The organism is Azospirillum oleiclasticum, assembly GCF_013423485.1.
GTDB lineage: Bacteria > Pseudomonadota > Alphaproteobacteria > Azospirillales > Azospirillaceae > Azospirillum > Azospirillum oleiclasticum.
Genome location: NZ_JABFFR010000012.1, coordinates 1 through 56262, shown reverse-complemented (window position 1 = coordinate 56262; position 56262 = coordinate 1). Strand labels below are relative to the sequence as shown.

Sequence of the window (56262 nt, the reverse complement as noted above, 5' to 3'; positions counted from 1 at the left end):
GCGCCATGCGCAGCAGGTCACGGGCGCTGACCGCGTCCCCCTGCGTCTTCAGGCGTTCGACGGCGGCCTTGATCTCGGCGGGATCGACCAGCACCCACTGGCCGCGCACCCGCACCAGCGGCGTCTTCAACTTTGCCAGCGCCATCAGGTCGCGGCGCGACAGGACGGCGTCGCCCAGCGCCACCTCCCAGTCGAAATGGACCAGCTCGTCCAGCCCGATGCCGGCCCCGCCTTCAAAGGCCGGGGTGCGGGCCTTGGCGCGGGCGCTGATCCGCGCCTTCGTGCCGCGGCCCGTCCACCAGGCCGGCAGCAGCACGCCGAAGCCGGCCTGTTCCAGCGCCACCGCGGCCGTGGTGAGGAAGGCCACCGCGCCGGCGGCGTCCGTCTCCACAGCGTCCGGAACGCCGGCCTTCAGCGCCGCTTCCAGCGGCGGCCACAGCCGCCCGGCCTGGGCGAAGGCCTGGAGCAGATACTCGCGGGAGCCCGCCCCACCCTTCCCTGCCCCACCGTTCCCCGCCCAGGCCTGCGCGGCCGGCAGCAGCAGGCTGGGGTCGGCGTGGGATTGCACCAGCAGGCGCACGGTCCAGGGTGCGACGGAGCCGGCCACGGCCGACGGAGCGTCCCCGTCCCCGGGATCGGCCGGGGCGGGCGGCTCCTCCAGACGCAGGCACAGCCGCACCGGGCTGGCCGCGGCAACGGCGACCGGGCGTTGCCACGCGGAGAGCCGCCGTTCCAGATCGGCGAGATCGGTCGCCTCCGCCCGCACCCGCGGGTCGCTGCCGACCAGCGCCGCCAGCCAGCGGTCGTCGGCCACCGTCGGGGCCACCGTCGAGGCGGGCAGCGGGGCGAGGCCGGGCGCGCCGCGCACCAACGCGTCCACGAAACCGTCCAGCACCGTCGCCAGCACCGCCATGGGCGCGGTGTCGGGCGGGGCCACGGCGGTTCCGGCCGCTCTCGCGGCGTCCGGCATGGCGCGGGCGAGGCGCGCCAGCGCCTGGGCGTCGCGGCCCAGCAGCACCGGCAGCCAGCGGGCGACGGCCCCGCCCGCCTCGCGCACAAGCGTCGGCAGCACCGCGCGGCGGCCCACCAGCGCGCCGGCGAAGCGCAGCACCACGGCCCAGTAAGCGAAATCGGCACCGGCGAACAGGCCCGGCGCCAGCGCCGGTTCGCCGCCGCACCGGCACAGCGCGTCGATGGCGGCCTCCACCGGCAGGGCGAAGCCGGTGGTGTCCCAGGGCGCCAGGTCGGGCGCGTCCGCAGCCTCCGGCGGCTCGGCCACGACGGGTGTGGAGGCCAGGGGTCGCCCGTCCGCGGTGGGCAGCCAGACGGTCAGCCGGTCCGGCTCGACGGGCAGATCGATGCCGAGCGCGTCCAGCGCCTCGTCGAGGGACTCGGCACCGGGATCGAAGGGCGTCGGCTCCGCACGCCCCCCCTTCGGCCGGCGGCCACGCGGGCGAGGCAAGGGGGCGGCCTGCGCGGCTGGGGCCTCTCCCCACAGGTGCAGCCGCCCGCCGCCGAAGGCGAGATGAAGAAAGACCGTCATGGCGATCGGCCGGCGCCCCTGTACTCGTGCCGTACCCTGGCCGCAGGGTAGGACGGCGGCCAGCCGGGGCGCAACGGCGGACCATCCCCACCGGAATGCGGCGATGGCGACAAGCGGCTGACCCTCCGGTACGGGAAGGGCCGGCAACCCGCAGCGCCACGCACACCCGTCACCCGGCGCTCCGCCGGTCGAAGGCGATGATTTCCGCGCGGAACCCGTCCAGGAAATCCTGGGCTATGGTGGACAAGGAGCGCTGCGCCGATTGGAGGATGGCGAGTTCGAAGTTGATCCGCGGCTTGAAGCGGCGGATGGCGACACCGCGCCCGGCATACTCCTCCGCCGTGAAAGGATCGACAATGGCCACGCCGGCACCGGACGCCACCATGGCGCAGGCGATCATGGTGAGCTGCGTTTCGACCCGCTGCGTACGGTTCACCCCGTGGTCGTCGAAGACGGCGTCGATCCGGTAGCGGAACAGCGTCGACGCGCCCAGTGAAATGAACGCCTCGCCCGCGAAGTCCCGCGGCTGCAGATACTCCTTCCCGGCCAGCGGGTGATCGGCCGGCACCACGGCGACAGCGGCGACGGACGGCGATTTCTCGCTGAGCACCGTGGCGTGTTCCAATGGCGCCTGACCGAAGCCCAGCTCGCATTGGCCCGCCGCCACCCAGTCCATGACCATGTTGGAGCTGCTGCCCCACAGGGACATGTCCACGCGCGGGCGCCCTTCCAGAAAGCGGGCGACGAAGCGTGGCAGGAAGCCGATGGCGAGCGCCGGCATGGCGGCGATGCGCAGCGTGCCGGCCCGCCGGGCCTGGAGATCGCGGGCGGTCTGCTCGATCCGCTCCAACCCGACGAAGGAGCGCTCGACCTCCTGATAGAGCGACAGCGCCTCGCTGGTCGGCGCGATGCGCGAGCCTCGACGCTCGAACAAAGTCAACTTCAGGGCGTATTGCAGATCGCCGATCAGCCGGCTCACGGCCGGCTGCGAGATGTTCAGCAGCTCGGCCGCCGACGTGATCCCGCCGGTCAGCATGACGGCGCGGAAGGCCTCGATCTGGCGGGAATTGAGCATGGATGGGCATCTTCCATGGCGACAAAGCGGTTGCAACATAACATCTTGTTATGGAGATCACCATAAATTCGATTTGACCATTATAGGTTCGTGGCGCCACGCTCGGTCCGTGCAAAAGAAACGCACATCTGGGGGCCAACGGAGACGGAGATGGGACCGATGCGGGCGTTCATCCTTGGGTTGATGTCGACGGCAGCCCTGTGCTGCGGGGCGGCGCAGGCGCAACAGAAGACGTTGTACGTCGCCGCCTATGGAGGCTCCTTCGAGCAGACCATGCGCAAGGAGATCATCCCGGCCTTCGAGCAGAAGCACGGGGTCAAGGTGGAATACGTCGCCGGCAACTCCACCGACAATCTCGCCAAGCTCCAGGCGCAGCGCGGCAACCAGCAGATCGACGTGGTGATCCTCGACGACGGCCCGATGTACCAGGCGGTGGCGCTCGGCTTCTGCGCCGATCTGGCGAAGGCCCCCGTCTATGACGAGCTGTACGACCTCGCCCGCATTCCGTCGGGCAAGGCGGTGAATGTCGGCGCGGTCGGCACCGGCTTCGTCTACAACAAGAAGATGTTCGAGGAGAATGGCTGGCCGGCCCCCGCCTCCTGGAACGACATCAAGGATCCCAAGTACAAGAAGAAGCTGGTGATCCCGCCGATCAACAACTCCTACGGCCTGCACGCGCTGGTGATGATGGCGCGGCTGAACGGCGGCGGCGAGAAGAACATCGAGCCGGGCTTCAAGGAGTTCGCCGGCACGATCAACCCGAACGTCCTCGCCTACGAGCCGTCGCCGGGCAAGATGACCGAGCTGTTCCAGAGCGGACAGGCGGCCATCGCCGTTTGGGGGTCGGGCCGCGCCAAGGCGCTGGCCGACACCGGCTTCCCGGCGGCCTTCGTCTACCCCAAGGAGGGCGGCATCCTGCTGGCGTCCGCCGCCTGCCCGATCGCCGGCAGCAAGAACGCCGCCGAGGCGCAGCAGTTCGTGCAGCACATGCTGATGCCCGACGCGCAGACCTCGCTGGCCGTCAGCGCCGGATTCGGCCCGGTCAACAAGACCGTGACGCTTCCGACCGAGAAGCAGGCGGGCATCCCCTACGGCCCGGAGCAGATCGCCAAGCTGATGGTCGTCGATTGGGACACCATCAACGCCAACCGCGAGGCCTGGAACAAGCGCTGGACCCGCGAAATCGAGCGCTGAAAGATTGGGTGCGTCCAACCCTTTCCCGCCCCGGGGGGAGGGCTGGACGCCACCCCCGCGCGGACATGGAGACGCACCCCATGCCTTATCTTGTGCTCGACAGTCTGACCAAGCGGTTCGGTTCCTGGCTGGCCGTGGACGGCCTGTCCCTGACCGTGGAGAAGGGGGAACTGGTCTCACTGCTCGGTCCCTCCGGCTGCGGCAAGACCACCACCTTGCAGATGATCGCCGGCTTCCTGGACCCCACGTCGGGGCGGGTGACGCTGGACGGTGCCGATCTGCTGGCGAAGAAACCGAACGAGCGCGGGCTCGGCATCGTGTTCCAGAGCTACGCGCTGTTCCCGCACATGACGGCGGCGGAGAATGTCGCCTTCGGGCTGGAGATGCGCGGCGTGCCGCGGGCGGAGCGGGAACGGCGGGTGGCGGAGACGCTGCAGCTCGTCGGGCTCGGCGCCTTCGGCGATCGCCATCCGAAGCGACTGTCGGGCGGCCAGCAGCAGCGCGTGGCGCTCGCCCGCGCGCTGGTCATCCGGCCCAGCCTGCTGCTGCTGGACGAGCCGCTGTCCAACCTCGACGCCAAGATGCGCGAGGAGATGCAGGTGGAGCTGCGGCGCATCCAGCGCAGCGTCGGCACCACCATGATCCTCGTCACCCACGACCAGTCGGAGGCGATGGCCCTGTCCGACCGGGTCGTCATCATGAACAAGGGCCGGGTCGAGCAGATCGCCGCTCCACAAGCCGCCTACGACCAGCCGGCCAGCGCCTTCGTCGCCAACTTCCTGGGGCGTACCAACCTGTTGCAGGGCGTGGTCAGCGGGGACGGCCGGGAGCGCCGGGTCGCGGTGGGCGGCGCTGTCTGGCCGGTCGGCGAGGAGGTGCCGGAGGGGCCGGGGGTGGTGACGGTGCGGCCGGAGAAGGTCAGCTTCGTCGCCGGGTCCGGCGTGCCCGGCCGGGTGCAGGCCCGCGTCTTCCAGGGCACGCAATGGCTGTTCGAGGTGGCGACCGACGCCGGCCCGCTGACCGTCATCCGCCAGCATGACGGCCAACCCCTGCCGGCCGAGCAGGACAGCGTCCTCCTCGGCTGGCGGCCGGAGGACATGCGGGTCATGGCCGGCCAGCCGGCCGCGTCCCCATGACGACCGTCGAAGACACACGCATGGCGACGGACATCCACACCCCCACCCCGGCCACCGGCCCGACGACCACGCGGCCCGAGACACGGAACTGGACGCCCTACCTGCTGAGCCTTCCAGCCCTGGCCCTGTTCGCCACGCTGCTGGTGGTGCCGCTGGTGATGACGGCGCTGCTGTCGCTGAACAGCTTCGGCTTCTACACCGGGATCGAGAATGTCTGGCGGCTCGACAACTACCTGGAGATCGTCCGCGACGATTATTTCCACGAGGTGTTCCTGCGGACCTTCCGCATCGCCTTCCTGGTGACGCTGCTGTCGGCGGTGATCGGCGCTCCGGAGGCCTACATCCTCCGCCGCATGCGGGCACCCTGGCGGGGCATCTGCCTGCTGATCGTGCTGGGGCCGCTGCTGATCTCCGTCGTGTCGCGCACGCTGGGCTGGGCGCTGCTGTTCGGCTCCACCGGGCTGATCAACCAGGGCCTGATGGGCGTCGGGCTGATCGCGACGCCGATCGAGTTCATGTACACGGAGACCGGGGTCGTCATCGCGCTGACCCATGTGCTGGTCCCCTTCATGGTGCTGTCGGTGTGGGCCTCGCTCCAGCGGCTCGACCCGCAGGTGGAGAACGCCGCGCTGTCGCTGGGGGCGAAGCCCTTCACCGTGCTGCGCAGGGTGGTGCTGCCGCAGGTGGTGCCCGGCATCCTGTCCGGCTCGATCATCGTCTTCGCGCTGGCGGCCAGCGCCTTCGCCACCCCGGCCATCATCGGCGGACGGCGGCTGAAGGTGGCGGCGACGCTGGCCTACGACGAGTTCCTGAACACGCTGAACTGGCCGCTCGGCGCGGCGGTGGCGGTGCTTCTGCTGGCCGCCAACATCGTCATCATCGTCGGCTGCAACCGTCTGGTCGAACGTCGCTACAAGCAGGTGTTCGAATGAGCCGCAACGGACCCATCGCCCTGATCTTCCACGCGTTGTTCCTGGGATTCCTGCTGGCGCCGATCCTGATCGTGTGCGTGGTCGCCTTCACCCCCGAAGGCTATCTGTCGCTGCCGACCCGCGGGCCGTCGCTGCGCTGGTTCCGCGCCATCGGCGACAACCCGGAATTCATGCGCGCCTTCCGCGACAGCCTGCTGCTGGGGGCGCTGTCCTCCACCATCGCGGTGGCTGTGTCGGTGCCCGCCGCACTCGCCATCGCCCGCCACCAATTCGCCGGACGGGAGGCGGTCACGGCGTTGTTCCTGTCGCCGCTGATGGTGCCGCACATCGTGCTGGGCATCGCCTTCCTGCGCTTCTTCACGCAGATCGGGCTGGGCGGCACCTTCGCCGGGCTGGTGCTGAGCCATGTCGTCATCATCCTGCCCTTCGCCCTGCGGCTGATCCTGGCCGCCTCCACCGGGATGGACCGGTCGATCGAGAACGCCGCGGCCTCGCTGGGTGCCTCGGGCTGGACGGTGTTCCGGCGGGTGACGCTGCCGCTGATCCTGCCGGGGGTGGCGAGCGGCTGGGTGCTGGCCTTCATCAACAGTTTCGACGAGGTGACGATGACCGTCTTCATCGCCTCGCCGGAGACGACCACGCTTCCCGTGCGCCTCTTCCTCTACATCCAGGACAACATCGACCCGCTGGTGGCGGCCGTGTCGGCGGCGCTGATCTTCCTGACGGTGGGCGCGATGCTGATCCTCGACCGGCTCTACGGGCTCGAGCGGCTGCTGGTCAGCCGCGGACAGGAGTGAACGATCGTCATGCCGAATCCATCGAGACCCGATTACGACGTCGCCGTGGTCGGCGGCGGGCTGGTCGGGTCGGCCATCGCCTGGGGCCTCGCCCGCGAGGGTCAGAAGGTCGCCATATTGGACGAGGGGGACATCGCCGTCCGCCCGTCGCGCGGGAACTTCGCCCTGGTCTGGGTCCAGGGCAAGGGCTTGGGCATGCCCGAATACGCGGGCTGGACCAAGCGTTCCGCCGACACCTGGACCGGCTTCGCCTCGCTGCTGCGCGAGCAGACCGGCATCGATGTCCGCTACGACCGGCCCGGCGGCTTCATGCCGCTGCTGTCGGAAGCGGAGGTGGTGGCGCGCGCGGCGCAGTTGAGCCGCCTGCACAACCAGCCGTCCATGGTCCGCTACGCGTACGAGATGCTGGACCACGCCGCCGTGGCAAAGGAGATGCCCTTCATCGGCAAGGACGTGGTCGGCGCCAGCTATTGCCCGCACGACGGGCACTGCAACTCGCTGAAGCTGTTCCGCGCGCTGCACACCGGCCTGTCCCAATTCGGCGCTGCCTATCTGCCCAATCACCGGGTGGAGCGGATCGAGCCGCGGGACGGCGGTTTCCGCCTGACCACCGCGGGGGGCGAGGTCGCGGCCGGCAAGCTGGTGCTGGCCGCCGGGCACGACAGCGCGCGGCTAGCCCCGATGGTCGGGCTGTCGGCCCCGGTGCGTCCGCAGCGCGGCCACATCATCGTGACGGAGAAGACGACGCCCTTCCTGAAGTTCCCCGTCGGCTACGTCCGCCAGACCGACGAGGGCGGCGTGATGATCGGCGACAGCTTCGAGGAGGTCGGCTTCGACACCAGCGTGCGCAACGGCGTCAGCTCCACCATCGCCGAGCGCGCCATGCGCATCTTCCCGCTGCTGGGCCGGCTGAACGTGGTGCGGACCTGGGCGGCCCTGCGGGTGCTGAGCCCCGACGGCTTCCCGATCTACGAGCAGTCGGCGACGGCGCCCGGCGCCTTCGTCGCCACCTGCCACAGCGGCGTGACGCTCGCCGCCAACCATGCCCTGGCGCTGGCCCCGCACATCGCGGCCGGCCGGCTGCCGGAGGATTTCACCGTTTTCAGCGCCCGGAGGTTCGATGTTCCAAAGGCTGCCTGACGCCGCGGGCGAGCGCGTGTCCTTCACCATCGACGGCCGCGTGGCCGAGGCGCTGGCTGGCGACACGGTCGCCGCCGCGCTGATGGCCAACGGGGTGGTGGCCTGCCGGACCACCCCGGTGTCGGGCGCGCCGCGCGCTCCCTTCTGCATGATGGGCGTGTGCTTCGACTGCCTCGTCACCATCGACGACGTCGGCAACCGGCAGGGCTGCCAGGTGACGGTGCGGCCCGGCATGCGGGTCGAGACCCAGAAGGGCGCCAGGGAGGCGGCACGGTGACCGAGATGACGACACGCTACGACCTTGCCGTGATCGGGGCGGGTCCGGCCGGCCTCGCCGCCGCGACCCTGGCGGCGGAGCGCGGCCTGACCACCGTGCTGCTGGACGAGCAACCGGTCCCCGGCGGGCAGATCTACCGCTCCGTGACCCGCAACCCGGTGCGCAACCCCGGCATCCTGGGGGGCGATTACTGGCACGGCGCCGATCTGGTGGGACCGTTCCGGGACAGCGGCGCGGCGTACCGGCCCGGCACCACGGTGTGGAGCGTCTCGCGCGCCCTGGAGATCGGGCTGTCGCGGGACGGTGCGGCGCGCATCCTGCCCGTGAAGCACATCATCCTGGCGACCGGGGCGCTGGAGCGGCCCTTTCCAATCCCCGGCTGGACGCTTCCGGGCGTGATGGGGGCCGGAGCCGCACAGATCCTGCTGAAATCCTCCGCCCTGGTGCCGTCGGGCCGGCTGGTGATGGCGGGGACCGGGCCGCTGCTGTGGTTGCTGGCGTGGCAGTATCTGCGCGCCGGGGCGCGCATCGACGCCATCCTCGACACCACACCCGGCGGGAACTGGCGGGCGGCCCTGCGGCATATGCCGGGATTCCTGCGCTCCCCCTATCTGGGCAAGGGTGCGGCGCTGCTGCTGGACGTGCGGCGCAAGGTCAAGGTCATCGGCAACGTCACGGATCTGCGTGCGGTGGGCGACGGTGCGTTGCGATCCGTGGCCTTCCGCCAGGGCGGCGGGCCGGAGCGCAGCTTGCCGGCCGACACGCTGCTGCTGCACCAGGGCGTCATCCCCAACATCAACCTCGCCAACGCCACCGGCTGCGGCCAGCACTGGGACGAGATCCAGCGCTGCTGGGTGCCGACGGTGGACGAATGGGGGGCGTCCTCGGTCGAGGGCGTCTCCATCGCCGGTGATGGCGCCGGCATCGCCGGTGCCGTGGCGGCGGAGCACCGCGGCCGGCTGGCGGCGCTGGGTGCCCTGCACCGGCTGGGCGCCATCGGGCCGGAGGAGCGGGACCGGGAGGCCGCGACCCACCGCGCGGCACTGGCGGAAGCGCAGCGCGGGCGCATGTTCCTGGACACGCTCTACCAGCCGGGCCCCGACTTCCGCGTGCCGAAGGACGACACCATCGTCTGCCGCTGCGAGGAGGTCACCGCGGGCCAGGTGCGCGATGCCGTGCGGCTGGGCGTCGGCGGACCGAACCAGGCGAAATCATTCCTGCGCTGCGGCATGGGGCCGTGCCAGGGACGGCTCTGCGGGCCGACGGTGACGGAGGTCATCGCCGACGCCCGCGGCGTCTCCCCGGCGGAGGTCGGCTATTACCGCCTGCGCCCGCCGGTGAAGCCGATCACGCTGGCCGAACTCGCCTCGCTGCCCAAGAGCGAGGATGAGATCCACGCCGTGCTGCACCCGTGACCGACGTCCTCGTCATCGGCGGCGGCCTGCACGGCTGTTCCGCGGCGCTTCATCTGGCGATGCGCGGCGTGTCCGTGCGGGTGCTGGAGAAGGACCACGCCGGCCGCCACGCCTCCGGCGTCAACGCGGGCGGGGTGCGGCAGCTCGGGCGGCACCTTGCGGAGGTGCCGCTGTCCGTCGCCTCGATGGCGATCTGGCACCGCATCGCCGAGCTGGTCGACGACGACTGCGGCTTCGAGAGCCACGGCCAGATCCGCGTCGCCGAGACGGAGGAGGAGCTGGCCGCCTGCCGCGCCCGCTCCGACCAGCTCACAGCGCTCGGCTTCACGCACGAGGAGGTGGTGGACCGGGCGGAGCTGCGCCGGCTGGTTCCCGCCATTTCCGGCCATTGCGTGGGTGCGCTGGTCTCGCGGCGGGACGGTGCGGCCATTCCCTACCGCACCACCTTCGCCTTCCGCCGCAAGGCCGCCAGCCTCGGCGCCCGTTTCGAGGAGGGGGCGGCGGCGGTGCGGGTGGCGCGCGCGGGGCGGAACTGGTGCGTGGAGACGGCCGACGACCGCCGCTTCGAGGCGCCGGTGCTGCTCAACTGCGCTGGCGCCTGGGCCGACCGCATCGCCGCCCAGCTCGGCGAGCCGGTGCCGCTGGAGGTAATCGCGCCCATGCTGATGATCACCCACCGCGTGCCGCCCTTCCTGAAACCGGTGGTGGGGGCGACCGGGCGCACGCTGTCGTTCAAGCAGTTCCCCAACGGCACCGTGCTGATCGGCGGCGGCATGCGCGGGCGGGCGGCCCATGACGAGAACCGGACGGAGCTCGACTTCGCCAAGCTCGCCATCAACGCACGCACGGTGTGGGACCTGTTCCCGATCATGCGCGACGCCACCATCAACCGCGCCTGGGCGGGCATCGAGGCGCGCATGCCCGACGACATCCCGGTGATCGGCCCGAGCGGGACGGAGGAGGGAGCGTTCCACGCCTTCGGCTTCTCCGCCCACGGTTTCCAGCTCGGCCCCGTGGTCGGCCGGATCCTGGCCGATCTGGTGACGGCGGGCCGGACGGACCTGCCCATCGACTCCTTCGACATCCGGCGTTTCCGCCAGTCAGCCGCGGCGGCCTGAGCCGCCCTCCCCCCTTCCCAGCCTGGAGAACCGACCCCGTGCCGATACAGCGCGTCCACCCCGGCCCGCGGATGAGCGAGATGGTCATCCACAACGACACCGTCTATCTGGCCGGCCAGATCGCCGACGACGGCTCCACCGACGTGGAATCGCAGACCCGCGACGTGCTGCGCCAGATCGACGAGTTGCTGGCCCAGGCCGGCACCGACAAGAGCCGCCTGCTGACCGCCACCGTCTATCTGGCCGACATGGCCGGCTTCGCGGCGATGAACCGGGCGTGGGACGGCTGGGTCGATCCCGCCAACACCCCCGCCCGCGCCACCGTCGAGGCGCGGCTCGCCGCCCCCGAATACCTCGTCGAGATCCAGGTGATCGCGGCGCGCTGAGCGCCCGGCACCGCCCGTTCCACCAGACAGGAGAGACTTGTGGTCAAGCGCATCGAAAAGACGAAGATCATGCACCGCGCCGTCGAGCACAACGGCATCGTGTTCCTCGGCGGCATCATCGCGGACGACGTGACCGTCGGCATGCAGGACCAGACCCGGCAGATTTGCCGCAAGCTGGACGCGGTGCTGGCGATGGCCGGCACCGACAGGACGAGGCTGCTGTCCGCCCAGCTCTTCATCACGAACATGGCGGCGAAGGACGAGATGAACGCCGCGTGGCTGGAATGGCTGGACGGCGACGACCTGCCGGCCCGCGCGACCATCGGTGTGGCCGACCTGGGCGACCCGAAGATCCTGATCGAGGTGGTGGTGACCGCCGCGGCCGCCTGACCGATCCGGCGGGAGGCGCGCCCGACACCGCGACGGCCGCCTCCGGTCACTCCGCGAACTTCAGGCCGGCGACACCGGTGACGATCAGCATCAGGCAGATCACCCGGAACACCGACACGCTCTCGCCCAGAGCGATGATCCCGGCGAGCGCCACGCCGAGGGTGCCGATGCCGACCCACACCGCGTAAGCCGTGCCCACGGGAAGGCTGCGCAGCGACAGGGCCAGCAGGGCTAGGCTGAGCCCCGCCGTACCGATGCCCAGCAGGCTGGGCCAGAACCGTGTCAGACCATCGGCCTGTTTGAGCGCCAACGCCCAGACGATCTCCAGAAGGCCGGCGGCGACGAGCAGGATCCAGGCCATGGGCCGATCTCCCTGTCCGGTTACGCGTTCGCTCCGCCGTCCACCACCAGCTGCGCGCCGGTGACGAAGCGTCCTTGCGGGCCGGCGAGGAAGCCCACCATGGCGGCGATGTCCTCGGGCTCGGCGAAGTGGCCGAGGGCGGACAGCGCGCGCTGGTCACCGGCGCCCGGCCCGTCGGCCGGGTTCATGTCGGTGTCCGTGGAGCCGGGTTGGATCAGATTGACGGTGATCCCCCGCGAGCCGACGTCGCGCGCCAGACCCCGTGTGAAGCCGATCAGCGCCGACTTGCTCATGGTGTAGAGCGTCACCCCGCCGTGCGGCACACGCTCGGCCAGGCAGGACCCGATGGAGATGATGCGCCCGCCCTCCCCCATGTGGCGCAACGCCGCCTGGGAGGCGAGGAACGCGGCGCGGACGTGGATCGCCAACGTCCGGTCGATCTGTTCGAGCGTCACCTCCTCGACCGGGCCGAAGGGGAAGATGCCGGCGTTGTTCACCAGCACATCGATGCGACCAAGGTCGCGAACCGTGCGCTCCACCGCCTCGACCACGTCGGTCGGCCCGGCGCTGTCGGCACGGATGGCAAGGCCGCGCCGCCCCATGGACCCGATCCCGGCCACGACCCCGTGCGCCCGCTCGGGCGTTGTGCTGTAGGTCACCGCCACATCCATGCCGTCCGCCGCCAGCCTCCGGGCGATGGCCGCGCCGATTCCCCGGCTGCCGCCCGTCACCAGGGCCACCTTGCCCACGCTCATCCTTCCCTCCATTATGTCCATATCGGTACATTATGGATCGCAGCCTTGCAGCCCGGTGTCAAGGCGTTATGTTCGGATCAGTATAAAACCCAGTGGTGGACGCCATGGCACGCCCGCGAAAATTCGACCGTGCGGAGATGCTCCGGCGCGCCATGGAGCTGTTCTGGCGGTACGGCTACGAAGGCACGACGCTCAACGATCTCACGGACGCCATGGGCATCAACCGGCCAAGCTTCTACGCCGCGTTCGGCAGCAAGCGGATGCTGTTCGAGGAGGCGGTGGCGCTCTACGATTCGACCGCCGGCGCTCCGGCGTCCCGCGCGGTCATCGAGGCGCCGACGGCGCGCGCGGCCGTCGAGGGCATGCTGCGCGCCAACGCCAGCGCGTGCGCGGAGGTCGGCAACCCGCCCGGCTGCATGATCGTGTTGTCCGCCACCATCGGCAGCCCCGACAGCGAGGAGGTCCGCCGGCACCTGTCCGAATGGCGCGTGCGTGGCCAGCATCAGCTCCGCGATCGGCTGCGGCGCGCCATCGCCGACGGTGACCTGCCGTCCGGCGCCGATCCCGACGGGCTTGCGGCCTTCTACACGGCGGTGCTGGAGGGGCTCTCGATCCAGGCGCGCGACGGCGCCTCCGCCGCCGTGCTGCACGGCATCGTGGACCGCGCGATGGCCGCCTGGGATGCGCTGACCACGCCGGCGCCGCGCTGATCGCGCCACGCCGGCGACGGTCAGTTCAGAAACGGGTTCCCGCGGAGCCGGGAGATCGCCAGGTCGACGAAGGCCCTCACCTTGGCGGGAGCGTGCCGGCCTTCCGGGTGAAGCAGGTGGATCGGAAGCGGCGGTTCCTCATGGTCGGCGAGCACGATCCGCAGATCGCCGTTCAACAGCGCCGGGCCTATCTGGTAATGGAGAACCCTGGTCAGGCCCCAGCCGGCGGCGGCGGTTGCGATCGCCGCGTCGTTTGTGTTGCATTGCAGAACGGAGTCGATCGTCACCCGCTGATCCCCGGCGAACCGCCACTCCGGTGAAGCCCAGGCGCCCGTCGACGCGATGATGCGATGGTTTTTCAGATCGGCCGGCACGGTCGGAACGCCGTGCTTTTCAAAGTATCCGGGAGAGCCGCAGATCACACGGCGGATCGTGCCGACCTTGATCGCCGTGAAGCCCGAATCCGGGAGGTGGCCGATGCGCACCGCAACGTCGATGCCCTCCTCGACGATGTTGACCGGACGATCGACGAAGAAGGTCCGGCCGGACATCGTGGGGTAGCTGTCCAGATACTCGATCATGATCGGCAGGACATACATGCGCCCGAACAGCACCGAGGCGGTGACGGCCAGCCTTCCCGATGGCGTGGCGTAGGAGCCGGCGGCGGTCGCCTCGGCTTCCGTGATGTCGGACAGTATGCGGCGGCAGTCGTCGAAATAGCGTGTCCCCGCCTCGGTCATCTTCACCGAGCGGGTGGTGCGGACGAACAGGCGGGCACCGATCACATCCTCCAGGGCTGCGATGGCGCGCGTCACCGCGGGGGCGCTCATGTGCAGGTGTCGGGCGGCTTCGGCAAAGCTTTCCGTCTCCGCCACCCTCACGAAGATCCGCATCGCCTGCCACCGGTCCATGCGTGTAGCACCTTTCCTCTGCCCCTGCCCCCCGCCCGAGCACCCGCCCCGGCGCGTCCGCACCGACGATCCCGGCCATGCCGACAGAATCGCATGCCGGCCGCTCGTTGGGAATCCCGCGCGCGGCAAAGGATTCCGGCCAGGGCGATCATTGCGTCTGCTGGAATGATGAACTGCCGACACCGGGCATTCCCGCATCCGGTGAACGGCGGCACTCTGGCGCCGCGGATCGGGAATGAACCCGTTCGCGAGCGCCAGGGACAGGATCATGAAGCTCTACCACCACCCGCTGTCGGGACACGCGCACCGCGCCCGCCTGTTCGTCTCGCTGCTCGGCCTTCCGCACGAGCTGGTCGAGGTCGACCTGAAGGCCGGGGCGCACAAGACGCCGGAATTCCTCTCGATGAACCCGTTCGGGCAGGTCCCCGTGCTCGACGACGACGGCGTGATCGTCGCGGACAGCAACGCGATCCTCGTCTACCTCGCCAAGAAGGCCGGTCGCGGCGACTGGCTGCCGGAGCAACCGGCCGCCGCCGCCGCGGTCCAGCGCTGGCTGTCCGTTGCGGCCGGCGAGGTCGCGTATGGCCCGGCGGCGGCGCGCATGATCACGCTGTTCGGCGCGGCGTACCATGCGGACGAGGTGATCGCCCGGGCCCATGTCCTGCTGGCCCGGCTTGAGAACGAGCTCGCCACGCGCGACTGGCTTGCCGGCGATCAGCCGACCATCGCGGACGTCGCGATCTACAGCTACGTGGCGCGCGCGCCCGAGGGGAATGTCGATCTGTCCGGCTACCCGGCCGTCAACGCCTTCCTTCGCCGCGTCGAGGCGCTGCCCGGCTTCGTCCCCTTCGCCCGGACTCCGGCGCGTCCCGCCGCTTGAACGCCGCCCCCGGCGCGCCGGGCGTGGCGCCGGGGGCCGATTGGCTGGAGAGGAGACGGACCATGGGCGAAAACCTGACGACGCTGCCGACCTGGCACGAGGGTGAACGGTTCCTGCAGGAGACGGTCGGCGTGGCCGGGCGCATGGCCGAGGTGGGCACGCGCGTCGTGCGCGACTTCATGCCCGACCAGCATCGAGACTTCTACGCGCAGCTCCCCTTCATCGTGCTCGGCAGCGTCGATGCGGGCGGTGACGCCTGGGCCACCGTCGTCGAAGGACAGCCGGGCTTCATGTCGTCGCCCACTCCGACGATTCTCGACATCGCCGCCCGACCGGACCCCGGCGATCCGGCCGGCCAGGGGATGGGTGACGGCGCCGCCATCGGGCTGCTCGGCATCGAGATGCACACCCGGCGTCGCAACCGCATGAACGGCATCGTCACAGCCTCGGACGCCGGCATCCGCGTCGGCGTCGACCAGAGCTTCGGCAACTGCCCGCGCTACATCCAGCTCCGCGACGCCGCCTTCGTGCGCGACCCCGGCGTTCCTTCCACCGGCGAGGTGGAAGACGGCAACCGGCTCGACGGGCGGGCGCGCGCCATGATCGAGGGAGCGGACAGCTTCTTCGTCGCCTCCTATGCCGATCGCGGGGAACGGCGCCAGGTCGATGTCTCGCACCGCGGCGGCCGGAGCGGCTTCGTCCGCGTCGCCGACGACGGTCTGCTGACGATTCCGGACTTCAACGGCAATCTCTTCTTCTCGACGCTCGGGAACATCCACGTGAACGGCAGGGCGGGCCTCCTCTTCGTGGATTTCGGCACCGGTGACGTGTTGCAGATGACGGGGGACGCCGAGGTGCTGCTCGATTCACCCGAGATCGCGGCGTTCCAGGGCGCCGAACGGCTCTGGACCTTCCGCGCCCGCCGGGTTGTCCGCCGACGCGGCGCGCTGGCCCTGCGCTGGACGTTCCGGGACGATGGCTGGTCCCCGGCGTCGCTGTTGACGGGCGACTGGCGGCAGGCGGCGGACCGGCTCCGCGCCACCGAACGTCCGACAGGCTGGCGTCCGTTCAAGGTCGCGGCGATCGTCGAGGAAAGCGCCTCGATCCGGTCGTTCCATCTTCGACCGGACGACGGGATCGGGCTGCCCCCGCATGAAGCGGGACAGCACATTCCCATCCGGGTCACCCTTCCGGGAACGGATGCACCCGTCATCCGGACCTACACGCTCTCCTCGGCTCCCGCCGACCGGCTGTACCGCATCAGCGTGAAACGTGACGGTCTGGTATCCCGGCACCTGCACGACGCGATCGGTGTCGGCGACATCATCGACGTGCTGGCACCGGCGGGCGGCTTCACGATCGACGCCAGGGCCACCCGGCCCGCCGTGCTGCTGGCGGGTGGCGTCGGCATCACCCCCATGATCGCGATGCTCCGGCACATCGTGAACGAGGGCGCGCGCACACAACGGTTTCGGCCGACCATCCTCGTCCACGCCGCGCGGACCAAGGCCGAGCGTCCATTCGATCGCGAACTGGCGGACCTCGTCGACGCATCCTCCAACGCGGTCCGGGTGATCCGGGTCCTGAGCGATCCGACGGACGCGACGGAGGGCGTCGACTACGAGGCCGCTGGGCGGATCGACATGGCGCTGCTCACCCGCTTCCTGCGGTTCGACGATTGCGATTTCTACCTCTGCGGGCCACCGGCCTTCACCCAGGGGCTCTACGACGGCCTGCGCGGGTACGGTGTCACGGACGCACGCATACACGCGGAGGCGTTCGGACCATCCTCACTGAAGCGTACACCCGACGCCGGCGTGGCCGCGCCACAGCGCCGCGCGGCCTCCACGACGCCGGTGCCCGTGGTCTTCATGAACTCCCTCAAGGAGGCGCGTTGGACACCCGGCTCCGGAACGCTGCTGGAGCTGGCGGAAGCCCGCGGCCTCGAACCCGATTACAGTTGCCGCGAAGGCACCTGCGGCACATGCCGGACCAGGCTGCTCAAGGGCGCGGTGACCTATGTCAGGGAGCCGACCGCCGCGGTGGCCGCGGACGAGGTCCTGATCTGCTGCGCTGTTCCAGCCCGGCAGGAGACGGGCGACGGGGACCGTATCCGTCTGGCTCTCTGATACGTCCCCGCCGCTATCCGACAGAGTCGGTGTGGACGATGCCGGAACCGACACTCACCCGCACCATCGCCTGCCTCAGGGCGGTCTCGAAGGCCAGGGTTATCTGCGATTGCGGCCGGTCGCGGCGGCGGACCATCACCGGCTGGATGGCGATGGCCGGCAGGAGCCGGCACACCGTCAGGCTCCGGTAGAGGCCGGACAGGACCGGAAACGGGTCGATCAGGGCGACACCGATGCCGCGCTCCGCCATGGCGCAGGCGACCGTGGACTGGTTCACGGTGCTGGCGATCTGGAAGCGTGGGAAGCGTTCCCGGAAGATGTCCCGGACAGCCCGGCCGAGCGTGGTCGATTCCGAGAAGGTGATCACCTGCTCCTCGATCAGATCCGACGCGGACAGCGCCGGCCGGCCGGCCAGCGGGTGATCGCGCCGCAGAACGCACACCACCTCCGCCTCGCAGATCGGCTCGGCCCTGAGTTCGGGGTCGCGGGGAGCCACGTCGATGATGGCGATGTCCACCTCGTTGCGCGTCGCCTGCTCGATGACGTCCTTGGTGGCGTACGCCATCACATCGACCGACACGCGCGGCCACTCCTCCCGGAACAGGGCGATCGCCTCCGGGACGACCGAGTTCGCGATGGTGGAACTGGTGGCCACCCGGATGCGGCCGGCACGGCCATCCCGGATCTGGTCGGCGAGATCATGGAGTGTCTCCAGGAAGCCGGCGAGGCGTTTGACCTCCGGCATCAGGATCAACGCTTCGGGCGTCGGCTGGAGACGGCCGCCGACCCGCCGGAACAGCGGGATACCCAGCTCCTGCTCGGCCAACCGCACGGTCTTGGTGATGGAGGGCTGCGAGATGCGCAGTCGCCGGGCGGCGGCGCTGACCGTGCCGAGTTCCATGACCAGGTTGACGATCAGGATGTGCCGGATGTTCATCGGGGCGCCGCGTTCGGTGGGTGGTCGCTCAGGCAGGATAGGCGACCACCCGGCGGTCACACACGCAGGAATTCCGCGGCGTTCTGATACTTCCACTTGTGCCGCACCGCCTCGCTCAGCGGCAGGGCATCGATCTCCCCGACCGTTCGTTCGACCGGCAGCATGGGGAAGCCGGTGCCGAACAGGAACTGGTCCTGAAGCAGCTTGCCGCCGTAGAGCAGCAGGGACTCGTAGCCGGCGTTCTCCTTCTCCAGCAGACTCGGACGGATGGAGACGACGCCGATGCGCAGGTTGCGGTGCCGCCACGCGACGCCGATCAGTTCCTGCACCCACGGCCATCCCGGCGGCGAGGCGCAGATCCGCAGCTCGGGAAAGGCAATGGCGACCTCGTCGAGATGGATCGGACGCCCGTACTCCATCAGGCTGGCGGTCGAGAAGTTGATGCCGCAGTGGATGTTGACGGGAATGTCCAGCTTCACGCACTCCGCGTAGAGCGGAAGCAGCAGAGGATCGTTCGGGCGCAGCCGGTGCTCGAAGCATTGCAGGTTCAGGCCGCGCAGGCCCAGCTCCGTCACGGCATGGCGCAGTTCCTCCACGGCGGCCGGCCCCTTGTGCGGATCGACCCCCGCGAAGCCGATGAACCGGCCGCCATGGGCGGCGCACAGACGGGCCACGTCCTCGTTGGCGATCTTGAAGCCGAAGGTGGATTCCAGATCCCGGGCCTTGACGACGATGTGCTTGGCGCCGACGGCGTCGTAGGCGGCAAGATAGGCCGCGAACGCCTCCTCCCCCACCTCCTTGGACGTCTCCGCCTCGCTCGCCTGATAGACGCGGCGGTAGTTGCCGAGGTAGGCCGCGGTCTTGTAGAATTCCGGCAGCGGCGGCCGGCTCGAGAAGTCGATCATCATGGTTGCGGTCTCCGCGGTCAGGAGGCGGACAGGAGCTGGGAGGCTTCGGCCGACCAGCCGACCCACACCGCGGAGCCGATGGCGGGGCGCGCCCGGAGACGGTGGTTCAGCTCCTGGACCAGGAAGGTCTCCCCGCTGTCCAGCCGGACCACATGCTTGATGTTGCTGCCGACGACCAGCGACGCCTCGAGCGTGCCGCGCAGGGAATGATGGTCGTCGGCGCGCGCGGCGAGGCTCGCCGATTCCGGGCGGACCAGCAGGATCGCCTTTCCCCCGACCGGAACCGGGAATGCCGGCCTGGGCACCGCGCGCCTGTCCCCACCCGCGAGACCGACGACGACGTTCCCCCCCTCCTCCCGCAGGATGGTGCAGGTAAGCTGATTGGAATGGCCGATGAAATCGGCAACGTAGGGGGAGACCGGGTTGAAGTAGAGCTCGTCCGCCGTTCCCACCTGGGCGCAGCGCCCCTCCCTCATCAGCACGATGCGGTCGGACATGGTCAGGGCCTCCTCCTGATCGTGCGTGACGTAGAGCATGGTGATGCCGGATTCGCGGTGCAGGCGGCTGATCTCGATCTGCATCTCCTCGCGCAGCTTCTTGTCGAGCGCACCCAGCGGCTCGTCCATCAGGATCAGCGAGGGGCGGTAGACGATGCAGCGCGCCAGCGAGATGCGCTGCTGCTGCCCGCCGGACAGCTCGCGCGGTCGGCGCTCCGCCACATGGGGCATGCGGATGAGGTCCAGCACCTCGCCGACGCGCCGCTTGATCTCGGCATTCGGCACGCGGCGCACCCGCAGCGGGAAGGCGATGTTCTCGAACACCGTCATGTGCGGCATCAGCGCGTAGTTCTGGAACACCATGCCGAGATCGCGCTTGCTGGCCGGCAGGTCGGTGACGTCCACGCCGTCGATCACGATCCGCCCGGAGGACGGCCGCGTCATGCCGGCGATCAGGTTGAGCAGCGTGGTCTTGCCCGACCCGCTGGGGCCGAGAAGGCTGACGAACTCCCCCTTGCCGACCTCCAGGCTGAACTCGGCCAGTGCGACGAACTCGCCATAGCGCTTGGTCAGTTTGTCGATTTCGATCATCGGCACTGTGGCAACTCCTGGATTGGCCGGGTGTGGGGCCGGCTCAACGGCGCTTGGCGTCCTTCATGATCTCGCGCGCGGCGTTGTGGCCGGGCACGCCGGTCACGCCACCGCCGGGATGCGCCGATGCACCGCAGAGGTAGAGGCCGGGCACGGGCGAGCGGTAGTCGGCGTAGCCGGGCGCCGGCCGGCGCAGGAAGGCCTGATCGACGCTGATCTCGCCATGGTGGACATGGCCGCCGGGCAGGTCGAAGACCCGTTCCAGATCGGCCGGTGTGAGGACATGGCGGTGCGCCACCACATCGCGGATGCCGGGGGCGTACTCACCCAGCGTGTCGAGCACGACATCGCCGAGCGCGTCACGCGCGGCGTCGGACCAGCCCTCCCGCAGGTCGTAGGCGGCGTGCCCGGCCATCACGCTCATCACATGCTTGCCCGGCGGGCTGAGGCTGTCGTCCACGGCGGACGGCGTCATGGCGACGACGAAGGGTTGGCGCGCGTAGTCGCCGTATTTGACCGGGTCGAAGGAGCGCTCCAGGTAATCGATGGTGGGCCCGATGCGGACCTGGGCGGGATAGGGGAAGCCCGCGGCGCTCGCGTCGAAGGCGCTGAAGCGCGGCAGTTCGTCGAGCGCCAGATGCACCTTGTAGACCGATCCCTTGGAACGCATCGACCGGATGGATTGCGTGAAGTCGTCCGGCAGCAGGGCGGGGTCGACGAGCTTCAGGAAGGTCGTCCGGGCGCTGGCGTTCGCCACCACGCGTTTGGCGGTGATCTCCTCCCCCGAGGTGAGCATCACGCCGCAGGCGCGGCCGTCCTTGACAAGCACCGACCGCACGTCGGCGTCGGTGCGCACCTGCATGCCGAAGCGGCCGCCGGACCTTGCGATGGCGTTGCTGATCGACCCCATGCCGCCGCGCATGAAGCCCCAGCCGCCGGCGGCCGTCTCGTGGTCGCGGACGAGGGGGCGCAGCAGGACATAGGCGGTTCCCGGCGAGCGCGGGCCGGCGCTCCCACCACCGCCGGCGGCGTAGAAGCCGATGGCCGCCTTCACCTCCTCGCTCTCGAACCAGCGGCCAAGCAGGTCGTAGGCACTGAGCGTCAGCAGGTCGTAGATCTTGTAGAAGTCGCCGACGAAGCCCTTGTTGCGCCAGGCGAACCGCAGCGCGTCCGCGATGTCGCCGGAGCGCAGCGACACGTTGAACGGAGTCTCCCAGATGATGCTGCGCATGAAGGGAGCCAGCGCGCGCATCCAGCGGCGGTATTCGGGATAGGCCGCCGCGTCCTTCGCCGAGAACTTGGCGAGTTCGGCGCAGGTCCTCGCCTCGTCGTCCCAGAAGGTCATGGAGCGGCCGTCGGGGAAGGGCTGGAACAGCGGCGGCGGCTTCAGCACCTCGAAGCCGAACTTGGCGAGTTCGAGATCCAGGATCACCTTGGGCTGCATCAGCGCCATGATGTAGGACGCCGTGGAGACGCGGTAGCCGGGCCAGACCTCCTCCGTCACGCAGGCGCCGCCGATCAGCGGGCGCCGTTCGAGCACCAGCACCTTCATGCCGCTCTTGGCAAGATAGGCGCCGCACACGAGACCATTGTGGCCGGCGCCGATGATGACGGCGTCGAAGGCGGGATCAGACATCGGCGGGGCCCTTTCCAATCCAGGCGGAGGCGACACGGTCGTAGGAGTTGGCGCGCAGGTCCGTTCCTTCGGCCTTCAGGACATGCTTGGCGATCTTGAGCGACGGCGTCTTCGGCAGCACGCTGCGGAACTCGAAGTAGCGCGGGACCTTGAACGGGGCCAGGTTCTGCTGGCAGTGGCGGATGATCGACCCGAGGAGCGCCTCGCTCGGCGTTCGGTTCTTTTCGAGCACCAGATAGGCTTTGACCTCCTCGCCCCGCGTCTCGTCGGGAACACCGAGCACCGCGGCCTCGGCGACCACGCCGGACGCCTGGAGCACCCCTTCCACCTCGCGCGCCGCGATGTTCTCGCTCGACCGGCGGATCATGTCCTTGGTGCGACCGACGATGTGGAAGTAGCCCCGCTCGTCCATGCGGAACACGTCGCCGGTGCGGAACCACTCGCCGTGGAAGGCCTCGGCGGTGGCGTCGGGGCGGTTGTAGTAGCCGCGGAAGATCCCCCGGCCGCGGACGACCAGCTCCCCCTCCTCGCCCGGTCGCACCGGCTCTCCCTTGGCATCGACGATCCGGCACTCGCGGAATGGTCCCGGGATGCCACAGGAGCCGGAGCCCACCATGTCCGTCGCCTCGATCGGCATGAACATGGTCGGCCCCAGTTCCGTCATGCCGAAGGCCTCGCGGGCGACGAGGCCGAACCGCGCCTCGACCGCCGCGTGAACCGCCTTCGGCAGCCCGTAGACGTTGGCGCGGACCACCTCGTTGACGGCATCGTCGGGGTGCTGCGGCTGCTTGAAGGCGAGGAAGGGCAGAAGGCAGAAGTTGATGCGGTGTTCACGGACCCACCCCATGAAGCGCGTGGCGCTCTGGCGTGCGGCGACGAACAGCGTCGCGCGCTGGTAGAACGCCATCAGCAGCAGCCACTGCGGGTCCATGTAGAAGAAGGGCGTGGAGGCGAGGATGCGGGCGTAGCGGCGGCCGTCCCGCGTGGCGTTCACCTTCCCGGCGACCAGCCAGTATTCCTGAAGCAGCATGCAGCCCTTCGGGTAGCCGGTGGTGCCGGAGGTGTACTGGATGTTCAGAAGGTCGCCGTGGGTCACCGGCTCCGGCGGGAGGTAGGGGGAGGTGTCGTCCGAAAAGACCCCGTCCCAGGAAAGGTAGCGGCTGTCCGTACCGCCGACCAGCAGGGCGCGGTCGAAGCCGAGCGTGATCGAGCCCTCCGCCAGCGCCGCCTCGAACGTCGCGCGCACGCTCTCGTGCAGCACGATCCACTGCGCCTCGCTGTCGTTGAGGACATAGGCCAGCTCACGCTCGCGGTAGGCCCCATTCACCGGCACCATCACCGCCCCCAGCACGCCGATGGCCAGCCAGGTGATCGGGAAGGCGGCGATGTTCGGCAGCATGACGGCAACGCGGGTGCCCTTGGCGATGCCTCGCTCACCCAGGCCGCGGGCGAGGGCGTTCACCCGGTCCCGCACCTCGGCGTAGGTGGCCGTCTCGCCGCTCTCGAAGAAGGTCCAGGCGGTCCGGTCCGGCACCGCCTCCGCGGCCGAAGCCAGCAGCGCCGCGATGTTGTCGGGCAGCGGTTCCGCCTCGATCGCGGCGCGCCTCTCCTGGACGGGCCGCAGCTCGGCCGCCAGGACGTCCTGCTTTGACATCAATGACCTCGGGATTTCTTTTGCAGGTGGATCAGCGCGACGCTGAAGACGAGGGAGAGGATGGTGAGCATCGCCGACACCGCGGCGATCACCGGCGAGATCTCCCACCGCAACGCGCTGTACATCTTCACGGGAAGGGTCATGGTGGACGGCCCGCTGACGAAGTAGGACGCGACCACCTCGTCGAAGGAGATCAGGAAGGCGAGCAGGGCGCCGACCACCAGGCTGTCGCGGATCTGCGGCAGCACCACGCGGAAGAAGATGGTGGCGCGGCCGGCACCCATGATCGTCGCGACCGTCTCCAGGGCGGGATCGATCTGGCGCAGACCGGCGCTCACCGAGACGACGACGAATGGGGCGATCAGGATCGTATGGGCGATCACCAGGCTGAGGTCGCTGCCGCCGATCCCGAACAGGTTGAAGTTCAGGTAGAAGCCCAGCCCCAGCACGACCACCGGGACCAGGATCGGGCTCAACGTGAACAGGTTCAGGAAGCGCCGGCCCGGGAAGTCGCCACGTACCAGCGCATAGGCGGCGGGGACGGCGATCAGCATCGTCAGCATGGTGGACAACGTCGCGATCTTGGCGCTCTGCAAGGCGGCACCCCACCAGGACGGGTCGGTGAAGAACTGCTCGTAGAGGGCCAGCGACAACTGCTCGGGCGGGAAGGAGAGCTGCTGCGACCCGCCCAGCGACACCGGCACCAGGATCAGGGTGGGCATCAGCAGGAACAGGTAGCCGCTCCAGGCGATCAGGCCGCCGGTTGCGCGCCAGAAGCGGGTCATGCGATCGGGAAGGGAATTGTGCATGGCACGACCTCACAACACTTCGACGTTGCCGCCGCGCACGCGGGTGAGAAGGACGACGATCAGCGCGGTGATGAGCAGCAGCACCATCGCGATGGCCGAGGCGGCCGGCCAGTCCAGCGTCTGCCGGGTGTAGAAATCGACCAGGTTGGCCATCATCATGTCCGTCCGCCCGCCCAGCAGCGCGGGCGTGATGTAGGAGCCGACCGACAGGGACAGGCACATCAGCACCCCCGACAGCACGCCGGGCAGGCTGAGCGGCAGGGTGATGCGCAGGAAGATGCGCACCGGGCCCGCGCCCATCGTCTCCGCCGCGCGCTGCAGCGTGCGGTCCTGCGCCAGCAGGTTGCCCAGGACGGGCAGGACCATGAACGGCAGCAGGAAGTTCAGCATGCCCAGCACCACGCCGACGCGGTTGAACAGCATGGGGATCGGCGTTTCGGTCCCGAACAGCCAGGAGATCGCGCGGTTCACCAGCCCGGCATCGCCGAGCACGATGGTGAAGGCGAAGCTCTTGACCAGGATGCTGGTCCAGAAGGGCAGCATGACGAAGATCATCATCACGGCACGTGCCGACGGCGTGAGCCGGGCCAGATGCATGGCGATGGCGTAGCCGATCACGAGCGTCAGCGCCGTCGCCTCGATGCTGATCTCGAAGGTGGTCGCCAGCACCCGCCGGAACAGCGCGCTGGTCAGCAGCTCCCGGTAGGCGGCGAGGTCGAGCTGGCCGCCATGCACGCTGGTCCAGACGATGGACAGGGCCGGCATCAGGAAGAACAGCAGCATCAGAAGGGTGAGCGGCGCGAGCAGCAGGGCTGCGTGGCGCGTATCGAGGGCATGATTCATCGGGCGATGACCTCGTCACCATGGATTGCGGCCGTTCGGCGCGCCGATGCGCGGCCGTCGTCCAAGCGGGAGCGGCGTTGTGCGGAGGGAACGGTGCGGCGATGGCCGCCCGCCCCCTCCCCGTCCCGCGTCAGATCAGCAGCCACTCCGTGAAGCGCTTCTGGAGCGCGGAGTAGTTCTGCGCCCACCATTCGTCATCGACGACGGCGTTCGCCGGGTTCTGCGTGTCCGGCATGTACTTGCGCGCTTCGGCGCTCGCCGCCGCCAGCCCGCGCTTGGAGTTCGGGCTGAAGAAGAGCGTTTCGGCGAAGGCCGCCTGCCGGTCGGGGCGCAGGCAGAAGTCGACATAGCGCATCGCCGCCTCGCGGTTGGCGGTGCCCTTCGCCACCGCCAGATACTCCAGGGAGTTCAGCGTCTGCCGCGTGGAGATGGCGATCGACGAACCGGCGATCTGCGCCGGCCGCACACGGCTGATGTAGCTGTAGGTGAAATCCAGCTCGTTGGCGGTGATCAGGGTGACCGTCTGCGGCGTCGCCTCGATCCATTTCTTGATGTGCGGCTTGATGCGGTCGAGCGCCGCGAAGCCCCGCTCCACGTCCAGCGGGTAGAGCTTCGCCGGTTCCACGCCGTCGGCGATCAAGGCCATCTCCAGCGTCTCGCTGATGCGCGGACGCAGGCCCCGCCGGCCGGGGTAGGCCTTGACGTCCCAGAAATCCTTGAAGACGGCCGGCGCCTTGGCGTCGGGCGTGCGCTTCGGGTCAAAGGCGAGGCCGCCCGCGAACATGTAGGTGCCGACATAGTGCGTTCCGCCGGGAACGACGAGGTCGGAGCGGTTGACGATCTTCTCGTCCACCGGCTCCCACAGACCGTCCTTCGCACCGGCGGTGATCTGCGGGCCGACGCTGTCGAACACGTCCCATTCCAGCCGGCCGCTCTGCACCTGCGCCTTCATGCGCGCGAGGTCGGCGTTGTCGACCAGCCGGACGGGGATGCCGGTTTCCGCGGTGAAGGGCTTGGCGAAGATGCTGTCGATGCCCTTGTGGTAGTCGCCGCCCCAGCAGGTGACGGTGAGCGTGCTGTCGGCGCGGGCGCGGCCGGCGATCATCATGGGCGCCGCCACGGCCACCGTGGCACCCAGCAGCACCGACCGTCGGGAGACGGTCACGGCTGCGTTCAACTCCCTGTTCTCATTCGTTTTTGTCATCGCTCAATCCTCCTTCGGGGATCAGGTCGCGAACCAGACTGCTTTCCAGTCCATGTACTTCTCGATCGCGTGCAGGGACTTGTCGCGCCCGAAGCCGGACTGCTTGAAGCCGCCGAAGGGCACCGACATGGTCCCCCTGTCGAAGCAGTTGACCCAGACGACACCGGCGCGGATTTCCTTGGCGGCGCGGTGCGCCTTGCGGACATCCTTCGTCCAGATGGAAGCGGCGAGGCCGTAGACGGTGTCGTTGGCGACGGCGAGCGCCTCGTCGAAGCCGGACACGGCGATCGATGCCAGGACCGGGCCGAACACCTCCTCCTGGGCGATCGCCATGGCGTTGTCCACGCGGTCGAAGACGGTCGGCTCGACGAACCAGCCGCCGCTCTCCGCCAGCACGCGCCGTCCGCCGGTGACCACCCGCGCGCCGTCGCGCCGGGCACCCTCGATGTAGCCGAGGACGCGGGTCATCTGCTCCTCGCTCACCAGCGGCCCCAGCCGGGTGGCGGGGTCCAGCGGATCGGCGGGCGTCAGGACCTGGGCGTGCCCCATCACCTTCTCCAGCAACGCCTCGCGCACGCCCTCCTGGACGATCAGGCGGGAGCCGGCGTTGCAGACCTGCCCGGCGTTGGTGAAGATCCCGGCGGCGACCGCCCTGGCCGCGGCATCCAAGTCGTCGCAATCATCCAGGACGATTTGCGGAGACTTGCCGCCGAGTTCGAGGCTGACGCGCTTGGCGTTGGAGCGCCCGGCATACTGGAGGAACAGCTTCCCGACCTCGGTGGAGCCGGTGAAGGTCACGCAGTCCACGTCCATGTGCAGCCCGAGCGCCTGGCCGGCGGTCTCGCCATAGCCCGGCAGGACGTTGAGGACGCCGGCCGGCACCCCCGCCTCGGTCGCCAGCTCGGCCATCCGCAGCGCGGTGAAGGGCGATTGCTCGGCGGGCTTGACGATGACCGAGTTGCCCGCCGCGAGCGCCGGCCCGACCTTCCAGGCGGTCATCGACAGCGGGTAGTTCCAGGGCACCACGGCGGCCACCACCCCCAGCGGCTCACGCATCACCAGGGTGGTGAGGTCGGCGGCGGTCGGCGCCACTTCGCCGTAGATCTTGTCGACCGCCTCGGCGTAGAAGGCGATGCAGTTGGCCGCGCTTGGAATGTCGCCGTTGAGCGCGTTGGTGATCGGCTTGCCGACGTTCAGCGTCTCCAGGAGCGCCAGCTCTTCACGGTTCTGCAGGAGAAGCTCGGAAAAGCGCAGCATGATCCTCTTGCGGTCGGCCGGGGCCATCCGCGACCAGACCCCGGAGTCGAACGCCGCCCGCGCGACGCGGACGGCCCGGTCGACATCCTCCGCGTCGCACGCCGCAACCTCCGCAACCAGGGTTCCCGTTCCCGGAAACAGACAAGGCAGAACTTTGCCGGACAATGCCGAAACGAACGCGCCTCCGATGAAGGCACCTTTGCGGATCGACAATTGTTCGGCCCGGCTTTTCCAATCCTGTGTCGATTGCTGCGTCATTCCACATCCCGTCCGGCTGTACGTCTGTGCGGCAGTGTCATGCGGAAACTTTCCGTTCAGGGGCGCATAAATGCAAATATATAATGATCCCCGACATCATGCGGAAAAGTTATGGTTCGCGCACAATAAATGGCGTGATTCTATTCAAAATAACCATTAAGAGGGGCAGTTAGCCTCCTTTGAAATCCAATAAGTTGAACATGTGGAAGGCCTGGTGCAGGAAGCCGTTGCCGCGTCATCCAGCCATGGCAGCCGGCAACATGCGCATCTGCATCCAGCCGGCACGGCAACCCGGATTGCCCGAACATGCGGGGCCGGTCCTTTCACGGCAATTGCCCACAATACGGTATGAGCAGCTTCATGCTGATACCCGATCAACGACCCTGCTTGCGAGAATGCAATATCGTGCCGGAAACATGAAACCCACATTGTGGGATTGACATTCAGCCGTGCTCCGGATAGTCCGTTCCAAGAATGCTAAAGTATGCGGAGGAAACATGCTCGCCAGATTCACGGCCATGGCCGTTCTCGCAGGATTGCTGCTGCCCGGTGCGGCTCAGGCAGCCTTCCCCGATCGGCCCTTGACCATCATCGTGCCGGCGGCCGCCGGCGGCGGCGGCGACACCACGACGCGCATCCTCGCCCGCGAGATCGAGAAGACGTTCGGTCAGCCCATCACGATCGTGAACCAGGGCCAGGGCGGGGGTGTCGTGGGGCTCACCTCCATCAGAAGCGCGAAGCCGGACGGCTATACGGTCGGGCTGCTCTTTCCCTACGCCGGGTACAAGGCGATGGGACAGGCCGACTTCGCCGCCACGGATTTCACCCCGATCGCCAACTTCAACGGCGATTCCTCGGCCCTGCTGGTCGGCGGCAAGTCGGCCTTCAAGGATCTCGCCTCGGCGCTCGCCGCCCTCAAGGCCGAGCCTGCCCGGTACCGGATTCACTGCAGCGGCGGTTGCGGCAGCGTCTGGGACATCCCGGTCGCCGGCCTGATGCTCGACCAGGGGATCGCCGTGAACCGCATCGCCTGGATACCGGGTCAGGGAGCCGCGACCGGCTTCACCGAGCTGGTGTCCGGCGGTGTCGATTTCCAGACCGCCTCCCTGCCCGAAGCGGCGGCCCTGATGAATGGTGGCCGTCTGCGTCCGCTCGCCGTGCTCAGCCCGACACCGGTCCCCGGCTTCGAGAGCGTGCCGACCACCGCGCAGGCCATCGGCACGCCGGTCGATGGCGGCACATGGCGCGCCATCGGCGGACCGGCCGGCATGCCCGACGACATCCGCGCGCGGTGGGAGGATGCCATCCGCAAGGCCGTGGACAGCCCGTCCTTCCGCGCCGCGATGGCCAAGGCCAATTTCGGCGTCAAGTGGCTGGACAGCAAGGGATTGGCCGATCTCATGAGCCAACACGAGGCCGACACCGAGCGGGTCATGAAGGCGCTCGGCTACGTCAAGTGATCCCCTCCCCCAACCCATCCACACAGCTTCCGCCGCCACCCGCGGTCGAAGCCCGGGACCAGAGGCATTCATGAAAGTCAACGATGTCTTCGTCGGCCTGTTCTTCCTGGCCGTCGGTGTCTTCGTCACCGCCTACGCCTGGACGCTGGAACCGCCCCGTCATCTCGCCTATGGACCCGGCTTCGTGCCGTCGCTGATCGGAATCGGGCTGATGCTGGTGGGCGGGGCCATCGGGCTGATCGGGCTGCGCACGGTGCATGCGGATCGGCTGGTGTCGTGGCCGGACTGGTCGGCCAGCCCGCGCGGGCCGCTGCGCTTCCTGACGGTGCCCGCCGCCATTGCCGCCTACATCACGCTCGTCGATGGAATGGGCTTTCTCCTCACCTCGACGATCATTTTCGTCGCGATGCTGGTGATCGCAGGGGTCCGTCCACTCCGGGGTCTCGCTGTGGGCCTCCTCTCCTCCATCGTCCTCACGGCGGTCTTCGCGTCGGTGCTGCACGTCCCGCTGCCGTGGGGACCTCTCCAGAGCGTTTCGGGGTGGCTGATATGGTGATCCTGGAGGATGTGCTCGGGCGTCTGCTCGACCTCAACCTGATGCTGGTCATCGCGGGATCGGCGGTCTACGGCCTTGTCCTTGGGGCCATTCCCGGACTGACGGCGCTGATGGCGTCGGCACTGCTGGTGCCCATCATCATCTTCATGGACCCGATCCCGGCCGTGGCGGCCATCATCACGGCGTCGGCCATGGCCATCTTCGCCGGCGACATCCCGGGCGCGCTGATGCGCATGCCCGGCACGCCCGCATCGGCCGCCTACACCGACGACGCCTATGGCCTGACCCGATCCGGCCATGCCGCGCTGGCGTTGGGCGCCGGCCTGTTCGCCTCGGCCACCGGCGGGCTGGCCAGCGCCGCCGTGCTGGCCCTGGCCGCGCCGCTGCTGGCCGACATCGCCCTGTCGTTCAGCAGCGTCGAGTATTTCTGGCTGGCGGCCCTGGGCCTGAGCTGCGCCACCTTCGTGGCCGGCCCGTCGCTGCTGCGAGGGCTCGCCTCGCTGCTGCTCGGGCTCGCCTTCGCGACGGTGGGGATGGATCCGGTGTCCGGTACGCCGCGTTTCACCTTCGGTTCCACCAACCTGCTGGGCGGCCTCGGGCTCATTCCGGTGCTGATCGGGATGTTCGCGGTTTCCGAGCTGCTGCGCGGCGCGCTGGCCGATCCGCAGGCGGAGAAGGCCCCGGCGCGGATCGGCCCGATCGTACGCGGCATCGGTCCGGCGATGTGGCGGCACCGGACAGGCCTGCTGCGGGGCAGCGGGATCGGCACGCTGGTCGGCGCCCTGCCCGGCGCGGGGTCCGACATCGCGGCCTGGATCTCCTACGCGGTGGCCCGCCGCGCCTCGCGCCTGGGACGGCGGGACGACCAGGACGGGGCGGTGGAGCGCATCATGTCGGCGAGCGCGGCCAACAACGCCAGTCTCGGGGGAGCCTACATCCCCGCCACGGTGTTCGGGATTCCCGGCGACGCCATCACGGCCATCGTCATCAGCGTCATGTTCCTGAAGGGGATCAACCCCGGCCCGACCCTGTTCCTGAACGATCCGGGCGCCATCTACACGATCTTCGCGATCTTCTTCATCGCCAACATCCTGATGATCCCGCTGGGCATCCTCTGCATCCGCGCCTTCGGTGCCATATTGCGACTTCCAGCCGCCTATGTGTCGCCGATGATCCTGATGTTCTGCATCCTGGGCGCCTTCTCGGTGGACAACACGCTGTTCGCGGTCGGCATCATCGGGGTGATCGGTGTCCTGGGCTACGTGATGGAGGCCAACCGCATCCCGATCGCGCCGGCGATCCTGGGCCTGATCCTGGGTCCGCTGATCGAGCAGACCTTCATGACCACCATGCTGAAATCGCACGGTGACCTGATGATCTTCTTCGAGCGTCCGATCGGCGGCACCCTCGGCGTGATCACCATCCTCGCCTGGGTGGCGGCCGTCGCGCTCCATCTGCTGCCGGCCCGCCGTCCGGCGGGTGAGCCGGCCCTGCGCTGATCCCCACAGGGGAGGTACCGGACCACGCCCCGGCGTGGTCCGGTGTCCGGGCTCAGGCCGCACCGGAAGGGGCGGTCTCCTCGTCCTTCCGGCGGGCGGTGCGGCGGCCCCGCGCCTTTCCGGTCACCGGACGCGCCTCGTCGGGATTGTAGCCCAGCCGCAGCGATATCGATTCCGCATGGCTGGTCAGGATGGGGGCGAGCTGCTCCAGCGTCTCGGGCCGCAGGCGCGTCGACGAACCACTGACGGAGATCGCGGCGAAGACCTGGCCGCCGGTGTTGCGGATCGGCGCGGCGACGCAGTTGCGGCCTGGCTCGATCTCGCCGAAATCGAGCGCGAAGCCACGCGCCCGGGTCGCCGCCAGCTCCTCCTTCAGACGCGTGGGATCGGTGATCGTGTTGCGTGTGTAGGCCGGCAGACCGAACCCGATCACCCGGTCGATGACCGCGTCCGGCTGGAAGGCGAGCGCCACCTTTCCGACGCCGGTGCAATGGCAGGGCGTCGTCTCCATGGTGATGGTGGCGTTGTTCTGGCCGGTCCGGCCGCCGGAGGACCGCTCGACGAACACCATGCGCGACCCGTCGAACACGCAGAGATGGACGGCTTCCCGCGTCAGGCTGGCCAGCGCCTCGACGAAGGGCTTGGCTTCGCGCTGCAGGTCCATGTTGAACAGGACGATGGACCCCAGCTCGAACAGCTTCATGCCCAGACGGTACTCGTCCCGTGACCGGTCCTGCTCGAGGAAACCGATCTCCTTGAGCGCCAGGATCAGGCGGTGCGCCGTGCTGCGCGGCAACGCCGTCCGCCGCGCGATCTCCGCCACCGACAAACGGCGGTCGAGGCTGGAAAAACACTCCAGAACCGCAAGGAGCTTGCCGGCCGACTTGACGTTCTTGGTTTGCAAGCGGTGATTCCCCGTGCGTTGTCCGCCCCGATACTAGCATCGCCATCGCCGGGCGGCCACAGCCGGCACAAAAAAGAGGCGGCAAGCCTGCCTGCCGCCAGTTCCACCGATCGGTCGAGGACAGGGCGCCGGGCGCCGCGGTGTCAGGCCGCAGCGCGCCCGACGGTCGTGTCGTAGACCAGCACCTGGGCCAGCGCCGCGTCGATCGCCGCCTTCTGCGCGGCGCTGGGGGCCGGCATGGGCATGCGGGGCAGGCCACAGGGACATCCCTGGCGGGTCAGCGCGTACTTCACGCAGGCCGGCAGATTGTCGCCGTTGATGGTGTTCCAGAAGGAGAGCAGCGCGGTGTGGATCTCCTTGGCGCGGGCGTGGTCGCCGCTCTGCACCGCGTTCCACAGGCTGACCGTCACCCCCGGAACGGCGGCGGGGTTGGCGGCGATGGTGCCGTGGGCTCCCAACGCGAAGGACGGGTAGAGCAGCGCATCGACGGCCGTCAGGACGATCTTGCCCGGAAGCCTGGCGTTGAGCAGGTCCGCCATCAGCTTGAGGTCGCCGGCGCTCTGCTTCACGCCGATCACCTGGTCCATGCCCTTCATGATCCGCACCAGCAACGGCGGCGGCAGGTAGTTCCAGGGAACGACGTTGTAGATGATGATCGGGAAGGCGGTGGCCGATGCCAACGCCTCGAAATGGGCGTAGGTGGCGTCCTCGTCCGGCTTGAAGACGTAGTGGACCGGCGTCACCTGCAGGGCGGCGACCGGCAGATGGGCCATCGCCTTCGCCTTGGCGATGGCGTCGCGCGTGCTGTTCACGATGATGCCGGCAACCACCGGAACGGCGCCGTTCACCTCCTCGATGCAGACGCCCACCAGACGGACCAGCTCCTCCGTCGAGAGCGTGTGCCCCTCGCCCGTGCTGCCGCCCACGCAGAGGCCGTTCACCCCCTTCGTGAGCATGAAGCGGACTTCGGCCCGATAGGCGGCCTCGTCGATCTCGCCATCGGCCGTGAACGGCGTGACGAGCGGAGGAATGATGCCGGTCAAGGATTCGGACATTGGGTGCGTTCTCCAGTTAATCCCACTATGTGGGTTTCATGCTGTCCCACTATGCGGGCTATAACCGCCGTACGAGCCGCTGTCAACACGATTGATGTGTCATAAATCCGCTTGACCATCATTCCGCATTATAGGATAGTCACTTCATATATCCCGTATTGTGGGATCAAACTCATCGAAAACAAGCAAGCGGAGGAAACAGTGGGACCTTCGATGGTGTCCGGTTGGAAGGCTGCGCTTTCGGTCGCGGCCTTTGTCGCGACCGCCACGGCGTGGTCCGTCCCGACGATGGCGGCATGGCCGGAACGGCCGGTCACCCTGATCGTCATCGCCGGGGCGGGCGGCGGCAGCGACTTCACGATGCGGCTGCTGGCGCGCGAACTCGAAGCGCGGACGGGGCAGCCCTTCACCGTGGTGAACCAGGCACAGGGCGGCGGCGTGGTCGGCATGACCACCTACGTGAAGGCCAGGCCGGACGGCTACACGCTGGGTCAGCTTTCGCCTTTCGCGCAGTACCGCCTTCTCGGACAGGCGGACTTCACCGCGGCCAGCTATTCGCCGGTCGCACAGTTCAACGCCGACCCGGCCGCGATCCATGTCGCCAAGGGTTCCCGCTTCCAGGGCGTGCCGGACATCATCGCCGCCCTGAAAAAGGACCCTGGCAGCCTGAAGATCTCCTGCGGCGGCACCTGCAACGCGAGTTGGGACATCCCCTTCGTCTCGCTGCTGCTCGACCAGGGCGTGGACGTGTCCAAGGTCAACCTGATCCCGGCGCCCGGTTCCGCGGCCGGCCTTCAGGAGCTCGCGGCGGGCGGGGTCGACGTCGTCCTCTGCTCGCTGCCGGAGACCGACGCGCTCACGGCGGCCGGGCGGGTGCGCAGCGTCGGCGTCATGAGCGGGAAACGCCTCGACCGCTACCCGGCGGTTCCCACCGTCGGCGAGCAGGTGGGCCGGACCTACGAGGGCGGCACCTGGCGCGCGATCGCCGGTCCGGCCGGCATGGACCCGGCGCTGGTCGCCGCCATCGAGGACGCCGTGAAGGCCGCTTACGAAAGCGAACGCTTCCAGAAGGGAATGAAGGAGCGGGGCTTCGGTCTCCAGTGGCGCGGCAGTGCCGAGCTTGCCGCCTTCCTGAAGGAGCATGAGGCCATGACCGAGCGGGTGATCAACGCCGTCGGCTACAAGAAGTGACCAACGGGACCGGGCGGTGGCGGACTGCGGCCGATCCGCAACCGGAGCCTCCTGTTCCGAACCGCCTTGCCACGACAACCCGATGGGATTCGGACGCCGCAACGACGGCGCGCTCGATCGCCGCTGACCACGGCGGCCCACGGGACATGACAATCACCGGCACAACGCGATTCCACCGCGCGGGGCCGGGGTCGAAGGAGGAAACGGATGAAGAGCATCATCGCGGGCATCGTCCTGTCGCTGGCCGCGGTCTCCGCGCTGCCCGCGGCGGCGCAGGAACACACCCTCAAATACTCGTTCGCCGACGTGGACCAGCCGTCCGAGAATGCAGCCGCCGCGCATGCCTACGTCTTCAAGGACACGCTGGAGCGGTTGACCGGCGGACGGATGAAGGTCGACCTCTTTCCCAACGCTCAGCTCGGCGACGCCAAGTCGATGGCGCAGCAGATCCGTCGCGGCACGATCGGCGTGGCCAGCTTCTCGTCGGGGGTGTTCGCGTCCCTCTACTACCCGAAGCTGGGCGTGATCGATCTGCCCTTCCTCTACACGACCCGTGCGAACATGGTCGAGGTGCTGTCCACCGAAAACGACTATGTCCGGAACTTGCTGGACACGATCGCGAAGGAGACCGGGGTCCGGATTCTCGGCTTCGAGCCCTACGGGTTCCGCAACTTCACCACCGCGGCCAAGCCCGTTCAGGGACCCGGCGATCTGAAGGGCCTGAAGATGCGGACGCAGGAGATCGTCCCGCACCAGGAGATGATGCGTTCGCTCGGTGCCACCCCGACACCCATTCCCTTCATGGAGCTCTACAGCAGCCTGCAGACCGGCGTGGTGGACGGGCAGGAGAACCCGCTGGCGACGATCCTGCAGCAGAAATACTTCCAGGTGCAGAAGCACCTGACGCTGTCCGGTCATCTGATGACGATCGCCGGCATCTTCGTGAACGAGAAATGGTACCAGGGACTGCCGGCGGACCTGCGGCAGGCGGTCCTGACCGCGCACCGGGAAGCCTCGCTGGCCTATGCCGGCATCGGCGCCGTCCAGGATGTGGTCGCGCTGAAGACGCTGCAACAGCAGGGCATGCAGGTGTACACCCCGACGCCCGGGCAGCTCGAAGGCTTCCGCAAGGCGACCACCACCGCCGTGCGCGGCTGGGCCGAGAAGGAATACGGCAAGGAGTTCGTTGACGGCTTCTTCGCCCACGTCGCCAAGGTCTCCCGCTGACGACCACTGGCAGGGCCGGCACCACCACGTGCCGCCCTCCGGTACGGAGACACACCCCCATGTCCACGCTGCACACCGTTTACCGCTTCGCCGACCGGCTCGTCTTCTGGACGACCGCCCTTCTCACCGGCGCCATCCTGTTGCTCATGTCCGTTCTGGTCATCCACATGGTGGTTGCCCGCTACGTGCTGCACGCGCCGATCTTCTGGGGCGAGGAATGCGCACGGCTCCTCATGTTCTTTCTGGTGCTGATCGGCAGTGCGGTGTCGCTGCGGCTCGACCAGCACCCCCGACTGACGCTGATCGCGGACCTGCTGCCGCTCCCGCTGCGTCGTTCCCTGCGCGTCCTGGTCGATGCCGCGGTCATCGGGACGCTGCTCGTCCTGCTTTTGCACGGCGTCGATCTCGCGCTGGAAGAGGCCATCATGCGCACCCCGTCGCTCCGCATCTCCTATTTCTGGGTGTATCTCGCCTATCCCGTCGGCGCGTTCCTCGCGCTGCTCCAGCTTGCCGGAAGTTACCTGCAGCCGCGGCTGACCGAAGGGTTCGGCGGGGAGGCGGCCGGTCCATGATCAGCCCCCTCACCGTTCTCATCATCACCTTCGTCCTGCTGATGGTCAGCGGCATGCCGCTGTCCTTCTCGATGCTGGCGAGCACCATCGTCTACTTTCTTGTCGTCGGAGAGCCCCTGTACCTGGTGGTCCAGCAGTTCTTCATCGGCATCGACAGCTTCACGCTGCTCGCCATCCCCTTCTTCATGCTTGCGGGCGACCTGATGGTGGTGTCCGGCACGGCGGAGAAGATGCTCGCCTTTTCCAACGTCGTCGTCGGCCGCTTCCGCGGCGGCGTCGGTTACGTGACCATCGTGTCCAGCATGCTGTTCGGCGGCTGTTCCGGATCGGCGATTTCGGAGATCGCCGGTCTCGGGCGCATGCAGGTTAGGATGATGGAGCGCGGCGGCTTCAGCCGTCCCTTCAGCACCGCGCTGGCGGTCGCCGCCTCCATCAAGGGCGCCATCATCCCGCCGAGCATTCCCATGGTGCTGGTCGGTGCCATCACCGGCACCTCCATCGGCGGGCTGCTCGTGGGCGGGGCGGTGCCCGGCGTGATGGTGGCGATCGCCATGGCCATCGTCATCTTCGTCACCTCCCGCCGTATGGAGCCGGCGCGCAGCGAACCGCTGGCATTCCGCCCCCTCGTCAGGATCATGGCGGATTCCCTGCCGTTCCTGGCCATGCCCTTCATCATCCTCGGCGGCATCCTGTCCGGCGTCTTCACCCCCACGGAGGCGGCGGCGGGCGCCGTCGGCTACGGCTTCATCCTGCTCGCGCTCAGCCGGCGGCGCGGCATCGACGCCGCAACCATCCTCCACCTCCTCATCCGCAGCGGCGCGCTTGCCGCGGCGGTCCTCCTGCTGTCCGGCGCCTCCAGCGTCTTCTCCTGGGTGCTGGCGGCGGAGAAGGTGCCCGACCTGATCGCCGCCACCATCTTCGGCTTCACCGACAACCGCTACGTCATCCTGTTCATCATCAACCTGTTCCTGCTGGTGTGGGGGCTGGTGATGGACATGCTGCCGGCGATCTTCATCATCGTGCCGATGCTGATGCCGCTGGTGGTGAAGCTGGGCGTCGACCCCATCCATTTCGGCGTGGTCGTCGTCTTCAACCTGGTGATCGGCCTCATCACCCCGCCCTACGGGGCCGCGCTGTTCACCGGGTCGATCGTCACCGGCGTTCCCCTGGAACGCATCGTCCGCAGCATGGGACCCTTCATGATCGCGGCCGTCGCGGTGCTGATGATCATCACCTACATTCCCGCCACCGTGCTGACGCTCCCGCGTCTGTTCGGCCTTGACTGACGAGCGAGACCGCCATGTCCCCGATCCAGCCCCCACCGGACCGCACCCCCCTCGCCCCCGACACGCTGCATCGCCTCGCCGCGATCGTCGGCGGCAAGGTCTCGACCCGGCCGGCCGATCTCACCGTTCACGGGCAGGGCGAGTGCTACCACCCATCGATGCCGCCCGATGTCGTCTGCTTTCCCGGCACCACGGCGGAGGTCGCCGCGGTGGTGAAACTCGCCCGGGAAACCGGCACGCCCATCGTGCCGTTCGGCGCGGGCACGTCGCTCGAGGGGCACACCGCCGCCATGCGCGGCGGCATCTGCATCGATCTCGGCCGCATGAACGTGATCCTGGATGTCAGGCCGGAGGACATGGACGTCACCGTCCAGGCCGGTGTGACGCGCAAGCAGCTCAACAGCCACATCCGCGACACCGGCCTGTTCTTTCCGGTCGACCCCGGTGCCGACGCGACGCTCGGCGGGATGGCCGCCACCCGCGCATCCGGAACCAACGCCGTGCGCTACGGGACCATGCGGGAGAATGTGCTGGCCCTGACCGTGGTGCTTCCGGACGGCAGCATCGTCAAGACGGCGAACCGGGCCCGCAAATCCTCCGCCGGCTACGACCTGACGCGGCTGTTCGTCGGCTCCGAAGGCACGCTCGGCGTCATCACCGAGGTGACGCTGCGTCTGCACGGGATCCCGGAGGCCGTGACGGCGGCGGTCTGCTCCTTCCCCGACGCCGCAAGCGCGGTGACGACGGCCATCCAGGTCATACAGTCCGGCATACCGGTCGCGCGCGTGGAGTTCGTGGACGCGGTGGGGATCGTCGCCGTGAACCGCTTCGCCGGTCTCGACTACCCGGAGACGCCGGCGCTGTTCTTCGAGTTCCACGGATCGGACGCCGGTGTCAGGGAGCAGGCGGCACGAACCGGCGAGATCGCGGTGGAGAATGGCGGCTCCGCCTTCGCCTGGGCCGCCGGGGCGGAGGAACGGAGCCGGCTCTGGCAGGCCCGGCACGATTTCCACTACGCCGTCATGGCGCTGCGGCCGGGCGCGCGGATCTGGGGCACCGACGTGTGCGTTCCCATTTCCAGGCTGGTGGAGTGCATCGGGCTGGCCAGGTCGGACGCCGCGGCGGCGCCGTTCCCCGTCGCGGCACTCGGTCACGTCGGAGACGGGAACTTCCACATGAGCTACGTCATCGATCCGGACTCGGCGGCGGAGCGGCGGATGGCCGAGGAGTTCTCGACCAGGCTGGGCCTCCACGCGATCGCGCTCGGCGGCACCTGCACCGGTGAGCACGGAATCGGCTACGGCAAGGTCAAGTTCATGGTGCCGGAATTCGGTGAGGAGGCGGTCGCGCTGATGCGCACGCTGAAATCCGCGATTGACCCGGCCGGGCTCTTCAACCCCGGCAAGATCATTCCGCCGGCATGATCGTCCGCCGCCCGGTGGCCCGTCCGGCACCGGGCGGCGGCCGGTGCCGGGTGGATGGTGCCGGACAAACCGTGCGTCAGAGCGGCAGGTCGAGCATCGCCTTGTCGATGCCGGCCTTCTGCGCGTCGCTGACCGGCTGCATCGGCGCCCGCGGGTGGAAGAAGCCGAGGCCCTGCCGGTGCTGGATGTACTTCACACAGGCCGGGAGATTGTCATGGTACAGGCTGTTCCACAGCGCGTTCAGGCGCTTGTGGATGTCGAGCGCGGTGGCGTGGTCGCCGCGCCGCACCGCGTCCCACAGCTTGACGCACACGCCCGGCACCGCGGCGGTCAGCGCCGTGATGGCGCCGTGGGCGCCGAGCGCGAAGGACGGGTACAACAGGGCATCGATGCCTGACAGCACCACATTGCCCGGACCGGCGCCGAGCAGCAGATCCGAGACCGATTTGAGATCCCCGGAGCTTTGCTTCATGCCGACCACGCCCGGCACCTCGCGCATGATCCGCAGCATCAGGTCGGAACTGAGATAGTTCCAGGGGATGACGTTGTAGATCAGGATGGGAATGCCCGTCTCGTCGTAGACGGTGCGGAAATGCTGCACCGTTCCCTCGGCGTCGGGCTTGAACAGATAGTGCACCGGCGTGATCTGGGTGGCGGCGATGTTCATCCCCTCCAGCATGTGGATGCGGTCGATCGCCTCCTGCGTGCTGTTGACGATGAGGCCGGCCAGGAAGGGCACGCGACCGGCGGTGGCGTCATGGGCGGCCCGCATGACCGCCGCGAACTCGGTGCGTTCCAGCGTGTGGCCCTCGCCGGTGCTGCCGCCGACCACGACACCGCCGACACCGTTGGCGATCATGAAATCGATCTGCTCCTTGAGCGCTGAAAGCTCCACACGGCCGCGGCTGTCGAAGGGCATCGTCACCGGCGGCAGAATGCCGGACAGCGTCGCGCGCGCATCCAGCGAAGCGGGGTTGGGCATCATTTCCTCCAGAGGGGTTTTGGCACCGACGGTCCGGCCGCGGCGGCCGGACCCGATGGCGAGGGGCAGCCTGCCACGACCCGGCGATCCCGTCAAATGGGTCTATATCCCGAATTTCGGAATTCAAGACTTGAACCATCTCCCAACCGGCGCGAAGCGCGGCGAAGGCAGCGTTATTCGCCGTGAGTGCATCAGCAACGCGCGATGCGCAGATCGAGCCGCTTGACATTGTTTGTTTGGCGCACCTATGGTCGTTCACGGATTTCTATCCCGGATACAGGGACATCCGGACCGGACGGCGACGCCGGGGACGGACCAGCTCAGGACGTGCGACGATGAGAAAACTGATCAACAGCCCCGCGGATTATGTGGGCGAGGCCCTGGATGGGCTGTGCGCGGCCTTCGACGGCTACGCGCGCACCGGGCGTGACGGCCGCGTCGTCGTCCGCCGCGGCGGCGCGGAGCGTGGCAAGGTCGGCGTGGTGACCGGTGGCGGCTTCGGCCACCTGCCGGTGTTCGCCGGCTATGTGGGCGACGGCCTGCTGAGCGCCTGCGCGGTGGGCGACGTGTTTGCCGGCCCGCCGGCGGACGTCTGCGCCGACAGCATCCGCGCCGCGGACGGCGGCGCCGGCGTGCTGTGCGTGCTCGGCAATTACGGCGGCGACCGCATGAGCTTCGGCCTCGCCTGCGACGAGGTGGAATTCGACGGCATCGTGACGCGCACCGAAATCGTCGCCGACGACGTGGCGAGCGCCCCACCCGCGGAGGCGGCCAAGCGCCGCGGCGTGGCCGGGATGGTCTTCGCCTTCAAGGCCGCCGGCGCCATGGCGGACACCGGCGCACCGCTCGACGCGGTCGCGGCGGTCGCCCGCCGCACGGCCGCGGCCACCCGCTCCATCGGTGTGGCGCTCGGCGCCTGCCTGATTCCCGGCGCCGCGGCCCCCGGCTTCGGTCTGGGCGAGGGCGAGATGGAGATCGGCATGGGCATCCACGGCGAGCCCGGCATCGAACGCCGCCCGCTCGCAGCCGCCGACACGGTCACCGACGCCATGCTCGACCGGCTGCTGGAGGACACAGCACTGCCCGCCGGGGGCCGGGTGGCGGTGCTGGTGAACAGCCTGGGCGCCACCCCCCTGGAGGAACTGCTGATCGTCTACCGCCGCGCCGCCGCCCGCCTGGCGGAGGCTGGTCTGGAGATCGCGCACCGGCGTGTCGGCCATTACGCCACGTCGATGGAAATGGCGGGCTGCTCGATCTCGCTGTGCGCGCTCGACCCGGAACTGGAGCGGCTGCTGGCCGGCCCCACCGGCTGCCCCTTCTGGCGGAGCTGAGCCATGCTCACCAGCCCCGCCATCGCGGAGTTCCTGGACCGTGCCGTGCAGCGTCTCCCCGGAATCCGCGACCAGCTGAACGAGGCCGATTCCCGGCTCGGCGACGGCGACACCGGCATGACCGTCGCCCGTGTGATGGAGGCGATGCGCGCCGCGTCCGTCGGGCTTCCGGCCGACACCGGCCAGGCGCTGGCCGTGGTCGCGCGCGCCGCGTCCCAGGCCAGCGGCTCCAGCCTCGCCTCGGTCGTCACCATCGGGCTGATGGCCGCGGCGAAGACGGCCCGCGGGCGCGAGACGGTGGATCGGGCCGGCGTCGCCGCGCTGTTGCAGGTCGCCATCGACGCCATCACCGCGCGCTCCGGCGCCGGCCTCGGCGACAAGACCGTCCTCGACTCCCTCGACGCCATCCGGGCCGAACTCGCCGGACACGACCCCGCGGCCCCGGACACCGGAACCGGTGTCGCAGCCCCGGACACCGGGACCGGTGTCGCGGCCGACGCCGCCCGCCGCGCTCTCTGCGCCTTCCGCGACCGTCCGTCGAAACTCGGGCGCGCGCGGGTCTACGGAGACCGCTCCATCGGGTTCGACGATCCCGGAATGCTCGCCGCGTGCCTCATCCTCGATGCGGCCGCCGGCCGCTGACCCCGCGCTGATCAGGAGGCCGGCGGAACCGGCCCGGAACCAAGGAGGGAAACGACCCATGACGACGCTTCGCCGCAGAACCACGCTCGCCGCGGCTTTCGCCGCCGCACTCGCCATCGCCCTCCCCGTCACGGGTGCCGCGGCGGCCTGGCCGGAACGGCCCATAACCCTGATCATCCCGTGGGGTGCGGGCGGCGGCACCGACGGAACCGGCCGCATCCTGGCGAAGATGATGGAGGACCGGCTGGGCCAACCCATCAACGTCGTCAACCGCACCGGCGGCGGCAGCACCATCGGCCATGGCGAGATCGCCAGGGCCAAGCCGGACGGCTACACGCTCGGCATCATCACGACCGAGCTGTCGATGTTCCATTGGCGCGGCCAATCGACGCTGAGCCACAAGGACTACACGCTGATCGGCCTGTTCAACGCCGACCCCTCGTCGATCCACGTCAACGCCGCGTCGCCGCACAAGGATCTCAGGTCCCTGGCCGAGGCGATCAAGGCGAACCCGCGCTCCATCAAGGCCGGTGGTGCCAACCAGGGCGGTGTCAACCACCTGTCCTATGTCGGGCTGGTGCAAGCGGTCGGTGCGGCCGGCGACCAGGCCTTCTGGATTCCGTCGGAAGGGGCGGCCCCGGCGCTGCAGCTCCTCGCCTCCGGGGCGATCGATGCGGCCGTCGTGCAGATGTCGGAGACGCGGTCCCTGGCCGAGGCGGGCAAGATCCGCCCTCTCGCCGTGATGGGTGGACGGCGCGATCCGAACTTCCCGGATGTGCCCACCGTCAAGGAGGCGATCGGCATCGATTTCACCGCCACCGGCTGGCGCGGGCTCGGCGGGCCGAAGGGGCTTCCCGCGGATGTCACCGCGACGCTCGCCTCGGTGATGGAGGCGGTCGTCTCCAGCGCCGAATTCAAGGAGTTCATGGGCAAGCGCCTGTACGGCGTCGAATGGAAGGGGCCGGCCGATTTCGCGGCGTTCCTGGCCGAGCGCGACGAGAGCTTCGGCGCGGCCATGAAGGCCGCCGGTCTCGCCAAGTGAACCGCGAACGGGAATGATCCGATGAAGACCGGCGACGCCGTCATCGGCGCGATCGTCCTTGCCGCCGGCGTCGCCATCGTCGCGGGTGCCGCCAGCCTGCCGCCGATGATCGGACAGATCGTCGGTCCTGGCTTGTTTCCGACGGTGATCGGCGCCTCCATGGTCGCTCTTTCACTGCCGTTGCTCGCGCGCGGTCTGCGCGCGCCCCGCACGGCACCGGGAACGGAGCCGGGGCCGGACGCGATCGGGACGCCCCCGGACGCCGCCGCGGTCCCGGGGCGCGACCGCAACAGCCGGTGGGCGGTTCCGGTGATCCTGGGTGGGCTGGCGCTCTATCTGCCATTGCTCGACATCGTCGGCTTCCGGGTGCTGACGGTGCTGTACGTGGTGGCGGTGATCCGCGCTGCCGGCGGCTCCCTGCCCGGCGCCATGCTGTTCGGTACGGCGATCACGCTGGCGGTCGATTACGGATTCACCCGCGGGCTGGGCGTGCCTCTGCCGCCCGGCGCGCTTCCGCTGGTCGGAGGCTAGGAATGGACGCCGTGCTTCAGGCCCTGCAGATGGTGGGCACGCCCACCACCATCGCGGTCATCCTGCTGTCCTCGCTGTTCGGGCTGTTCGTCGGCGCCATTCCCGGCCTCACGGCGACCATGGCGACGGCGCTGCTGGTGCCGGTCACCTTCTTCATGGACCCGGTACCGGCCATCGCCGCCATCGTCGCCTGCACCGCGATGGCGATCACCGCCGGCGACATCCCCGGCTGCCTGCTGCGCATACCCGGCACCCCGGCCTCGGCGGCCTACACCGACGAGGCCTACGCCATGACCCGCAAGGGACAGGGGGAGCTGGCGCTCGGCGTCTCGATCATGTCCTCCACGATTGGCGGGCTGTTCGGCTTCGTGGTGCTGGCGTTCACCGCTCCCCTGCTGGCCGACGTCGCCCTGCAATTCTCGAGCTTCGAGTATTTCTGGTTGGCGGTGCTCGGCCTGACCTCCGCCGCCTTCATCAGCGCCGGGGACCGGATCAAGGGCGTGCTGTCGCTGCTGATCGGGCTGTTCATCGCCACCGTCGGCATGGACCCGTTGACGGGCTCCGCGCGCTTCACCTTGGGCAGCGAGGAACTGGCGGGGGGCATCAGCTTCGTGCCGGCGATGATCGGCATGTTCGCCCTGTCGGAGATCATGCGCACGGCCGGCACCCCGTTCGATGCGGGCGGCATCGCGGGGCGCGTGACCGGCAACCCCTTCCGCGGCGTAGGCGCGGCGCTCGGCACCTACAAGGCCGGTCTGGTCCGCGGCTCGCTGGTCGGAACGGTCATCGGCGCTCTGCCGGGGGCGGGTGGCGACATCGCGGCCTGGATTTCCTACGCCATGAGCCGCCGCTTCTCCAGGACACCGGAGAGGTTCGGCACCGGCCATGTCGAAGGGCTGGTGGAGGCCGGTGCGTCCAACAACAGCGCACTCAGCGCGGCGTGGGTCCCGGCCATGGTGTTCGGGATTCCCGGCGATGCCGTCACCGCGATCGCCATCGGTGTGCTCTACATGAAGGGGATGAATCCCGGCCCTACCCTGTTCACCGCCAACCCCCAGAATCTCTACGCCGTGTGGACCGTGTTCGTCATCGCCAACCTGCTGATGATCCCCTTCGGCTGGCTGGCGGTGCGCGCGGCCCGCGGCATCTTCCAGGTGCCGCGGCCGCATCTGATGGCCACCATCCTGCTGTTCTGCATCGTCGGTTCCTTCGCCATCAACAACACCGTCTTCGGCGTCGGGATCATGCTGGCCATGGGTGTCCTGGCCTATGCTCTGGAAGCCAACGGCTTTCCGATCGCCCCGGTGATCCTGGGCATCGTCATGGGGCCGCTGATCGAGACGAACCTGCTCACCTCCATGATGATCACGCAGGGCGACGTGCTCGGGCTCTTCTCCCGCCCGATCGCGGCGGTCCTCGGTGTGGCGACGCTCGCGATCTGGACGATACCCCTGGCTCTCATGGGCATGCGGGCGCTGCGCAACCATCCGGCGGTGGGTCGCGGCAGGACGGGCAACCGGACCCGCGACGCTTGACATGCGTTGGCGCCCCCTTATTTTCCCGGAATGCGGGATTTATCAGCGATGACGGACAACAGCACCATGGACCTGCCGAACCGGCGCCATTCCGATGAGAACCTGAAATCGCTGGTCAAGGTGGTGCGCGTGCTGGAATGCTTCTCGACCATGGACCGTTCCCTGTCGCTCGCCGAGATCTGCCAGCGCACCGGATTCCCGCGCAGCACCACCCACCGGCTGCTGTCCTCCATGCGCGAGGTGGGCTTTCTGGACCAGGACCGGGAACGCGACCGCTACCGGCTGGGGCTCAAGCTGTTCGAGTTCGGGAACGTCGTGCTCGCCAACATGGACCTGCACCGGGAGGCCCGGCCTTATGTCGAGACGCTCGGCCGGATCAGCGGGCAGAGCGTGCATCTGGCGGTGTTCGACGGCCGGCAGGCCATCGTGATCCACCGCCACGATCCGTCGCCCGACAGCGGTACGTCGCCCAACTTCATCGAGGCGGCACCGGTCCATTGCACCAGCGTGGGCAAGGCGATCCTGGCCTTCCAGCCGGATCCGGTGATCGAACGGATCATCGATGGCGGGCTGAAGCGGTTCACCGAGAACACGATCGCCGAGCCGGATCGGCTGCGCGAGGAGCTGGCGCTCATCCGCGAGCGCGGCTATTCCGTCGATAACGCGGAACACCAGCCGGGGCTGCGCTGCGTCGGGGCCCCCATCCGCGATTCCGCCGGCCGGGTCTTCGCCGGCATCAGCGTGAGCGGCGCTGCCTGGCGCCTGCCGGTCGCCGAGGTGGAGAACCTCTCCAAGATCGTCATGCACCACGCGGCGGCGATCTCGACCAGCCTGGGCTACCGGGGCTGAGGGCCGGGGCGCACCGATGGCGCGAGGGGCGCCGCCATGACAGGCTGCCGGTCGAACAGCCGCTGGTTGATCACGTCGGTGCGGCCACCCCGCTGGCGTTTCCCCGGCTCCTGCCGGTCACATCCGGCACGACGATGCGCGACACCGACGAGCCACCGCTGATCGGGGGCCGGGTGGGGAGACGAACGGAGCAGCCGCGGCCGGATGGACCATCGTCGCGCCGAACTCCGCGGCGGACACCGCCCGGCGGAACACCGCGAACAATTCCCGCCCGTTCCCGGAGGCGGAAGCGGAGGCGACGCCGGCGCGGTGACAGCGGAACGCGCGGCTAGGCTGCCGGTGGCCGGTATGGCAAGGTCGCCGCGCCCACCGCGAGGTGGGCGCACCGCACCCCTGCCCGAGACCGGATGAACCGACGTGCCTGATGCAACCCGCTTCGACCTGACGGCCGTCGTCCTGTCCACCTTCGGCGGGGAGGTGCGGGTCGCAACCACGGCGGCGGGCTGGGAGCCGCCGGAGCTGGCGCCCACCCAACACCGGCCGCCGTCGCACCGCGACGGGCTGCCGACCCGCGCCTTCGATCCGGACGCGCACCGCACCTTGCAGGAGGCTGTGCGCGCCATGGCTGACAGCGACCATGGACTGCGGCTCGGCTATGTCGAGCAGCTCTATACCTTCGCCGACCGGGGCCGCGATCCGCGGGAGTTGTTCGGGGGGCCACGGGCGGTCGCGGTCGGCTACCTGGCGCTGGTGCGCGAGGCGGGGCAGGGAACACCGGACGGCATCGTGTGGCGCGACGTTTATGAGCACCTGCCCTGGGAGGACCGCAGGACCGGAGTGCCGGTGATCCTCGGCAACGTCGTCGCCCCCGCGCTGGACCGCTGGGTTGCCGGGGCCGACAGTGAAGGGCTGGCCGTTCGCCGACGCGAGCGGGTCGAGCTGGCCTTTCCCGGTGCCGAAGGGTCCTGGGATCCCGTCCGCGTGCTGGAGCGGTACGAGCTGCTCTACGAGGCGGGGCTTCTGGTGGAAGCGGGGCGTGACCGGGCGCTCGCCGAAATCGCCGGCGGTGGAAGCGGGGCGCCGTTCGGCCCGATGCCGGCGGCCCTTGGACGACCGATGGCCGGGGACGCGCGCCGTTTCCTGGCGACGGCGCTGGAGCGTCTGCGCGGCAAGCTGCGCTACCGCCCCGTGGTGTTCGAGCTGGTGCCGCCGGCCTTCACCCTCAACCATGTGCAGAAGGTCGTGGAGGCACTGACCGGCACACGGCTGCACAAGCAGAACTTCCGCCGTCTGCTGCTGTCCGGCGGACTCGTCGAGCCGACCGGGCGGATGGACACCCAGACGGGTGGGCGGCCGGCCGAGCTCTTCCGGTTCGGCCGCGAGGCGATCCACGAGCGCACAAGCTCCCGGCGGGGCGAGATCCCGGAATCCTGAAAAGCGGCACGGCAAACCGGTTGACCGCCGTGCGCGGCCATATATACTCATGATGAGTAAAATAGCTTAAACTCAGATGGAGTTTAATGGCCCAATGACCGGGATGCCTGCGCTTGGCCGCGAAACCGCCCTCCCCGCCGCCCTGCCGGATCGTCGCGAACGTCTCGCCCGCGTCATCCCGCCCATGGAGTGGCCTGTCCACGAGCCCCTGATCCAGGCGATCGAAGCGCTCAAACGCGAACGCAACGCCGTCGTCCTGGCGCACAATTATCAACGGCCGGAGATCTTCCACGGCGTGGCGGACATCGTCGGGGACAGCCTGGCCCTGGCGCGGCGGGCGGCGGAGGTGGATGCCGCGGTGATCGTCATGGCCGGGGTCCGCTTCATGGCGGAAACGGTGAAGCTCCTGAACCCGGAGCGGACCGTGCTGCTGCCCGACCGCGAGGCCGGCTGCTCGCTGGCCTCGTCGATCACCGCCGAGGATGTGAGGGCGCTGCGGGCGCGCCATCCCGGCGTTCCGGTGGTCGCCTACGTCAACACCTCGGCGGCGGTGAAGGCGGAGGTGGACATCTGCTGCACGTCCGGCAACGCGGTGGAGGTGGTGGAGTCGCTCGGGGTGCCGCGGGTGCTGATGATCCCGGACGAGTATCTGGCGCGCCACGTCGCCTCGCGCACCTCCGTCGAGGTGATCGCCTGGACCGGACATTGCGAGGTGCACGAGCGCTTCACCGGGGCGGAGATCCGGGCGTACCGCGAGGGCTTCGACGGGCTGGCGGTCGTCGCGCACCCGGAATGTCCCCCCGACGTGCTGGCGGAGGCGGACGTGGTCGGCTCCACCCAGCGCATGCAGGATTTCGTCGCCGCCAACCGGCCGCGCCGGGTGCTGTTGGTGACGGAGTGCTCGATGAGCGACAACCTCGCCGCCCTGTTCCCCGACGTCGAGTTCGTCCGCCCGTGCAACCTGTGCCCGCACATGCGGCTGATCTCGCTCGCCAACATCCTGGAAAGCCTGCGCCGGTTGGAGCCGCGCATCGACATCGAGCCCGCCCTTGCCGCACGGGCCCGCCTCTCGGTCGAGCGCATGCTCGCCGTCCGCCCGCGGTGACGTCATGCCAGACCTTCGCGACACGCCGGCCGTCGTCGTGGGCTCGGGCGTGGCGGGGCTCAGCGCGGCGCTGGCCCTTGCCCCGATGGGCGTCACCGTCCTGACCAAGACCACCGGGCCGGCCGGCGGATCGAGCCTGCACGCCCAGGGCGGCGTGGCGGCCGCGCTCGGCCCCGACGACACGCCGGCCCTGCACGCCGCGGACACGGTGGCCGCCGGGGCCGGGCTCGTCGATCCTGACATGGCCCACCTGCTTGCGGCCGCCGGGGCCGAGCGGATCCGCGCCCTGATCGCCGACGGTTTTCCGGCCGACCGGGATGCGCAGGGACGGCTGCTTCTCGGCCGGGAGGCGGCGCACGGCCGCGACCGGATCCTGCATGCCGGTGGCGATGCGACGGGCCGGGCGCTGCACGCGTTCCTGCTCGGCATCGCCGTGCGGACACCGGGGATCACGATCGTGCCGGACGCGGTCGCCGTCGACCTGATGGTGCGCGGCGGCCATGTCCGCGGTGTGCTGACGCACGGAGCGGACGGCTGGACGGTCCACCGGACGCCGCGCGTGGTGCTGGCGACGGGCGGAATCGGCGCGCTGTTCGCACGGACGACGAACCCGCCGGAGGTGACGGGCGACGGCCTTGCCATGGCCGCGCGCGCCGGCGCGCGCCTTGCCGACCTCGAATTCATACAGTTCCACCCGACGGTGCTGGACGCCGGGGACGACCCGGCACCGCTCCTGACCGAGGCGTTGCGGGGGGCGGGGGCCCGGCTGGTGGACGCGGAGGGCCGTGTCTTCATGGCCGAGGAGCACCCGCAGGCCGACCTCGCCCCGCGCGACGTGGTGGCCCGTGCCGTGCATAGCCGCCGGGCCGCCGGGAAGGCCGTCTTCCTCGACGTCCGCCCGGCGCTGGCGGGCGGTGCCGGGCGCTTTCCGACGCTGCTGAAGACCTGCGCCGCAGCGGGTCTCGATCCCTGGAGCGACCTCCTCCCCGTGGTTCCGGCCGCGCATTTCCACATGGGCGGGATCGCGGCCGACGCTGACGGCCGGAGCAGCGTCATGGGCCTCTGGGCCTGTGGCGAAGCGGCGCGAACCGGCGTTCACGGCGCCAACCGGCTTGCCAGCAACTCGCTTCTCGAAGGCCTCGTCTTCGGGAACCGCGCCGGCCGCGACGCAGCGGCGGCGGCGGCGCCTACGCCGGACGACGGTCTCCCGACCGATCCGCCGCCGGTACCGGTCGCCGCCGCGGCGGGCCGGGTCACGGGCATCATCGCCGATCTCCGCCGCCTCATGCAGGACCATGTCGGCATCGAGCGCGACGCGGCGGGGCTCGCCCATGCGGCCGACCGCATCGACGCCCTGACGGCGGCGTTCGCCGGCTTGCCGGCGGAGCGGCGCCGGCGCCACGACCCGGCCATCCTTCGGACCTGGGCGGAGGCCGGCAACCGCCTGACCGTCGCGGCGCTCATCGTCCGCGCGGCCGCCGCCCGGCGGCGAAGCAGCGGTGCCCACCGCCGCACCGACGAGCCGCCCCATCCCCACCACCCCGACGAAGGAATGCCCGCATGCCGAATCCCTTGATTCTCGACGAGATCGTCCGCCGCGCGCTCCAGGAGGACCTGGGCCTTGCCGGCGACCTGACCTCCAACGCCGTGATCCCGCCGGGAATCCGGCTGGAGGCCCGCCTCGTCGCCCGCCAGCCCGGCGTGATCGCCGGGGTCGAGGCGGCCTCCCTCGCGTTCCGGACACTCGATCCCGGTGCCGAGATCCGCGTCGCCGTGCCGGATGGCGGCCTTGCCGACGCAGGGGCCACCCTCGTCGACGTGCGTGGGGACGCGCGCGCCCTGCTCACCGCCGAGCGAACCGCGCTGAACCTGCTGTGCCACCTGTCCGGCGTGGCGACCGCGACGCGCGGTCTGGTGGACGCGGTCGCCGGCACGCGCTCGCGCATCGTCTGCACGCGCAAGACCACGCCCGGACTGCGCGCCCTGGAGAAGCAGGCCGTCCGGCTCGGCGGCGGCCACAACCACCGCTTCGGTCTCGGCGATGGGATTCTCGTCAAGGACAACCACATCGCCGCGGCCGGCGGGATCGCGCCCGCGGTGGAGCGCGTGCGGGCCGCCGTCGGCCACATGGTCAAGGTGGAGGTCGAGGTGGACAGCCTCGACCAGCTCGCGACCGTCCTGGCCCTGCCGGTCGATGCGGTGCTGCTGGACAACATGCCTCCCGACCTGTTGCGCCGGGCGGTCGCGATGGTCGACGGCCGCATGGTGACGGAAGCGTCGGGAACCGTGGGCCCGAAGACCGTCCGCGCGGTGGCGGAGACCGGCGTGGACATCATCTCGGCCGGCTGGATCACCCACAGCGCGCCGATCCTCGACATCGGCATGGACGTGTGACGCGAGCCCGCCGGGCCGGATACCCAATACGGCGCCGCGGCCATTCCGGCTGGAGCTCCGGCTCTGGCGCATGGGTCGGTTGGGGAATGGTCGGGTTTCGCCGGTCGGCGCTTCATGCAGAGTGGGGCGGCGGTGTCGCGTTGCCAGGACCAGACCGCGGGACGGTGGAGGATGCGATGGTGAAGACGGCCGTGGCGCTGCGCCACATCCATTTCGAGGATCTGGGGAGTTTCGGCCCGGCACTGGCCGCGGCCGGCTACGAGGTCCGCCATCACGACGCGGTGGCGGGCGACCCCGCGGCGCTGGATCCGCTGGGTCCGGACCTGCTGGTCGTTCTGGGCGGGCCGGTCGGCGTGTACGAGACGGATGCCTATCCCTTCCTGGCGACCGAACGCGCCATGATCGCCCGGCGGCTGGCGGCGCGCCGGCCGACGCTCGGCATCTGCCTCGGCGCGCAGTTGATGGCGGCGGCGCTGGGCGCCGAGGTGCGGCCGACCGGCGTGAAGGAGATCGGCTTCGCGCCGCTCGTCCTCACCGATGCCGGGCGGCGCGGGCCGCTGCGCCATCTGGACGGCGTGCCGGTGCTGCACTGGCACGGCGACGCCTTCGCCATACCGGAAGGGGCGGAGGGGCTGGCGACGACGCCGCTCTGCGCCACCCAGGGCTTCGCCCTCGGCCCCACCATCCTTGGCCTCCAGTTCCATCCGGAGGCGGACGCCGAGGCGGGGCTGGAGCCCTGGCTGGTCGGCCACGCCTGCGAACTGGCGGCGGCCGGCATCGACCCGCGGACCTTGCGCGCCGACGCCGCCCGCTACGGGCGCGGGCTGCGGGAAGCCGCCACCGCGATGCTGTCGGCGTGGCTCGCCGGGCTGGAGGGGCGAGCGTGATGACCGACACCGACGCGGCTGGCATCGCGCAACGGCTCGATCAGGTCCGCGCCCGCATCGCGGACGCCGCCGCCCGCTCCGGCCGGCCGGCGGAGGCGGTGCGCCTCGTGCTCGTGACCAAGACCGTGGAACCGGAGCGGGTGCGCGCCGCCATCCGGGCCGGGCAGGCCGAGCTTGGCGAGAACAAGGTGCAGGAGGGTCGCCGCAAGGCCGAGGCGCTGGCCGGTGAGCCCGTGCGCTGGAGCATGATCGGCCATCTGCAGAGCAACAAGGTGAAGGACGCGCTGCGCTTCGCCGACGAGCTGCAGTCGCTCGACCGCGCGTCGCTGGCGGAAGCGCTGGACCGCCGGTTGCAGACGCTCGGGCGCGGGCTGGACGTGCTGGTGCAGGTGAACAGCTCCGGCGAGGCCAGCAAATACGGGCTGCCGCCCGAGGACGTGGCCGGCTTCCTGCGCCAGCTCACCGCGCACACCGCGTTGCGGCCGCGCGGCTTCATGACGCTCGCCCGCTTCACACCCGATCGCGAGGAGGTCCGCCGCTGCTTCCGGGTGCTGCGCGCCATCCGCGACCGCGCCATGGAAGAGGCGCCGCAAGGCACTGCGCTGGCTGACCTGTCCATGGGCATGTCGGGGGATTACGAGCTGGCCATCGAGGAGGGCGCCACCATCGTGCGCGTCGGGCAAGCGGTGTTCGGCCCCCGCCCGCTGCCTGATTCCCACTATTGGCCGGAGGCTGCGGCATGAGCCGGGTGGTGCGGGAGATCCCCTGCACCATCGGCGCGCCGGTGACCGCCGGCCAACCGCACGTCGTCGCCCCGGCCGCGATCGGCTCATGATTCCGTCGCACCGCCGCCGCCGGGAATGGTGGTCGGCGCGCGCGGCGGAGGGGGACGGCAGGCGGCTCGGGAGGCTGTCCGCCAGCCGGCCGGTCACGCCCCGTCGACCCAGCCCTGGAGCACCCGTTCCAGGTCGCTGGCCGACGCGCAGTGGACGACGGCGTGGCAGAGGCTGGCGTAGGCCGGCATCTCGCTGTCGCCGGTACCCCACAGCGCCGGTGGTTCCGGCGTCAGCCACAGCAGCCGGCGGCAGCGGCGGCGCAGCGTGGCCAGCGCCTCCAGCCCCGGGTCGCCGCCGTTGCCGCGGCCGTCGCCGAACACCAGCAGGGTCGTGCGACGGCCGAGCCGCAGGGTGCCGTCGCCGGCCACCTCGCGCAGCACCCCGCCGTAATCGGTGGGCATCAGCAGGCAGCGGTCGGCCGCGGCGGCCAGCGTGGCGTTGCCGGCCGTGCCCCGGCGCAGCGCCGCGGTCACGTCGATGGCGCTGCCGGAGAACAGCCGCGCCTCCACCGGGGCACCCGAGCGCGCCAGCCCGGCCAGGAGCGCCAGGAAGAAGCGCGTCGAGCGCGCCATGGAGCGGCTCGCGTCGCACAGCACCACGAGCCGCGCGTGCGACGGCTTCGGCACCGCGCGCGGAATGCTCACCGGGTCACCCCCGCTGGCCGCCAGCACGCGGAACAGCCGGCGCATGTCGGGCGGGCCGCCGCTGGGCCGGGCGCGGCGCCGCCGCGCTTCCGCCGCCAGCTTGCGGGCGACGGTGGCGGCGAGCGCCGCGACCCGCGGGTCACGGTCCACATCGAGCGTGCCGAGCCGGGCCGCCCGGAAGGCTGCGGTCGCGGCGGTGGCGGACGGCGGTCGGACCACCGGCAGGTCGCGGGCGGCCAGCCGGCGCGCCTGCTCCACGATCCAGCGCCGGGAATCGTCCAGCCGATCGGCCAGGGCCATGCGTTCGGGATCGCCGCCGCGGCGCAGCGCCTCCGCGTCGCGGGCCAGCGCGTCGGCCCCCATGGCGTCCAGGAAACCGCGGACGGCCAGCCCGCGCCCGCTGATTCCCTGCCCGCCTCCGGCCGCGGCGACGGCACCGCCCCAGGCCTGCGCCATGTCGGCGACGACCGCCCCGCGCCCCTCCTCCAGCAATCGGCGGGCCAGTGGTGACAGCTCGGGCGGGGCCGGACGGCCGGCACCGTCCCCGGACTCCGCCCGCGCGGCGTCCGCGAGGCCGGAGGTACCGTCCAGCCAGCGGTCGAAGCAGCGTCGGAACACCGCCGCCTCGGCCTCCGACTTGGCGAGCGTGGCGGCGAGTGCCACCCGCAGCTCCTCCCGGCTGGACAGATCGATGCGCTCCAGCGCCCGCACCGCCTCCATGGCCTCGGGCGGGGAGGTGCGGCAGCCGCCCTCGCGCAGCGCCCGCACCAGCCGCAGGACCGCCGTCAGCACCGGTCAGGCCCCGCGGCCGTCGGGCAGCACGCGGTCCATGGCCGCCCACACCGCATCATGGTCGGCCGCGGTCTTGGCGAGCAGACCCAGCGTCGCCTGCACCACCTCCCGCCCCAGGTCCTCGGCCCCCAGCAGCACCAGCGCGCGCGCCCATTCCACCATCTCGCCGGTGGAGGGGGCGCGCTGCAAGGGCTCGGCGCGCAGGCGGCGCACCATGGCGACCACCTCGGCGCAGAGCCGGCCGCCGATGCCCGGCACCCGGCGGGCGACGATGCACCGCTCCGTCTCCTCGTCGGGCATGCCCAGATGCAGGTACAGGCAGCGGCGGCGCAGCGCGTCCGACACCTCGCGCGTGGCGTTGCTGGTCAGCACGATCAACGGACGCACGACGGGCGTGATGGTGCCGATCTCCGGCACGGTGATCTGGTATTCCGCCAGCAGCTCCAGCAGCAGCGCCTCGAAGGCGGGGTCGGCCTTGTCCACCTCGTCGACCAGCAGCACCGCCCCGGCCGGGGACCGCAGCGCCTTCAGCAGCGGCCGCTCCTCCAGGAACTCGAAGGAAAAGAGCCCGGCGTCCAGGTCGCGCAGCCGCTCCAGCGCCCCGGCGAGCCCCGTGGTGTTCGCCAGCACCTCGTCCACCCGGTGCCGCAGGAACTGCGCGAACAGGAGTTGCTTGCCATACTGCCACTCGTAGATGGCCTTGGATTCGTCCAGCCCCTCGTAGCACTGCAGCCGCACCAGCGGCAGGCCGTAGGCGCGGGAGACGGCCTTCGCCAGCTCGGTCTTGCCGCTGCCGGGCGGCCCCTCCACCAGCATCGGGCGCTCCAGCGCGCGCGCCAGATGCACCGTGCCCGCGATCTCCGTCCCGCACAGATAGCCCGCACCGTCCAGATCCCGGCGGACCTGCTCCACGGCCGTCGGTCGGCCCTCCGTCATGCCCGCACGCTCCCTTCCGTCACCATCCGATACTCCTCCCCGGCCTTCGCAAGCCGCCGCGGCGAGTCGGCGAGGCCGATCCGCAGCAACACCCGCATCCCCGGCAGCGGTTCACCCACGGAGGCGCCCTCCGCGGCGTCGGCAAAACGCCGGCAGGCTTCCCAGGCGGCGACGTAGAGCGCCGAATCGCCGCCGCGCCGCCGCCGGTCGATGAGCCGCAAGGCCAAAGCCTCCGCCCCCTGCCGCTCCGCATCCAGCCGGCCGAGCGATGCGGCGTCAAGGCCCTGCGCCACCGCATCGCGGATGACCCGCTCCATGGCGCCGAGCAGAAGACCCGGCATCAGCCGCCGCTCCATCCCGGCGAACCGCCGGACCGCGGCATCGACCGCCGCCCCCGCCGCGGGCAGCCGCGCGGTTGCCGGCAGGCGGCAGCCGTCCAGAGTCAGCACGGCGTGGGCGCCCTCGTCCAGCCCCGGCACGTCCATGGCCGCAAGGGCCAGCCCGGCCGTCCCGGCGGGCAGCAGGAAGGCGGCGCTCTCCCCGTCCGGTGCCCCGATGCGGACCAGCACCACCGTCAACCCGGCGGTCAACCCGTTGGTGACGTACGCCTTGCGCCCCTGGAGAACCCAGCCGTCCCCGTCCGCCACCGCGACCGCCGGCCCGTCCGAGCCGCGCGCGTCGGTCACCGCCAGCGCCACCAGCCGCCGCCCGGCGACGAGGTCGGCCGGCGCGGCCCGCCATTCCCCTCCCTCCGACAAGGGGGCGACCACCTGGGCCGTGCACAGCGTGTGGACCAGCCAGGACAGCCCCTCCCCGAGCCCGCCGGAACGCCGACCAAAGCCGGCGGCCGTGGTCAGCAGCCTCCGCATCGACGCCCCGCCACCACCGCAAGCCACGGGAACAGCCATCCCGGCCAGAGCGGTTCCGCCGCGTCGGTGCAGCCAGCCGGGGACCGCCTCCGGCCGGGCAGGCCAAACCGCGCTCACCCCACCCGCTCCAGCGCCAGCGCCGCACCCTGCCCCACCCCGACGCACATGGTCGCCAGACCCAGCCGGCCGCCGCCGCGTTCGAGCTGGCGCGTGAGCGTGCCCACCAGCCGGGCACCCGACATGCCCAGCGGATGGCCGAGCGCGATGGCGCCGCCGTTGGGGTTCACGTGCGCCGCATCGTCGGGCAGGCCGAGGTGCCGCAGGCACGCCAGCGACTGGCTGGCGAAAGCCTCGTTCAGCTCCACGCAATCCCAGTCGCCGATGTGCCGGCCGAGCCGGGTCATCAGCTTCTGCGTGGCCGGCACCGGGCCGATGCCCATGACGCGCGGCGCCACCCCGGCCGACGCGGCACCCAGCACGCGGGCGCGCGGCGTCAGCCCGTGCCGCTCCACCGCCGCCGCCGACGCCAGGACCAG

53 protein-coding genes and 1 pseudogene (1 of these 54 only partly in view) are annotated in these 56262 nt (G+C 69.9%); 33 read left to right on the top strand and 21 right to left on the bottom strand.

Annotated features, from left to right (window positions below; translation table 11 throughout):
* Both HL658_RS15635 and HL658_RS15630 read right to left on the bottom strand, forming a co-directional pair.
* On the bottom strand, window positions 1-1543 hold the 5' portion of the coding sequence (locus tag HL658_RS15635; protein ID WP_180282680.1) for a DEAD/DEAH box helicase. The gene continues 1568 nt to the left of window position 1, outside the view; the window shows 1543 of its 3111 coding nt (coding positions 1-1543); it begins with the start codon at window positions 1541-1543; its stop codon lies beyond the left edge, outside the window.
* A gap of 169 nt (window positions 1544-1712) precedes the next feature.
* Window positions 1713-2618, bottom strand: a complete 906-nt coding sequence (locus HL658_RS15630; protein ID WP_180282679.1) for a LysR substrate-binding domain-containing protein — start codon at window positions 2616-2618, stop codon at window positions 1713-1715.
* Window positions 2619-2777: 159 nt separating this feature from the next.
* On the opposite strand from HL658_RS15630, the gene HL658_RS15625 reads away from it, so the two are divergent.
* The 10 genes from HL658_RS15625 (at window position 2778) to HL658_RS15580 (ending at window position 11403) form a co-directional block, all read left to right on the top strand.
* Window positions 2778-3812, top strand: coding sequence for an ABC transporter substrate-binding protein (locus tag HL658_RS15625; protein WP_180282678.1), 1035 nt, complete (start codon window positions 2778-2780; stop codon window positions 3810-3812).
* Between the two features lie 80 nt (window positions 3813-3892).
* Window positions 3893-4948 carry an ABC transporter ATP-binding protein gene (locus HL658_RS15620; protein ID WP_180282677.1) on the top strand — a complete coding sequence of 352 codons (1056 nt, stop codon included), beginning with the start codon at window positions 3893-3895 and terminating at the stop codon, window positions 4946-4948.
* Window positions 4949-4968: 20 nt separating this feature from the next.
* Window positions 4969-5880 (top strand): ABC transporter permease, encoded by a 912-nt coding sequence (locus HL658_RS15615; RefSeq protein ID WP_180282676.1) that lies wholly within the window; start codon window positions 4969-4971, stop codon window positions 5878-5880.
* Complete coding sequence (locus HL658_RS15610; protein WP_180282675.1) at window positions 5877-6677, top strand: ABC transporter permease; 801 nt, start codon at window positions 5877-5879, stop codon at window positions 6675-6677. Before HL658_RS15615 ends, HL658_RS15610 begins: the two co-directional genes overlap by 4 nt.
* A gap of 9 nt (window positions 6678-6686) precedes the next feature.
* The gene (locus HL658_RS15605; protein WP_180282674.1) at window positions 6687-7817 is read left to right on the top strand and encodes an NAD(P)/FAD-dependent oxidoreductase; all 1131 of its coding nucleotides are present in this window, start codon (window positions 6687-6689) and stop codon (window positions 7815-7817) included.
* Complete coding sequence (locus HL658_RS15600; protein ID WP_180282673.1) at window positions 7798-8094, top strand: (2Fe-2S)-binding protein; 297 nt, start codon at window positions 7798-7800, stop codon at window positions 8092-8094. The genes HL658_RS15605 and HL658_RS15600 overlap by 20 nt, the downstream gene beginning before the upstream one ends.
* Window positions 8095-8099: 5 nt before the next feature.
* Entirely contained in the window at window positions 8100-9509 is a 1410-nt protein-coding gene (locus HL658_RS15595; protein WP_180282694.1) for an FAD/NAD(P)-dependent oxidoreductase, read from the top strand.
* Complete coding sequence (locus tag HL658_RS15590; RefSeq protein WP_180282672.1) at window positions 9506-10627, top strand: FAD-dependent oxidoreductase; 1122 nt, start codon at window positions 9506-9508, stop codon at window positions 10625-10627. Before HL658_RS15595 ends, HL658_RS15590 begins: the two co-directional genes overlap by 4 nt.
* Before the next feature lie 38 nt (window positions 10628-10665).
* Window positions 10666-11013 carry a Rid family hydrolase gene (locus tag HL658_RS15585; RefSeq protein ID WP_180282671.1) on the top strand — a complete coding sequence of 116 codons (348 nt, stop codon included), beginning with the start codon at window positions 10666-10668 and terminating at the stop codon, window positions 11011-11013.
* A 39-nt stretch (window positions 11014-11052) separates the two neighbouring features.
* Window positions 11053-11403, top strand: a complete 351-nt coding sequence (locus HL658_RS15580) for a Rid family hydrolase (RefSeq protein ID WP_180282670.1) — start codon at window positions 11053-11055, stop codon at window positions 11401-11403.
* A gap of 46 nt (window positions 11404-11449) precedes the next feature.
* On the opposite strand, the gene HL658_RS15575 is transcribed toward HL658_RS15580, so the two are convergent.
* Complete coding sequence (locus HL658_RS15575; RefSeq protein ID WP_180282669.1) at window positions 11450-11764, bottom strand: DMT family transporter; 315 nt, start codon at window positions 11762-11764, stop codon at window positions 11450-11452.
* A 20-nt stretch (window positions 11765-11784) separates the two neighbouring features.
* Complete coding sequence (locus HL658_RS15570; protein ID WP_246337629.1) at window positions 11785-12519, bottom strand: SDR family NAD(P)-dependent oxidoreductase; 735 nt, start codon at window positions 12517-12519, stop codon at window positions 11785-11787.
* A gap of 104 nt (window positions 12520-12623) precedes the next feature.
* Here HL658_RS15570 and HL658_RS15565 point away from each other — a divergent pair, with 104 nt between their 5' ends.
* Window positions 12624-13229 (top strand): TetR/AcrR family transcriptional regulator, encoded by a 606-nt coding sequence (locus HL658_RS15565; RefSeq protein ID WP_211109762.1) that lies wholly within the window; start codon window positions 12624-12626, stop codon window positions 13227-13229.
* Window positions 13230-13249: 20 nt separating this feature from the next.
* Here the strand turns inward: HL658_RS15565 and HL658_RS15560 are convergent, their stop codons facing one another.
* Entirely contained in the window at window positions 13250-14410 is a 1161-nt protein-coding gene (locus HL658_RS15560; RefSeq protein WP_246337628.1) for a LysR family transcriptional regulator, read from the bottom strand.
* Here HL658_RS15560 and HL658_RS15555 point away from each other — a divergent pair.
* Window positions 14409-15020 carry a glutathione S-transferase family protein gene (locus HL658_RS15555; RefSeq protein ID WP_180282667.1) on the top strand — a complete coding sequence of 204 codons (612 nt, stop codon included), beginning with the start codon at window positions 14409-14411 and terminating at the stop codon, window positions 15018-15020. The genes HL658_RS15560 and HL658_RS15555 overlap by 2 nt on opposite strands.
* A 62-nt stretch (window positions 15021-15082) precedes the next feature.
* Window positions 15083-17149, top strand: a complete 2067-nt coding sequence (locus tag HL658_RS15550; RefSeq protein ID WP_180282666.1) for a 2Fe-2S iron-sulfur cluster-binding protein — start codon at window positions 15083-15085, stop codon at window positions 17147-17149.
* 13 nt (window positions 17150-17162) lie between these two features.
* Here HL658_RS15550 and HL658_RS15545 read toward each other — a convergent pair whose 3' ends face one another.
* The 9 genes from HL658_RS15545 to HL658_RS15505 all read right to left on the bottom strand — a co-directional run bounded on the left by HL658_RS15545 (window position 17163) and on the right by HL658_RS15505 (window position 27743).
* The gene (locus HL658_RS15545) at window positions 17163-18086 is read right to left on the bottom strand and encodes a LysR family transcriptional regulator (RefSeq protein ID WP_180282665.1); all 924 of its coding nucleotides are present in this window, start codon (window positions 18084-18086) and stop codon (window positions 17163-17165) included.
* Window positions 18087-18142: 56 nt separating this feature from the next.
* Window positions 18143-18994: an amidohydrolase family protein gene (locus tag HL658_RS15540; RefSeq protein ID WP_180282664.1), complete on the bottom strand. Its 852-nt coding sequence runs from the start codon at window positions 18992-18994 to the stop codon at window positions 18143-18145.
* A 17-nt stretch (window positions 18995-19011) separates the two neighbouring features.
* Window positions 19012-20082: an ABC transporter ATP-binding protein gene (locus HL658_RS15535; RefSeq protein ID WP_196242222.1), complete on the bottom strand. Its 1071-nt coding sequence runs from the start codon at window positions 20080-20082 to the stop codon at window positions 19012-19014.
* Between the two features lie 43 nt (window positions 20083-20125).
* On the bottom strand, window positions 20126-21718 hold the full coding sequence (locus HL658_RS15530) for a phytoene desaturase family protein (RefSeq protein ID WP_180282662.1): 1593 nt from the start codon (window positions 21716-21718) through the stop codon (window positions 20126-20128).
* Window positions 21711-23372, bottom strand: coding sequence for a class I adenylate-forming enzyme family protein (locus tag HL658_RS15525; protein WP_180282661.1), 1662 nt, complete (start codon window positions 23370-23372; stop codon window positions 21711-21713). Before HL658_RS15525 ends, HL658_RS15530 begins: the two co-directional genes overlap by 8 nt.
* On the bottom strand, window positions 23372-24181 hold the full coding sequence (locus tag HL658_RS15520) for an ABC transporter permease (RefSeq protein ID WP_180282660.1): 810 nt from the start codon (window positions 24179-24181) through the stop codon (window positions 23372-23374). The genes HL658_RS15525 and HL658_RS15520 overlap by 1 nt, the downstream gene beginning before the upstream one ends.
* Window positions 24182-24190: 9 nt before the next feature.
* Window positions 24191-25024, bottom strand: coding sequence for an ABC transporter permease (locus HL658_RS15515; protein WP_180282659.1), 834 nt, complete (start codon window positions 25022-25024; stop codon window positions 24191-24193).
* Between the two features lie 130 nt (window positions 25025-25154).
* Window positions 25155-26228, bottom strand: a complete 1074-nt coding sequence (locus HL658_RS15510; protein WP_180282658.1) for an ABC transporter substrate-binding protein — start codon at window positions 26226-26228, stop codon at window positions 25155-25157.
* Between the two features lie 21 nt (window positions 26229-26249).
* Entirely contained in the window at window positions 26250-27743 is a 1494-nt protein-coding gene (locus HL658_RS15505; protein ID WP_180282657.1) for an aldehyde dehydrogenase, read from the bottom strand.
* Window positions 27744-28240: 497 nt separating this feature from the next.
* Here HL658_RS15505 and HL658_RS15500 point away from each other — a divergent pair, with 497 nt between their 5' ends.
* The 3 genes from HL658_RS15500 (at window position 28241) to HL658_RS15490 (ending at window position 31258) form a co-directional block, all read left to right on the top strand.
* Window positions 28241-29203, top strand: coding sequence for a tripartite tricarboxylate transporter substrate binding protein (locus tag HL658_RS15500; protein WP_180282656.1), 963 nt, complete (start codon window positions 28241-28243; stop codon window positions 29201-29203).
* Between the two features lie 70 nt (window positions 29204-29273).
* The gene (locus tag HL658_RS15495) at window positions 29274-29759 is read left to right on the top strand and encodes a tripartite tricarboxylate transporter TctB family protein (protein WP_180282655.1); all 486 of its coding nucleotides are present in this window, start codon (window positions 29274-29276) and stop codon (window positions 29757-29759) included.
* Window positions 29753-31258 (top strand): tripartite tricarboxylate transporter permease, encoded by a 1506-nt coding sequence (locus HL658_RS15490; protein WP_180282654.1) that lies wholly within the window; start codon window positions 29753-29755, stop codon window positions 31256-31258. The genes HL658_RS15495 and HL658_RS15490 overlap by 7 nt, the downstream gene beginning before the upstream one ends.
* Before the next feature lie 52 nt (window positions 31259-31310).
* Here HL658_RS15490 and HL658_RS15485 read toward each other — a convergent pair whose 3' ends face one another.
* Window positions 31311-32162: an IclR family transcriptional regulator gene (locus HL658_RS15485; protein ID WP_180282653.1), complete on the bottom strand. Its 852-nt coding sequence runs from the start codon at window positions 32160-32162 to the stop codon at window positions 31311-31313.
* A gap of 143 nt (window positions 32163-32305) precedes the next feature.
* The gene (locus HL658_RS15480) at window positions 32306-33217 is read right to left on the bottom strand and encodes a dihydrodipicolinate synthase family protein (RefSeq protein ID WP_180282652.1); all 912 of its coding nucleotides are present in this window, start codon (window positions 33215-33217) and stop codon (window positions 32306-32308) included.
* Between the two features lie 201 nt (window positions 33218-33418).
* Here HL658_RS15480 and HL658_RS15475 point away from each other — a divergent pair, with 201 nt between their 5' ends.
* The 5 genes from HL658_RS15475 to HL658_RS15455 all read left to right on the top strand — a co-directional run bounded on the left by HL658_RS15475 (window position 33419) and on the right by HL658_RS15455 (window position 38917).
* A complete protein-coding gene (locus HL658_RS15475) occupies window positions 33419-34408 on the top strand; it encodes a tripartite tricarboxylate transporter substrate binding protein (RefSeq protein WP_343055126.1) in 990 nt (329 codons plus the stop codon).
* Window positions 34409-34615: 207 nt separating this feature from the next.
* The gene (locus HL658_RS15470) at window positions 34616-35635 is read left to right on the top strand and encodes a TRAP transporter substrate-binding protein (RefSeq protein ID WP_180282650.1); all 1020 of its coding nucleotides are present in this window, start codon (window positions 34616-34618) and stop codon (window positions 35633-35635) included.
* Window positions 35636-35694: 59 nt separating this feature from the next.
* Window positions 35695-36207, top strand: a complete 513-nt coding sequence (locus HL658_RS15465; RefSeq protein WP_180282649.1) for a TRAP transporter small permease — start codon at window positions 35695-35697, stop codon at window positions 36205-36207.
* Entirely contained in the window at window positions 36204-37493 is a 1290-nt protein-coding gene (locus HL658_RS15460; protein ID WP_180282648.1) for a TRAP transporter large permease, read from the top strand. Before HL658_RS15465 ends, HL658_RS15460 begins: the two co-directional genes overlap by 4 nt.
* Window positions 37494-37507: 14 nt before the next feature.
* The gene (locus tag HL658_RS15455; RefSeq protein WP_180282647.1) at window positions 37508-38917 is read left to right on the top strand and encodes an FAD-binding oxidoreductase; all 1410 of its coding nucleotides are present in this window, start codon (window positions 37508-37510) and stop codon (window positions 38915-38917) included.
* 76 nt (window positions 38918-38993) lie between these two features.
* On the opposite strand, the gene HL658_RS15450 is transcribed toward HL658_RS15455, so the two are convergent.
* Complete coding sequence (locus tag HL658_RS15450; protein ID WP_180282646.1) at window positions 38994-39899, bottom strand: dihydrodipicolinate synthase family protein; 906 nt, start codon at window positions 39897-39899, stop codon at window positions 38994-38996.
* 335 nt (window positions 39900-40234) lie between these two features.
* On the opposite strand from HL658_RS15450, the gene HL658_RS15445 reads away from it, so the two are divergent.
* The 12 genes from HL658_RS15445 to HL658_RS15390 all read left to right on the top strand — a co-directional run bounded on the left by HL658_RS15445 (window position 40235) and on the right by HL658_RS15390 (window position 52392).
* The gene (locus HL658_RS15445; protein WP_180282645.1) at window positions 40235-41230 is read left to right on the top strand and encodes a dihydroxyacetone kinase subunit DhaK; all 996 of its coding nucleotides are present in this window, start codon (window positions 40235-40237) and stop codon (window positions 41228-41230) included.
* A gap of 3 nt (window positions 41231-41233) precedes the next feature.
* Complete coding sequence (locus HL658_RS15440) at window positions 41234-41872, top strand: dihydroxyacetone kinase subunit L (RefSeq protein ID WP_180282644.1); 639 nt, start codon at window positions 41234-41236, stop codon at window positions 41870-41872.
* Between the two features lie 58 nt (window positions 41873-41930).
* The gene (locus HL658_RS15435; RefSeq protein WP_180282643.1) at window positions 41931-42914 is read left to right on the top strand and encodes a tripartite tricarboxylate transporter substrate binding protein; all 984 of its coding nucleotides are present in this window, start codon (window positions 41931-41933) and stop codon (window positions 42912-42914) included.
* Between the two features lie 21 nt (window positions 42915-42935).
* On the top strand, window positions 42936-43445 hold the full coding sequence (locus HL658_RS15430) for a tripartite tricarboxylate transporter TctB family protein (RefSeq protein WP_180282642.1): 510 nt from the start codon (window positions 42936-42938) through the stop codon (window positions 43443-43445).
* 2 nt (window positions 43446-43447) lie between these two features.
* On the top strand, window positions 43448-44980 hold the full coding sequence (locus tag HL658_RS15425; RefSeq protein ID WP_180282641.1) for a tripartite tricarboxylate transporter permease: 1533 nt from the start codon (window positions 43448-43450) through the stop codon (window positions 44978-44980).
* Between the two features lie 48 nt (window positions 44981-45028).
* The gene (locus HL658_RS15420; RefSeq protein ID WP_180282640.1) at window positions 45029-45829 is read left to right on the top strand and encodes an IclR family transcriptional regulator; all 801 of its coding nucleotides are present in this window, start codon (window positions 45029-45031) and stop codon (window positions 45827-45829) included.
* Between the two features lie 417 nt (window positions 45830-46246).
* Complete coding sequence (locus tag HL658_RS15415) at window positions 46247-47263, top strand: NrtR DNA-binding winged helix domain-containing protein (RefSeq protein WP_180282639.1); 1017 nt, start codon at window positions 46247-46249, stop codon at window positions 47261-47263.
* Window positions 47264-47366: 103 nt separating this feature from the next.
* Window positions 47367-48368 (top strand): quinolinate synthase NadA, encoded by a 1002-nt coding sequence (gene nadA / locus HL658_RS15410; protein WP_180282691.1) that lies wholly within the window; start codon window positions 47367-47369, stop codon window positions 48366-48368.
* A gap of 4 nt (window positions 48369-48372) precedes the next feature.
* Entirely contained in the window at window positions 48373-49944 is a 1572-nt protein-coding gene (locus tag HL658_RS15405; protein ID WP_180282638.1) for an L-aspartate oxidase, read from the top strand.
* Window positions 49929-50762, top strand: a complete 834-nt coding sequence (gene nadC / locus HL658_RS15400; protein WP_180282637.1) for a carboxylating nicotinate-nucleotide diphosphorylase — start codon at window positions 49929-49931, stop codon at window positions 50760-50762. Before HL658_RS15405 ends, nadC begins: the two co-directional genes overlap by 16 nt.
* A 176-nt stretch (window positions 50763-50938) precedes the next feature.
* Complete coding sequence (locus HL658_RS15395; protein WP_180282636.1) at window positions 50939-51649, top strand: glutamine amidotransferase; 711 nt, start codon at window positions 50939-50941, stop codon at window positions 51647-51649.
* The gene (locus HL658_RS15390) at window positions 51649-52392 is read left to right on the top strand and encodes a YggS family pyridoxal phosphate-dependent enzyme (protein ID WP_180282635.1); all 744 of its coding nucleotides are present in this window, start codon (window positions 51649-51651) and stop codon (window positions 52390-52392) included. The genes HL658_RS15395 and HL658_RS15390 overlap by 1 nt, the downstream gene beginning before the upstream one ends.
* A 185-nt stretch (window positions 52393-52577) precedes the next feature.
* Here HL658_RS15390 and HL658_RS15385 read toward each other — a convergent pair whose 3' ends face one another.
* The 4 genes and pseudogenes from HL658_RS15385 to HL658_RS15370 all read right to left on the bottom strand — a co-directional run.
* Window positions 52578-53921, bottom strand: coding sequence for a VWA domain-containing protein (locus tag HL658_RS15385; protein WP_180282634.1), 1344 nt, complete (start codon window positions 53919-53921; stop codon window positions 52578-52580).
* A gap of 3 nt (window positions 53922-53924) precedes the next feature.
* Window positions 53925-54857 carry an AAA family ATPase gene (locus HL658_RS15380; protein ID WP_180282633.1) on the bottom strand — a complete coding sequence of 311 codons (933 nt, stop codon included), beginning with the start codon at window positions 54855-54857 and terminating at the stop codon, window positions 53925-53927.
* Window positions 54854-55726, bottom strand: a complete 873-nt coding sequence (locus HL658_RS15375; RefSeq protein ID WP_180287642.1) for an acyl-CoA dehydrogenase family protein — start codon at window positions 55724-55726, stop codon at window positions 54854-54856. The genes HL658_RS15380 and HL658_RS15375 overlap by 4 nt, the downstream gene beginning before the upstream one ends.
* 113 nt (window positions 55727-55839) lie before the next feature.
* Window positions 55840-56262, bottom strand: a pseudogene (locus HL658_RS15370) (3-oxoadipyl-CoA thiolase); the annotation flags it as partial.

Excerpts from the sequence above, each read along its gene's own strand:
- HL658_RS15630 (WP_180282679.1), bottom strand. The coding sequence starts at position 2,618 with ATGCTCAATTCCCGCCAGATCGAGGCCTTCCGCGCCGTCATGCTGACC.
- HL658_RS15625 (WP_180282678.1), top strand. The coding sequence starts at position 2,778 with ATGCGGGCGTTCATCCTTGGGTTGATGTCGACGGCAGCCCTGTGCTGC.
- HL658_RS15620 (WP_180282677.1), top strand. The coding sequence starts at position 3,893 with ATGCCTTATCTTGTGCTCGACAGTCTGACCAAGCGGTTCGGTTCCTGG.
- HL658_RS15615 (WP_180282676.1), top strand. The coding sequence starts at position 4,969 with ATGGCGACGGACATCCACACCCCCACCCCGGCCACCGGCCCGACGACC.
- HL658_RS15610 (WP_180282675.1), top strand. The coding sequence starts at position 5,877 with ATGAGCCGCAACGGACCCATCGCCCTGATCTTCCACGCGTTGTTCCTG.
- HL658_RS15605 (WP_180282674.1), top strand. The coding sequence starts at position 6,687 with ATGCCGAATCCATCGAGACCCGATTACGACGTCGCCGTGGTCGGCGGC.
- HL658_RS15600 (WP_180282673.1), top strand. The coding sequence starts at position 7,798 with ATGTTCCAAAGGCTGCCTGACGCCGCGGGCGAGCGCGTGTCCTTCACC.
- HL658_RS15595 (WP_180282694.1), top strand. The coding sequence starts at position 8,100 with ATGACGACACGCTACGACCTTGCCGTGATCGGGGCGGGTCCGGCCGGC.
- HL658_RS15575 (WP_180282669.1), bottom strand. The coding sequence starts at position 11,764 with ATGGCCTGGATCCTGCTCGTCGCCGCCGGCCTTCTGGAGATCGTCTGG.
- HL658_RS15570 (WP_246337629.1), bottom strand. The coding sequence starts at position 12,519 with ATGAGCGTGGGCAAGGTGGCCCTGGTGACGGGCGGCAGCCGGGGAATC.
- HL658_RS15565 (WP_211109762.1), top strand. The coding sequence starts at position 12,624 with ATGGCACGCCCGCGAAAATTCGACCGTGCGGAGATGCTCCGGCGCGCC.
- HL658_RS15555 (WP_180282667.1), top strand. The coding sequence starts at position 14,409 with ATGAAGCTCTACCACCACCCGCTGTCGGGACACGCGCACCGCGCCCGC.
- HL658_RS15560 (WP_246337628.1), bottom strand. The coding sequence starts at position 14,410 with ATGATCCTGTCCCTGGCGCTCGCGAACGGGTTCATTCCCGATCCGCGG.
- HL658_RS15550 (WP_180282666.1), top strand. The coding sequence starts at position 15,083 with ATGGGCGAAAACCTGACGACGCTGCCGACCTGGCACGAGGGTGAACGG.
- HL658_RS15545 (WP_180282665.1), bottom strand. The coding sequence starts at position 18,086 with ATGAACATCCGGCACATCCTGATCGTCAACCTGGTCATGGAACTCGGC.
- HL658_RS15540 (WP_180282664.1), bottom strand. The coding sequence starts at position 18,994 with ATGATGATCGACTTCTCGAGCCGGCCGCCGCTGCCGGAATTCTACAAG.
- HL658_RS15535 (WP_196242222.1), bottom strand. The coding sequence starts at position 20,082 with ATGATCGAAATCGACAAACTGACCAAGCGCTATGGCGAGTTCGTCGCA.
- HL658_RS15530 (WP_180282662.1), bottom strand. The coding sequence starts at position 21,718 with ATGTCTGATCCCGCCTTCGACGCCGTCATCATCGGCGCCGGCCACAAT.
- HL658_RS15525 (WP_180282661.1), bottom strand. The coding sequence starts at position 23,372 with ATGTCAAAGCAGGACGTCCTGGCGGCCGAGCTGCGGCCCGTCCAGGAG.
- HL658_RS15520 (WP_180282660.1), bottom strand. The coding sequence starts at position 24,181 with ATGCACAATTCCCTTCCCGATCGCATGACCCGCTTCTGGCGCGCAACC.
- HL658_RS15515 (WP_180282659.1), bottom strand. The coding sequence starts at position 25,024 with ATGAATCATGCCCTCGATACGCGCCACGCAGCCCTGCTGCTCGCGCCG.
- HL658_RS15510 (WP_180282658.1), bottom strand. The coding sequence starts at position 26,228 with ATGACAAAAACGAATGAGAACAGGGAGTTGAACGCAGCCGTGACCGTC.
- HL658_RS15505 (WP_180282657.1), bottom strand. The coding sequence starts at position 27,743 with ATGACGCAGCAATCGACACAGGATTGGAAAAGCCGGGCCGAACAATTG.
- HL658_RS15500 (WP_180282656.1), top strand. The coding sequence starts at position 28,241 with ATGCTCGCCAGATTCACGGCCATGGCCGTTCTCGCAGGATTGCTGCTG.
- HL658_RS15495 (WP_180282655.1), top strand. The coding sequence starts at position 29,274 with ATGAAAGTCAACGATGTCTTCGTCGGCCTGTTCTTCCTGGCCGTCGGT.
- HL658_RS15490 (WP_180282654.1), top strand. The coding sequence starts at position 29,753 with ATGGTGATCCTGGAGGATGTGCTCGGGCGTCTGCTCGACCTCAACCTG.
- HL658_RS15480 (WP_180282652.1), bottom strand. The coding sequence starts at position 33,217 with ATGTCCGAATCCTTGACCGGCATCATTCCTCCGCTCGTCACGCCGTTC.
- HL658_RS15470 (WP_180282650.1), top strand. The coding sequence starts at position 34,616 with ATGAAGAGCATCATCGCGGGCATCGTCCTGTCGCTGGCCGCGGTCTCC.
- HL658_RS15465 (WP_180282649.1), top strand. The coding sequence starts at position 35,695 with ATGTCCACGCTGCACACCGTTTACCGCTTCGCCGACCGGCTCGTCTTC.
- HL658_RS15460 (WP_180282648.1), top strand. The coding sequence starts at position 36,204 with ATGATCAGCCCCCTCACCGTTCTCATCATCACCTTCGTCCTGCTGATG.
- HL658_RS15455 (WP_180282647.1), top strand. The coding sequence starts at position 37,508 with ATGTCCCCGATCCAGCCCCCACCGGACCGCACCCCCCTCGCCCCCGAC.
- HL658_RS15450 (WP_180282646.1), bottom strand. The coding sequence starts at position 39,899 with ATGCCCAACCCCGCTTCGCTGGATGCGCGCGCGACGCTGTCCGGCATT.
- HL658_RS15445 (WP_180282645.1), top strand. The coding sequence starts at position 40,235 with ATGAGAAAACTGATCAACAGCCCCGCGGATTATGTGGGCGAGGCCCTG.
- HL658_RS15440 (WP_180282644.1), top strand. The coding sequence starts at position 41,234 with ATGCTCACCAGCCCCGCCATCGCGGAGTTCCTGGACCGTGCCGTGCAG.
- HL658_RS15435 (WP_180282643.1), top strand. The coding sequence starts at position 41,931 with ATGACGACGCTTCGCCGCAGAACCACGCTCGCCGCGGCTTTCGCCGCC.
- HL658_RS15430 (WP_180282642.1), top strand. The coding sequence starts at position 42,936 with ATGAAGACCGGCGACGCCGTCATCGGCGCGATCGTCCTTGCCGCCGGC.
- HL658_RS15425 (WP_180282641.1), top strand. The coding sequence starts at position 43,448 with ATGGACGCCGTGCTTCAGGCCCTGCAGATGGTGGGCACGCCCACCACC.
- HL658_RS15420 (WP_180282640.1), top strand. The coding sequence starts at position 45,029 with ATGACGGACAACAGCACCATGGACCTGCCGAACCGGCGCCATTCCGAT.
- nadA (WP_180282691.1), top strand. The coding sequence starts at position 47,367 with ATGCCTGCGCTTGGCCGCGAAACCGCCCTCCCCGCCGCCCTGCCGGAT.
- HL658_RS15405 (WP_180282638.1), top strand. The coding sequence starts at position 48,373 with ATGCCAGACCTTCGCGACACGCCGGCCGTCGTCGTGGGCTCGGGCGTG.
- nadC (WP_180282637.1), top strand. The coding sequence starts at position 49,929 with ATGCCGAATCCCTTGATTCTCGACGAGATCGTCCGCCGCGCGCTCCAG.
- HL658_RS15395 (WP_180282636.1), top strand. The coding sequence starts at position 50,939 with ATGGTGAAGACGGCCGTGGCGCTGCGCCACATCCATTTCGAGGATCTG.
- HL658_RS15390 (WP_180282635.1), top strand. The coding sequence starts at position 51,649 with ATGACCGACACCGACGCGGCTGGCATCGCGCAACGGCTCGATCAGGTC.
- HL658_RS15380 (WP_180282633.1), bottom strand. The coding sequence starts at position 54,857 with ATGACGGAGGGCCGACCGACGGCCGTGGAGCAGGTCCGCCGGGATCTG.
- HL658_RS15375 (WP_180287642.1), bottom strand. The coding sequence starts at position 55,726 with ATGCGGAGGCTGCTGACCACGGCCGCCGGCTTTGGTCGGCGTTCCGGC.